Raw genomic sequence first — 55,600 nt, forward strand, 5'->3', positions numbered from 1 at the left:
CTGGGACCTGCTGTTCGAGGCCGAGTGGATCCACCGCCCCGCCCCCGCGAACGAGGCCATCGCCACCGCGGCGACCGGTGACGTCGTCGACTGGGCGGTGGTCCGCGACCCAGGCACGCTCCGTGACTGGGAGCGCGCCTGCTTCCCCGGGCAGGACAACGACCTGTTCCGGCCGTCGTTGCTGCGCGAAGTCACCGTGCTGGCGGGCCGGATCGGCGGCGACATCGTGTGCGGGTCCGCGCTCAACGCGAGCGGCGGCGTCGTAGGGGTGTCGAACGTGTTCGCCTCCGGCTGCGACCTGGACGCCGCCTGGTCGGGCACGGTGGCGCTGGCGGCCGAGCTGTTCCCCGGCCGCCCACTGGTCGGCTACGAGACCGACCCGGCCCCCGCGTCCCGGCACGGCTTCACCCCGATCGGCCCACTCCGTGTGTGGCTGAAGGCATGACCCCGCACGCGCCGGCCCGGCCCGGAGACGCCCCGGAGGACCTCGGAGCACGTCGCCCGCAGCACCGCACCCGACCTCACAGCACGTCGTCCACCGTCGGGTTCGTCAGTACCTCGACCGGCTCCTCCCCCACCCCCACACCCTTGAACCCGCTGGACGTGGCGATGCAGACCACCGGCCCGTCGAAGTCCCGCCCCAGCTTGCGATAGGCCGCCAGCCCCGCGGCCCCCGACACCTCCTGCCACAGCCCCCGGGCCGCGAGTGCCCGCTGCGCCGCCCGCATCTCGTCGTCGGTGACGAGTAGCGCCTCGCCGCCGCTGTCGCGCACCGCCCGTACCCCCCGGTGCCCGCCCACCGAGCAGCCGATGCTGTAGGCCTCGGTGTGCTGGAGCGAGACGATCGCGGCCGGCGCGCCCGTGGCGACGGCCCGGGCGATGGGACCGCCCGCGACGGCCTCGCAGGAGAACATGAGCGGCGTCGCGCCCGCCAGCCCCAGCCGGCGCAGCTCGGTGAATCCCTTCCACACGCCGTAGAGCAGCTCCGCGTAGCCCGTCGGCGCGAACACCGCCGCGGGCACCCCGCCGAGCTGCAGGAACAGCTCGTAAGCGATCGTCTTGTAGCCCTCGGGACCGAACGGGTGCCCGGTGTGGGTGACGGTCAGGTTGCTGACGGGGTGGTAGCCGAGCCGGTCCACGATCTCGCGCATCAGCGGCCAGCGCGCCTCGACCGGCACGGCCAGCACCTTGGCCCCGTACGCCCGGACGAACGAGTGGACGGCGGGCGGCGCGTCGGCCGAGGCGAGCACGATCGCGGGCAGGCCGGCGCGGGCGGCGTACGCGGCGGCCGAGGCGCCGTGGTTGCCCGACGAGGCCACCACCACGCCGGGCGCCCCCGCGCCCAGGGCCGCGCTGACCGTGATCCGGTTGAGCCGGTCCTTGTGCGACCAGGTGGGATTGCGTGACTCGTCCTTGACGTACACGCCTTCCAGCGGGATCAGCGGCGTGCCGCCCTCGCCCAGCGTGGGCGCGTGCAGCGGCGGCAGCAGCGGTGACCAGCGGGCGAGGTCGGGGCCGGGCTCCTGCTCGAACAGGCTCGCGCCGACCCGTGCGTAGTCGTAGTCGACCTCGACCGGGTAGGCCAGCGAGGCGGTGCTGGTCGTCGGGCAGCCACGGGTCAGCGGCGGCCACAGCGGATACGTGATCGAGGGATCGCCCAGGGAACGCTGGCCCGAGGCAAGGGATGGTCCGTTCACGCCGCCCAAGCCTAAACGCGATATCATCGTGATATCACTTCGATAGCAAGGAGCTGGAATGGAAAGACGCGCTTTCCGCCTGAACGGTTTCCTGGTCCTGCTCGTCCTGCTGGTGCTCGCCGCGATCGCGGCCGTGGTGTCGCTGGAGGATCTGGCCCTCGTCTGGGTCGTCGTCTTCGTGCTCGTCGCCAGCGGGTTCACCGTGGTCAACCCCAATGAGGCGAAGGTGGTGCAGTTCTTCGGCCGCTACATCGGCACGGTCCAGGACGCGGGCTTCGTGTGGGTGCTGCCGTTCAGCTACAAGAGCAAGATCACGCTCAGGGTCCGTAACTTCGAGACGGCCAAGCTCAAGGTCAACGACGCCGACGGCAACCCCGTCGAGATCGCCGCGGTCGTCGTCTACAAGGTGACCGACGCGGCCAAGGCCAAGTTCTCGGTGGACGACTATGAGAACTACATCGCGATCCAGTCGGAGGCCGCGGTGCGCCACCTGGCCACCACCCACCCGTACGACTCGCACGACCCCTCGCGCACCAGCCTGCGCGACGGCGCGGAGGTGGCCACCGAGCTCACCGCCGAGCTGCGCGACCGCACCGAGCTGGCCGGGATCGAGGTGGTGGAGGCCCGCATCACGCACCTCGCGTACGCCCCGGAGATCGCCCAGGCCATGCTGGTCCGCCAGCAGGCCGGGCAGGTCGTGGCCGCGCGCACCCGGATCGTCGAGGGCGCGGTGGGCATGGTCCATCTCGCGCTCGACCGGCTGGCCGCCGAGGGAGTGGTCGAGCTGGACGAGGAGCGCAAGGCGCAGATGGTCTCCAACCTCCTGGTCGTCCTCTGCGGCGACCGGGCGATCCAGCCGGTGGTGAACACCGGCAGCCTGTATGCCTGAGCGCAAGAAGCTCCTGCTGCGCCTCGACCCGGCCGTCTACGACGCGCTCGCCAAGTGGGCGGCCGACGATCTCCGCAGCGTCAACGCGCAGATCGAGTACGCGTTGCGGCTCGCGCTGAAGCAGGCGGGCCGGGAGCCTCGCAAGGAAGAGTGAAAACCCGCACACTTTAAGGCATGTTGTGGGCAGGCAGGTCCGCCATCGAGATCGCGACAGCCGTACGTCAAGGTGAGGTGACGGCCGCGGCCGTCGTCGAGGAGCATCTGCACGCGATCGCCGAGCGCGATCCGGGAGTCGGGGCGTTCCGCCTGGTCAGAGAACGGGCCGTGGACGAGGCGCGGGCCTTGCAGCGGCGCCGTGACCTCGCGGAGCTGCCGCTCGCCGGCGTGCCCGTGGCGGTCAAGGACAATCTGGAGGTCGCGGGCGAGGCCACTCGCGGCGGATCCGCCGCCACGTCGGACCGGCCCGCGCCCAAGGATCACGAGACGGTCGGCCGGCTGCGGGCGGCCGGCGCGGTGGTCATCGGCCTGACGAACCTGCCCGAGCTGGGCCTGGTCGCCTTCGGTGACAGCGCCTACGGCATCGTACGCAACCCCTGGAACCTCACCCGTACGGCCGGCGGCTCGTCGGCGGGCAGCGCCGCGGCGGTGGCGGCCGGGATGGTGCCGGTGGCGCTGGGCAACGACGGGATGGGCTCGCTGCGTATCCCCGGCGCGTGCTGCGGGGTGTTCGCCATCAAGCCGGGCACGGGCCTCGTACCTCCGCCGGCGGACGACTGGGGCGGCCTCACCGAGAACGGCCCGCTGGCCAGGAACGTGCCGGACCTGGCGCTGACGCTCTCCATCCTGGCCGCCGACCCGGGCCTGGCCGAGGCGTGGCGCGGCGGTACGCGGGTGGAGCCCCGGCCGTCCCTGCTCCGCTCGGTCTGGGCCGACGACGACGAGGTGTGGGCCGCCCAGCCGCCGCCCGACAGCCCGGAGCCCTTCGACCTGCGTGTGGCGTACGCCCCTCAGCCGCTGCCGGTCGGCCTGCCGATGGACCGGGAGTTCCAGGCAGCGGTGCGCGCGGCGGCCGAGACGCTCAGGATCGCCGGGCACACGGTCGTCGAGCACGACCGCCGCCTGCCGGCCGCGCTGGGCCCCGCCACGATCGCCACCTGGCTGACCCGTGCTTCGAGCGCGGCCGCCGGCCTCGACCGGAGTCGCCTGGAACGCCGCACCCGCGTGCTCGCCCGCGCGGGCCACGTGCTCCATACGCTCCGGCTGGACGGCAGGCGGCGCCGTGCCCGCTGGCACGGCTACGGTGCCGACCAGTGGTTCGGCGACGCCGACGTGCTGATCACGCCGACGCTGGCCGCGATCCCGCCGAAGGCCGACCGCTGGGGCGATCGCGGCTTCCCGCGCAACCTGCTGGCCAACATCAGGTACGCACCCGCCACCGGCGCCTGGAACATGTGCGGCTGGCCCGCGCTCACCGTCCCCATCGCCACGCACTCCAGCGGCCTGCCGATCGGCGTCCAGCTCATCGCCCCACCCGGCGGCGAACCGCAACTGCTCGGCCTGGCCGCCCAACTGTCGGCCGCCCACCCACCGGTCCGCCCACGGGGCTACTCGAACTAACTGTTCTCACCCAAAGTCGGGCAGTCGGCGGCGGGCGTGGGCGATGAACGCCCGCGCCGCGGGGCCCGACGACCCCGTGGACCGCCACACGAGCGCCATCCGGCCGCGCAACCGCGGCTCGGTGATCTCCAGTACGTGCAGCTCGTCCTTCGCGGCGGCGACCGCCGACTCGGGCAGCACGGCCAGACCGAGCCCCTTGGCGGCGAGCTGCCCCAGCACGTACGGCTCGCTGGCCTCGAAGGCGACGTGCGGCGTGAACCCGGCGGCGGCGCACGCCTCGTCGAGAGCGGCCCGCAGGCCGGTGCCGCGCGGCAGGCAGATCAGCGCCCGATCCGCCAGCTCCCGCAGCGTGACAGCGGGCGTCCCCGCAGAGCCGTGAGCGACCCCAACAGCGGGCGTCCCCGCAGAGCCGTGGGCGACCCCGACGGCAGGCTTCCCCGCCAGATCGTGATCCTTTCCGACGGCGGCCACCAGCGCCTGGTCGACCACCACCTGCGCGTCGAGCCCCGCCGGCACGCTCGATCCGATGCCGAGGAGCCCGAGGTCCATCCGGCCCGCCCGCACCGCCTCGATCAGGCTCTCGGGGTCGGTCTCCCGGAGCGAGATCTCCACGGCCGGATGCCGCTCGTGGAACTCGGCCAGCAGCCCGGGCAGATCGAGCACGGAGGGCGCCGAGACGCCGCCCATCACGACGTGCCCGCGCAGCAGCCCGGTCATCTCGTCGACGACCAGCCGGGTGGCGGCGACCGCCGCGAGCGCGGCCCGCGCGTAGGGCAGCACGGCCTCTCCGACCTCGGTGAGACGCACCTGCCGCGCGGAGCGGTCGAACAGCGGCTGGCCCAGCTCCCGCTCCAGCTGCCGGATCTGCGCGCTCACCCCGGGCTGGGCCACATGGAGCCGGGCCGCGGCCCGGGTGAAGCCCGACTCCTCGGTCACGGCCACGAAGTATTCAAGCTGCCGAAGCTCCATAACCAAACATGCTAGCAGCCAGACAATCCATCTCTTTGACTTCTGGATAGGTCGAACACAGGCTGGATCCATGGACATGGTGAAGGGCCCGGTGTTCCGACCGGGTGATGAGGGATATGACGGCGAACGCGCAGGTTTCCAGGCACTCGCCCACCACCGGCCGGACGTGATCGTCGGCGTGACCGACGCCGCCGACGTGCGCGCGGCCGTGGCCCACGCGGCGGCGAACGGGCTGCCCGTGGCCGTGCAGGCCACCGGGCACGGCATGCCGATCGCGGCCGAGGGCGGCCTGCTCATCAGCACGCGCAGGATGACCGGCGTGCGGATCGACCCCGAGGCGGCGACGGCGCGGATCGAGGCCGGGGTGCGCTGGGAGCGGGTCATCGAGGAGGCGGCCCGCCACGGGCTGGCGCCGCTGTCCGGCTCGGCGCCGTCCGTCGGCGCCGTGTCGTACACGCTCGGCGGTGGTCTGGGGCTCATGGCGCGCCGCTACGGGTACGCCGTCGACCAGGTACGCGCCGTCGAAGTGGTCACCGCCGACGGCGAGCTCAGGGAGGTGACGGCCGCGACGGAGCCGGACCTGTTCTGGGCGCTGCTCGGCGGGCGGGGCAACTTCGGGGTGGTCACGGCGCTGGAGATCGGGCTGGTTCCGGTGACCACCCTGTTCGGGGGCGGCCTGTTCTTCGATCTCGCCACCGGCGTGGTGCAGCGCTGGGCCGAGTGGACACAGGGGCTGCCCGAGGAGATGACCTCGTCCGTCGCGGTGATCCCGTTCCCCGACGCGCCGCAGGTGCCCGAGGTGTTCCGGGGCCGCCGCGTCGCCCACGTGCGGATCGCGTACACGGGCGGCCCGCAGGAGGGCGAGCGCCTGCTGGAGCCGCTGCGCGCGGTCGGCTCCCGGCTGGTGGACTCGGTGAAGGAGCTGCCCTACACCGAGTCGGGCAGCATCCACAACGACCCGGCCGAGCCGATGGCCTACTACGCCACCCACTCGCTGCTGCGCGAGCTCCCCGCACAGGCTGTGGACGCGCTGCTGGCGACCGAGCGCGCGATCCTGGAGATCAGGCACCTGGGTGGCGCGCTGGCCAAGCCGGGCCTCGGGCCGGTGGTCAACCGCGACGCCGAATACCAGGTCGGCGTCCTGTCCCGGCTCGCGCCGGGCGGCGAGCCCGGCGAGGTGCGCCCGCTCCACCAGCGGGTCCGCGAGGCGCTGTCGCAGTGGGCCACCGGAGGCCGCAGCCTGAACTTCCTGTACGGCGAGAACGCCGCGCCCGACCAGGTGCGCCTGGCCTACGACCCGGACGACTACCGGCGGCTCGCGGCGCTGAAGGCCGTGTGGGATGCCGGCAACCTGTTCCGGCTCAACGCCAACATCCCACCGGCCTGACGGTCAGGCGCCCAGCGGGTGCCAGACCGTCTTGGTCTCCAGGAAACGCGTCATGCGGGTGAGAGCCGGCGACGCCCGCCAGTCCTCGTCCGAGGGGCGCAGGACCCGCTTGAGGTTCTCCGCCGCCGCCTGCTCGCAGCTCAGGGCCAGGTCGGCGTCGGACACGCCGGTCAGGTCCAGGCCGTTGACGTCCATGTGGGCAGCCAGCCAGGGCGCGAGCTCCCGCTGGTGACCCGTGAGGACGTTGACGACACCGCCCGGCAGGTCTGAGGTGGCCAGCACCTCCGCCAGCGTGATCGACGGCAGCGGCGCCTTCTCGGAAGCGATCACGACACAGGTGTTGCCCGTGACGATCACCGGCGCGACCACTGAGACCAGCCCCACCAGCGGGTCCTCAGGGGCGACGACCGCGACGACCCCGGTGGGCTCCGGTGAGGAGAGGTTGAAGTACGGGCCGGCGACCGGGTTGGCCGTGCCGTGCACAGAGGCGATCTTGTCCGACCAGCCCGCGTACCAGACCAGCCGGTCGACCGTGGCGTCCACGGCCTCCAGCGCCGCCTTCTTGCCGCCGCCCAGTTCCTCGGCGAACTGCGCGCGGCGGCCCTCCAGCATCTCGGCGATCCGGTAGAGGATCTGGCCCCGGTTGTAGGCCGTGGCGCCCGACCAGCCGGGGAACGCCTTGCGTGCCGCCACCACGGCGTCACGGGCGTCCTTGCGCGAGGCACGCGACGCGTTGGCGAGGAAGTCGCCCTTGGGCGAGGTCACGGCGTAGGACCTCCCGCTCTCGGAGCGCGGGAACGCCCCGCCGATGTACAGCTTGTAGGTCTTGCGAACGGCCAACCTACTCATCGCCGCGCCCCCTCCACATGGTCTCCTCCGACAGCTGGACCGGCGCGAAGACCTGACCGCACCGGCTCACGCCGCACCGGTGGGCGTACCAGCCGGTGCGTACGGGCCGGCCCGCGCGGGCGAAGGCGTGGCCCCGGGTGGCCTGCTTCCGGCGTCTACCCCGGCGAGAACGGCGGTGTTCACACATCAAGGTAGGCCTCCAACCCGAGGAGGCCGCCTTCGCGGCCGTACCCGGACTCCTTGTACCCGCCGAACGGCGCGGTCGGGTCGAACCGGTTGAACGTGTTGGCCCAGACCACGCCGGCCCTGAGCTTGTCGGCCATCCACAGGATGCGCGACCCCTTCTCCGTCCACACCCCCGCCGACAGCCCGTACGGCGTGTTGTTCGCCTTCTCCACCGCCTCGGCCGGAGTTCGGAACGTCAGCACCGACAGCACCGGCCCGAAGATCTCCTCCCGGGCGATCCGGTGCGACTGCGCCACCCCGGTGAACAGGGTCGGCGGGAACCAGAAACCCCGCTCGGGCAGTTCGCAGGCGGGCGACCAGCGTTCGGCGCCCTCCTGCTCGCCGGCCTCGCTCAGCGAGCGGATCTTCGCCAGCTGGTCGGCCGAGTTGATCGCGCCGATGTCGGTGTTCTTGTCGAGCGGGTCGCCCAGCCTCAGCGTGCCGAGGCGCCGCTTGAGCGCCGCCAGCAGCTCGTCCTGGATCGACTCCTGCACCAGCAGCCGGGACCCCGCGCAGCACACGTGACCCTGGTTGAAGAAGATCCCGTTGACGATCCCCTCGACGGCCTGGTCCAGCGCGGCGTCGTCGAACACGATGTTCGCCGCCTTGCCGCCCAACTCCAGCGTGAGCTTCTTGCCGGTGCCCGCCACCGTCCTGGCGATGATCCGGCCCACCTCGGTGGAACCGGTGAAGGCCACCTTGTTCACGTCGGGGTGGGCGACCACGGCGGCGCCGGTCTCGCCCGCTCCGGTGACGATGTTGACCACACCGGGCGGCAGGTCGGCCTGCTGGCAGATCTCCGCGAACAGCAACGCCGTCAACGGCGTCGTCTCGGCCGGCTTCAACACCACCGTGTTGCCGCAGGCCAGCGCCGGCGCGATCTTCCAGGCCAGCATGAGCAGCGGGAAGTTCCACGGGATGACCTGCCCGGCGACGCCGAGCGGCCGGGGATCGGCGCCGAACCCGGCGTACTCCAGCTTGTCGGCCCAGCCGGCGTAGTAGAAGAAGTGCGCGGCGACCAGCGGCAGGTCCACATCGCGCGACTCACGGATGGGCTTGCCGTTGTCCAGCGACTCCAGCACCGCCAGCTCGCGGGCCCGCTCCTGGATGATCCGGGCGATCCGGAACAGGTATTTGGCCCGCTCCGAGCCCGGCATGGCGCTCCAGACCCCGAACGCCTTACGCGCGGCCTGTACGGCCCGGTCGACGTCGTCGGCGGAGGCCGTGGCGACCTCCGCCAGCTTCTCCTCCGTCGCCGGGTTGACCGTCTTGAACGACGTTCCGCCGCCGTCCACGAACTCGCCGTTGATGAACAGCCCGTACGACGGCTTCACCTCGACGACGTCGCGCGACTCGGGCGCCGGTGCGTACTCGAACATCGCCATCATCAGTCCAGGGTGAAGTAGTCGGGGCCCGCGTAACGGCCGGTGGCCAGCTTCTGACGCTGCATCAGCAGGTCGTTCAACAGCGACGACGCGCCCAGCCGGAACCAGTCGGGCGACAGCCAGTCCTCGCCCGCCGTCTCGTTGACCAGGACCAGATTCTTGATCGCGTCCTTGGTGGTGCGGATCCCGCCCGCTGGCTTCACACCCACCTGCCGGCCCGTCTCCTCACGGAAGTCACGCACCGCCTCCAGCATGATCAGCGTCACCGGAAGCGTCGCCGCCGGAGCCACCTTCCCGGTAGAGGTCTTGATGAAGTCGGCGCCGGCCAGCATCGCCAGCCAGGAGGCCCGCCGCACGTTGTCGTAGGTGGAGAGCTCACCGGTCTCGAGGATCACCTTCAGGTGGGCGGCGCCGCACGCGGCCTTCACCGCGACGATCTCCTCGTACACCTTGAGATAGTCACCCGACAGGAACGCGCCCCGATCGATCACCATGTCGATCTCGTCCGCGCCCGCCGCGACCGCCAGCGCGGTGTCGGACACCTTGACCTCCAGCGAGGAACGCCCGCTCGGGAACGCGGTCGCCACCGAGGCGACCTTCACCCCCGAGCCGCGCAGCGACCCGGCGGCCACGGCCACCAGGTCGGGGTAGACGCAGACGGCCGCCACCCGGGGCGCTCCCTCGCCGGGATGCATCGCCTTGGTGCACATCGCACGGACCTTGCCGTGCGTGTCCGCGCCCTCCAGCGTGGTGAGGTCGACCATCGAGATGGCCAGGTCGATCGCCATGGCCTTGGCGCTGGTCTTGATGGAGCGGGTGCCGAGCATCGCCGCTCGCTGGTCCGCGCCCACCCGGTCGACGCCGGGCAGGCCGTGCAGGAATGCTCGCAGCGTCGCGCCGGACGAGCCGACGTCGGCGAGCGAGGTAGTCACAGTTGACACCTCCACAGGATCGCCGACCGGGAGGGCTACCTCCAAACCGGATCTATAAGGCGGTTCCCGCCCATCTCCTAGGTACCTCACAGCCTGGAGGTTCCCGGAGATAGGGCATCCGCCCGATGTGCCGGTGGGTGCCTTAGCCCGAACCTTAAGAGTGTCAGCAAGAAACAAGAAGGAGTCACCGTGAGTCCCGAGATCGAATACCAGATCATGAAGAGCCACGTGAACGAGCTGCGCCAGGCGGCCGCCCGGCACCGTCAGGTACGCGAGGCTCAGGAGGGTAACAAGTCCGAGCGTCGCTCGGTCTTCGGCAAGCGCCGCTCCTCATGACCACCCCACAAGCGCCCGGCCGCAACCTCCCTCGCGGCCGGGCCATTATTCCTCCATAAATGCGTCGAAAGCGGCTGTTGGGGCATGACATGCTGGATGACATGCTGGGACGTTCGGTAAGTCCCGTCTTCGTGGGGCGGGAAGAGGAGCTCACAGCCCTCTCTCAAGCCTTCGACGAGGCCCGGAAGGGCGCCGCGACGGCCGTGCTGGTCGGCGGTGAGGCGGGAGTCGGCAAGACCCGGCTGGTGCAGCGCTTCGCCGAGCAGGCGGCGCGCAACGGCGCCCATGTGCTGTACGGCGGGTGCGTCGAGCTCTCCACGGAGGGCTTGGCCTACGCGCCGTTCACCGCTGCCCTCAGACAGCTCGTCAGAGAGCAGGGCACGTCCCAGATCGCCGCGCTGCTGCCGGGCGGCGCCGAGCGCGACCTGGCGCGGCTGCTCCCCGAGTTCGGCGAGCCCAGCGGCGACGGCGAGACCGACACCGGCCGGGCCCGCCTGTTCGAGCAGTTCCTGACGCTCCTCGAACGGCTGGCGAGCCACCGGCCGACGATCCTGCTCATCGAGGACATCCACTGGGCCGACCGGTCCAGCCGCGACCTGATCGCCTTCCTCAGCCGCAACCTCAGCGCGGCGCAGATACTGCTCGTCATGACCTACCGCTCCGACGACCTGCACCGGCAGCATCCGCTCCGGCCGGTCCTCGCCGAGCTGGGCAGGGTCAGCGGCGTGCTCAGGCTCGACCTGCCCCGCCTGTCGAGGGACGAGGTCGCCCTGCAGATGGCCGGGATACTCGGCAGCGCCCCCGAATACCCCAAGGTGCAGAAGATCTACGAGCGCAGCGAGGGCATCCCGCTGTTCGTCGAGGCCCTGCTGGACTGCGGCGAGGACGGCACGTTCCCCGAGTCGATGCAGGACCTGATCCTCGGCTCGGTCGAGCGGCTGCCCGAGGAGACCCAGCGCGTACTGCGCATCGCCGCCGCGGGCGGCATCAGGGTCGGCCACGCTCTGCTCGCCGCCGCCAGCGGCCTGTCCGATCTGGAGCTGGAGGCCGCGCTGCGCCCGGCCATCGCCGGGAACGTGCTGCAGATCGCCGACAACCGCGCCTACGTCTTCCGGCACGCCCTGATCCGCGAGGCCGTACACGAGGAACTGCTGCCCGGCGAGCACCAGCGGCTGCACGCGCGCTACGCCGAGGAGATCTCCCGCGACCGCAAGCTCGTCCCGCCCGGCCGGGCCGCGGTGGAGCTGGCCCACCACTGGTACGGCGCCCGGAACGACCTGTGGGCGCTCATCTCCGCGTGGGAGGCCGCGCAGAAGTCGTTCTTCGCCTTCGCGTACACCGAGGCGATCCCGCTGCTCGAACGCGTGCTCATGCTCTGGGACCGGGTGCCGGACGCGGCCGAGCGCATCGGCGCGGACCACACGGCGGTGCTCGAACGGGCCAGTGAGGCCGCCCACGCGGGCGGCGAGCTCGACCGGGGCATCAAGTTCGTCAGGGCGGCCCTGTCGGAGCTGGACGAGACCCAGGAGCCCGCCCGGGTCGCCGCGCTGATCGTGCGCTGGGCGAACCTCAAGATCTACAAGGGCAAGCTGGGCGTGCTCGAGGACTTCCGCCACGCCCTGCGCCTGGTGCCCGAGCCGAACCTGGCCCGCGCCGAGGTCGTCATGCCGCTGGGCCAGCACCTGATGCTCCGCGGCGACGTCGAGGAGGGCACCCGGCTCATCGAGGAGGGCCTGCACCTGGTCAGGGAACTGGGCGACAAGTGCCTCGAAGGCGACCTGCTGCTGAACCTGGCGCTCGGCCACTCGATCGCCGGTGACACGGAGTCGACGCTGGCCACCAACCTGCGCGCGCTGGAGCTGGGCCGCGCGGAGGGCTCGGGACGGCTGATCACCCGGGCGATCGGCAACAACATCGACGCGCTGAGCGATCTCGGCCGCTCGGACGAGGCACTCGCGCTGAGCGAAGAGGGCTGGCAGCTCGCCAAGCAGTACGGCCGGATGCGGCTGAACGGACTGTTCATCCTCCTCAACAGGGCCGAGGCGCTGGAGGCGATCGGCCGCTGGGACGAGGCCATCGACACCGTCGGGCAGGCGCTCAGCTTCGGTCCCGTGCTGCGCACCCATCAGCATCTGCTCCGCGTACGTGCCGACATCGCGCTGGCCCGAGGCGAGCTCGCGGTCGTCGAAGGCATCCTGTCGGAGCTCGGCGTGCTCAAGGAGCGGCCCGAGGTCTTCCTTCAGGACCTCACCAACAACACCCGCCTGCGCATCGGCTGGCACCTGTTCAGGGGCGAGCCGCAGGCCGCGCTGGCCGTGACGGAGCAGTTCCTGTCCCGGCCGTCCCAGTCTCCCAAGGCCATGCTGGGCTGGCGGCTGCTGGCCCAGCTCAGCCTGGTCTGCGACGCCATGGAGGCCGCCGAGCCGGCCCGGGTCCGCGCGGTGCGCGAGACGGCCGCCGAGGTGGCGGCGAGCCTCAAGGTCAGCGGGCCGGTCGCTGAGGCGTACCGGCTGTCCTACTCGGGCGACTTCGACGCGGCGGCGACCGCCTGGGAGCGGCTCAAGCGCCCGCACAACCAGGCCAAGGCCCTCGTACGCGCGGCCACGGCCGCGGCGCGCTCCGGCGACCGGGAGGGCGCGGCGACCCGGCTCACCGTGGCCGCGCCCCTGGCCGCCGCGCTGGAGGCGCGGCCGCTGATGGACGAGATCGAGGCGCTCTGCCGCCGGGTCGGCGTCGTCCAGCAGCAGGCGGCCAACCCCGAGCTGCTCACGCCACGTGAGACGGAGGTGCTCCGGCTGGTGGCGCTCGGTCGTACCAACCGGGACATCGCCGCCGAGCTGTTCATCTCGGCCAAGACCGTCAGCGTGCACGTCTCCAACATCCTGGCCAAGCTGGGCGTGACCACCCGCGGTGAGGCCGCCGCGGCCGCGCACCGCCTCTCGCTGCTGTCCCGTTAGGAAGCCAGGTCTCGTCTGAGGAACTCGGCGGTGTGGGAGCCGGTCGCCGCCAGCAGGTCGCGCGGGGTGCCCTCGAACATCACCCGGCCGCCCTGGCCGCCACCCTCGGGCCCGAGATCGATGACCCAGTCGGCGTTCTTGACCACGTCCAGGTCGTGCTCGATGACGATGACCGAGTTCCCGGCGTCGACGAGCCGGTCCATGATGTCGAGCAGCCGTTTCACGTCTGACATGTGCAGGCCGGTGGTCGGCTCGTCCAGGACGTAGACGGTGCCGCTCTTGTGCAGCTCGGTGGCCAGTTTGAGGCGCTGGCACTCGCCGCCCGACAGCGTGCTGAGCGGCTGGCCGAGCGTGAGGTAGTCGAGCCCGACGTCGTTGACGGCCCGCAGCACCTTCCCGAGCTTCGGCTGCGGGAAGAACTCCAGGGCCTCGGCCGCCGTCATCTCCAGCACGTCGCTGATCGACTTCCCGTCGAGCTTGTGCTCCAGCACCTCCGGCCGGAAGCGCCGCCCCTGGCAGACCTCACAGGTCGACTTCAGCCCGTCCATGAACGCCAGGTCGGTGTAGACGATGCCGAGCCCCTGGCAGTCGGGGCAGGCGCCCTTGGAGTTGGCGCTGAACAGCGACGCGCTCACCCCACCGGCCCGCGCGAACAGCCGCCGGATCTCGTCCAGCATCCCGGTGTAGGTGGCGGGGTTGGAGCGGCGCGAGGCGCTGACGGCCGACTGGTCGATGACCACCGCCTCGGGGTGCCGGCTCAGGAACACGTCGTTGACCAGTGTGCTCTTGCCGGACCCTGCCACGCCCGTCACGACCGTGAGCACGCCGGCCGGGATGTCGACGGTGACGTCCTTCAGGTTGTGGGTGCTCGCCCCGGCGATCGTCATCGCGCCCGTGGGCCGCCGGTAGGCAGTCTTCAGGGGCAGCCGCCGCTTCATGTGCCGGCCGGTCAGGGTGGCCGCCTCGGGCAGCTCCGCCGCGGTGCCCTGGTACACCACCTGGCCGCCGTGCACCCCGGCTCCGGGGCCGATGTCCACGACGTGGTCGGCGATCCTGATCACCTCGGGGTCGTGCTCGACGACGACGACCGTGTTGCCCTTGTCACGCAGCTTCCGCAGCAGCGTGTTGAGCCGTTCGACGTCGCGGGCGTGCAGGCCGACGCTCGGCTCGTCGAAGACGTACATCATGTCCGTGAGGCTGCTGCTGAGGTGCCGCACCATCTTGACGCGCTGCGACTCGCCGCCCGAGAGTGTGGCGGTCTCGCGGTCGAGGCTGAGGTAGCCGAGGCCGATCGTGACGAGGTCGCGCACCCGGTCGAGCAGGCTCGCCACCACCGGGGCGCCCCGCGGGTCGGTGAACCCGGCGAGCACCTCGACGAGCTCGGTGGCCTCCATCGCGGCGAGCCGGGCGATATTGAAGCCGTCGATCTCGCAGCCGAGCACCTCCTGGTTGAGCCGGGCGCCCGCGCACAGGGGGCAGGTGGCCGTCGTCACGTACTCCTGGAAGAGCCGGCGGTTGGCGTCGGACATCTCGGCGACGTCCTTCTTGATGTAGAGCCGGGTGAACCGCTCGACCACGCCCTCGTAGCTGGAGTTGACCGTGCCGCCCTGCCACTCCAGCGCCACCTTGGCCCGGGCGCCGTGCAGCAGCATGGCCCATTCCCGCTCGTCGTAGTCGGCCAGCCTCTTGTCGTTGTCGAACAGGCCGGAGTTGGCGTAGATCTTCCAGTACCAGGTGCCGACGGCGAAGTGCGGGTGCAGCAGGGCCCCTTCGTTCAGCGACCGGGACCTGTCCAGGAAGACGTCGAGGTCGAGCGCGACCGTACGGCCCAGGCCCTCGCACTCGGGGCACATGCCCTGCGGATCGTTGAACGAGAAGACGTTGGAGTAGCCGACGAACGGCTTGCCGACCCGCGAGAACAGCAGCCTCAACAGCGAGTAGATGTCGCTGATCGTGCCGACGGTCGAGCGCGATCCGCCGCCGAGCCGCTTCTGGTCGACCACGATCGCGGCGGACAGGTTCTCGATCACGTCGACGTCCGGCTGCCCGTACTTCGGCAGCCTGTTGCGGGCGAAGCTGGTGAAGGTCTCGTTGAGCTGACGCTGCGCCTCCGCGGCGAGGGTGTCGAACACGATGGACGACTTCCCGGACCCGGACACGCCGGTGAAGACGGTGATCTGCCGTTTGGGGATGCTCAGGGAGATGTCGCGGAGGTTGTTCTCCCGCGCGCCGATGATCTGGATACAGGACGTCAGCAACGCCACTCCTTGATCTCGATAAACTCCGTACGAAGTACATAGTACTATGTACGGAGTTATGCTCGGTGAGAAGATGGATTCCGTGCCACCCACGACCGCCCGGACCAGCGCCGGAGACCCCGTACGCACCATGGAGCTGCTCTGGAGGCAGCCGGGAGCGCGGCCGGCGCAGCGCGGGCCACGTCAGGGCCGCACGGTCGACGAGGTCGTGGCGGCCGCGATCACCGTCGCCGACGAGGAGGGGCTCGACGCCACGACGATGCGACGGGTCGCCCAGGCGCTCGGCATCGGCGCCATGTCGCTCTACACGTACGTGCCGGGCAAGGCCGAGCTGCTCGACCTCATGCTCGACTCGGTGTTCGGCCAGATGCCCCGCCCCGACCTGTCGGAGCTGCCGTGGCGGGCGCGGCTGGAGGCGGTGGCGCGCGACAACCTCACGCTGTACGAACGGCATCCGTGGGTGCTCGCCGTGTCCACCACGCGCCCGCCGCTCGGCCCGGGGGTGCTGGCCAAGTACGAGCACGAGTTGAGGGCCTTCGAGGGGCTCGGCCTGGACGACGTCGAGATGGACGCCGCCCTGACCTACCTGCTCGGCTTCGTGCACGCCTCCGCCCGCTCGGCCGCCGACGCGCGCAGCGCCCAGAGCGAGGCGATGACCGACGAGCAGTGGTGGGCGGTCAGCTCTCCGCTGCTCGCCCGCGTCATCGACGAGGCCGCCTACCCGACGGCCAGCCGGGTCGGCGCGGCCGCCGGGGCCGTGCACCAAGCCCCCTACAGCACCGGCCACGCCTACGATTTCGGGCTCCAGCGCGTCCTGGACGGGCTTCAGGTCCTCATCGAGCGGCGCTGATCAGAGGATCGCGTCCGCCAGGAGGGCGACGCCGAAGATCGCGAACGCGGCGGCGGCGCCATACTTGATCGCCTTCTCCGGCAGGTGCTTGCCCAGCAGGCGGCCCACCACGATCGCGAGGGCGTCGGCGGCCACCATGCCCACCGTGGACCCGATCCAGGTGCCCAGCCAGCCGTGCTGCGTCGCCAGCGTGATCGTGGCCAGCATGGTCTTGTCGCCGAGCTCGCTCAGGAAGAACGCCACCGTCACCGCGACCACGGCGTTCCTGGTGGTGCGCCGGGCCTTGCCCGACTCCTCCTCCGTCAGCTCGTCACCGCGCAGCGTCCACAGGGCGAAGCCGAGGAAGGCGATGCCGGCCACGATGGAGATGGCGGTGGTGGGCAGCGAGTCGCCGATCAGCCCGCCCACCGCGACGCTGACGAGGTGCACGGCGGTCGTGGCGATCGTGATGCCGGCGAGCACCGGCCAGGTCTTGAAACGGGTGGCGAACGTCATCGCCATGAGCTGGCTCTTGTCACCCAGTTCGGCCACGAAAATGACCACAAGGCTGATCCAGAACGCTTCCAACGGTCCTCTTCCGCGCCACCGAGCCGGAAGCAGGCACCCCAGGGGATTTCGGGCACGACTTCGGCCCGGCAGCGTCTTGCTCCATAGCTACCAGGCCGAAGGTCTCGTCCGCCCGTTCAGGCCCGCGTGACCGGGCGCGCGAGCGCGCCAGTATGTCGATCACGCGATTGGGACTACTCCCCTTCGGTAATTCCGCCTAACCCTAACAGCGGTCCCCGAGGACCTATTCCGTCAGGGAGCAGCCGACCAGCACCGGCTCGTTGACGAGCGTGACGCCGTACTTCTCCAGCACCCCGTCACGCACCTCCCTGGCCAGCAGCAGCAGGTCGGCCGTGGTGCCCGCGCCGGTGGGGTTGGTCAGGGCCAGCGTGTGCTTGGTGGAGATGCGCACCGGGCCGCGTTCGTAGCCCTTGGGGTAGCCCGCCTGCTCGATCAGCCAGGCGGCGGGCACCTTGACCGAACCGTCAGGCATGTCCCAGCGCGGGTGGCCGGGCGCCCGCGCCGCCAGCTCCTCGGCCTCGGCGGGCGACAGGATCGGATTGGTGAAGAACGACCCAGCGCTGCGCGTGTCGGGATCGGCCGGATCGAGCACCATGCCCTTGCCGCGCCGCAGCTCCAGCACCGCCTGTCGGGCCCGGTCGAGCGGCACCCGGTCACCCGGCTCGACGCTGAGCCGCCCGGCCAGCTCCTGGTAGGCCACAGGGCCCGACAGCTCGGAGACATCGAGCGCGTACGTCACGCCGAGCACCACATGCCGGGCCAGATCCCGCTTGAACGCGCTGTCGCGGTAGGAGAAGCCGCACTGCCGCGCCTCCAGGTCAACCACCTGCCGCGTCTTGCGGTCGTAGGCCCGTACGCACCTGATGGTCTGGGCCACCTCCTGGCCGTAGGCGCCGACGTTCTGGATCGGGGTCGAGCCGACGAGCCCCGGGATGCCGGACATGCACTCGATGCCGGACCAGCCCTCGGCGACCGCGCGGGTGACCAGCGCGTCCCAGTCCTCGCCCGCCTCGACCGTGACCAGCACCTCGTCGCCGTCACGGGAGACGGCCACGCCCTGGGTGACGACCCGGATGACCAGCCCGTCGAACCCCTCGTCGGCCACCACGAGATTGCTCCCGCCGCCGAGCACCAGGGTGGGCCGGGCCAGCCTGTCGGCCTCGGCGATCAGCGAGACGAGGTGCTCCGCCGTACTGGCCTCGACGAATTCGCGGGCGGGGCCGCCCAGCCCCAGGGTGGTGTACGGCGCGAGGTTCTCCATGGGGCCCAAGCTTATGAGGCGCTCAGCATGCGCAGCACATTGTCGTGGTTTCGCCGGGATTCGCGGTCCCGATACTCGGGGGACACATCGTGGTGGCGCAACTGCCGTACCGGGAGGCGGTCGGAGGGCACGACCAGCTCACCCTTCAGGGCCAGCGAGAGCTCCAGGTCGGCGTTCCCCCCGTAGCGGGCGTCCTCGGGCAGCGCGCCGATCGCGGCCGACCGGCGTACCGCCATCAGGTCGCCGCGCAGCGCGCGGACGGGGCCGGGTCCCGCTTCGTGCCATTCCGTGCCGTCCGGCGATGGCTCCGCGCCGCGCCGGCCCGCGGCCACCGCGCCGTCCGCGACCGCCGCGACGAGCGGCGTGAGCGCGTCGCCCGCCAGCGCTATCGAGGTCTCCATCAGCACGTGCACCTCGGACGTGTCGAGGCGGAGCAGCTTGGCGCGGCAGGCGCCCCACGTCGCCGAGCCGCCGCGCCAGTGCGGGGTCTCGGCCACCCGCCACTCGGTGATCCGGTCCGGATGCCGCAGGGCCAGCTTGTGCAGCACCTCGCCGGCGCCGTCCACGTCGCCCAGGTCGAGGGCCAGGACATGGGCGTCGGTGTACTCGAGCACCGACTCGACGGATGCCCAGACGTCCTCCGGCCAACCGTCGATGATCAGGCAGATGGAGGCCGTGACCTCGGCGATCGCCACCCGCTGCCGCTCGGCCGTCACGCCCGCGTCGTCGAGCCGGTTGGCGGCCAGGCTCCCGTCCCAGATGCGCTGGGCGTGCAGCATGTCGTCGCCGGGGTCGCCGCGCTGCTCGGGGTCACCGGAGAAGCCCATCTCGGCGGCGGAATTGCCACGGGCACCCGCGCCGCGCGGCTGGGCACCCGCCGTACCGACACCGGTCGCCGGCCTGGTGTCGCGGCCGGTCGGCGCGCCCGGGCGGCCCGTCGGCGCGTTCGGGCCGTGGCCGGTCGTTGTGTGAATGTCATGGCCGGTTGTCGCGTGCGTGTCATGACCGGCCGCGTCACCGCCGGTCGTGTCGCGGCCCGTGCCTACGGCGCCAGCCACTGTGTCCGCCGGGGCTGCGGCTCTGACCGGACCGAGATGGCCAGGCGGCTTGTCGGTCACCGCGGAGACCGGGATCGATTCGACCGTGGGCCAGATCCTGACGTGGTGCGGAGCTGTATTCATAGGCTCCCGCGTACCCGAGAGCCGCCCCGCCTATCATCACGCCAGGCCCACCACGCCGGGCTCATCGCCACCAGGCCCACCACGCCGGGCTCATCGCCACCAGGCTCGCCGCACCGGGCTCGCCGCCGCCAGGCCCACCGCGCCAGGCTCGCCGCGCTAGGCGAGCTGGACCACCGCGCGGGCCTTGGACAGCACCCGGGCGTCGCCCGCCTTGGCCGTCAGCGCGACAACCACCCGCCGGTCCGCCAGCTTCTCCTCCACGACCCCACTGACCGTGATCGTCGCACCCTCGTCGTCGTCGGGGACGACCACCATCGAGGAGAACCGCACCCCGAAGTCGACCACCGCGCCGGGATCGCCGACCCAGTCGGTGACGAACCGCCCGCCCTGCGCCATCGTGTACATCCCGTGCGCGATGACGTCAGGCAGCCCGACCGCCTTGGCGAACCGCTCGTTCCAGTGGATCTGGTTGAAGTCGCCCGACGCTCCCGCGTACATCACCAGGTTGAGCCTGCGGACTCCATAGTCGGTGGCCGGGATCTCGTGCCCGACCTCGATCTCGTCGTACTTCACCGTGGCCGTCATCTCAGGCCGCCCCTCCGCGCTCGACGATCGTGTTGTACGTGGTGCAGACCGGCTCGCCGTCGACCGTGGTGATGTCGCTTCGCACGGTCAGCAGCTCGTTGCGCCCGGCGCTGCGGATGTCGGTGATCGTGGAGCTGGTGACCAGCTCGTCGCCGGCGTAGATGGGGCGGACGTACTCGAAACGCTGCTCGCCGTGGACGACCATGGCGAGGTTGAGGCCGAGGTCGGGATCGGCCAGCGCCTCACCGCCGCTCTGCAGGCTGAACACGATGGGGAAGGTCGGCGGTGCCACCACATCGGGATGGCCGGCGGCCTGGGCGGCGTCCCGGTCGCGGTAGATCGGATTGCCGTCGCCGATCGCGGCGGCGAACTCCCTGATCTTCACCCGGCTGACCTCGTACGAGGCCTTGGACGCGTACGTCCGGCCCACGAAGTCGCGGTTCAAGGCCATCTGTGCTCCCTCGCATGTCCGTTAGGCAGACGCTAACAGAACAAGGTTCGGCTGTCGCCGTGATGACCGCGATTTTGCAAGAGCAGGCAGCAGGTAGACACGACAAACCGGCGCCCTGAGGTAGGACGCCGGTTGTGCGTTATGTGGCCAGGAGAATGCCCCTGGCGAGACCGCGCTCGGAAAAGAGCTAGCGGGTCTCGCGGTGCGCGCGGTGGCAGCGGCAGTTGGGGCAGTATTTCTTCAGCTCAAGCCGATCCGGGTCATTGCGCCGGTTCTTCCGCGTGATGTAGTTGCGGTGCTTGCACTCCTGGCAGGCCAGCGTGATCTTCGGCCTAACGTCGGTGGCAGCCACGTGGGAGTGCCTTTCTACGTTTGGGACTGGGACATGCCCAAGCCCAGGTCGGCGACCTGGGGAGGGGCAGTAGCGGAGGCCGGACTTGAACCGGCGACACAACGATTATGAGCCGTTTGCTCTGCCTGACTGAGCTACTCCGCCTTTGAGCCGGACGAACGACCCCGGCCCGTAGAGAATACCTGACCTGGGGAGCGCATACGTACTCGGCCAGCTCTACCGGGCTGGCCAGCCAGTAAGCCTAGCAGCCAGTGCACGGCGGGCAAAATCAGCGCAAACGCTGTGCGGCCGATCTTCGGCGCTATTCGGTCGCGGTGACCGTGATGGCGTTGCTCAACACCGACTTGTTGCCCGCGGCGTCCACCGCCCGCATCGTGAGGGTGACCGGTCCGGGAGCGTGGGCGTAGGCGAAGGCGTTGGAGCTGTTCGGGAACTGGGGCCGGATGAACGGGACGATGTCGCTCTCGAATACGCCGTCGAGATAGAGCTCGTACGTGATCGCGGCCTTCGGCGTGACATCGTCCGTCGAGAGCGAGTAGCTGAAGGCCAACTCGAGGAACTGGTACTCGAAGACCGTCAGGACGGTCGGGGCGCTGGGCGGGGTGGTGTCGGTGGTGGCGGAGGCCGGCCCGGCGAAGACCGACGCGGCGAGCGAGGCGCCTAAGAACAGGGCGATTGCGCGACGAGACATTGGCTGATTCCCATCTGCCGATGAACAACGACACGTGCGACTCTTCGCTCCCTTGACACGTTCCGGGATGACGGATGGTTCAGCACGCGATGGTCAGCGCGGCGGTGGCCCCATGTAGTGGATCGCCTTCTGGTCGGCGGTGGGCGTGATCTCGCGCGCCCAGTCGAACGCCGCGTTCTGATCATCCGCGGGGATGTCCGCGGTGAAGTATGTCGGTGCGCCGTCGAGAGCACCACCGGGCCGGACCGCCCAGCCGCCCGATTCCCTGGCCAGCACCCATTCGGCAGCAGTGCCGAGCGCCGGTTCGGGCGTTGGGCGGAGGGCACGGGCAACGGCCTCCGGGAGCGCTCTCCACCGAGATGCATACATGGTCAGCGGTCTGCGTCGGGGTCCGGAGGAGGCGTAACCGAGAATCCCCTTGCGAGGACGGCCGAGGACGCACATTCGCAGAACGTCAGCCACATGTCGCAGCGCAGCTGCTCGGGCGGACCGCTGCTCAATGGAGTTCGCAATTCTCGCCACCCTCGGCTTGGTCGGCGCATCCGCTCGAGACGGCTGACAGTGCGGCGATCAGACGCGCGGCCGACTGGCTTCTCACGCAGCCCTCCAACTGTCGACGCCAACAACAGTCACAGACAGTAGCCGTATCATCACAATGGCGTGATGCGTTGGGGTTACTGGTGGCTCTTCTCTGGCGAGAACTGCCGGAGAGCTCTTAAGAGGGCGAATCCATCGCGAAAATCCCTGGATGATCAGAAAAGCCCGGCCCCAAGTGATCTGGGTCCGGGCGTTTGCCTTGTCAGTGTGCGAGCCCCCAAACGGAATCGAACCGTTGACCTTCTCCTTACCATGGAGACGCTCTGCCGACTGAGCTATAGGGGCCTGTCCGGCGCTGCGGACAGGTGTAACCATACACGGCACTCAGCGATGATGCGAACTCGTCAGCCTCATCAGCCGACCGCCTCGTACCCCCGCTGAAACGGCAGATCGACGACCTCGCAGAGATCGGCCAGATCGACGTGACGGGCCACCTCCGCGACCGACACACAGTCGGCGACAGGAACCCCGTCCCGGCGCACCCGGAGCACCTGCCGGCCGTCACGCTCGGCGAGAACGACCTCGTAGCCGTCTATCCCGACCCATCGCCTGTCCATAGCGGCACACAGTAGCTCCTGGGTCTCTCAATTTCCGCTACGCGACAGGCGTTACACGCCATACCGAGTCGGTAGCGAACCGGACCAACCGAATCGCAGATGTTCCCGGGCGGGCCGGAAAGTGACCACCGTTCTCCTGAAGGTCCTCGGCCAGCGCCGTTTTCCCGCAATCGAGACCGGCATCTTCGAGCCCCACGCACCTAACGCACTCCCACGATCAAGGCATGCCTACCTCTCAATTGCCGAGCCGGCGAGAGAGACGGCATGAACCACCCCGGCCTCCCCTTGTCGTAAAATCGGGCGACTTCACGAGAGTGGTAAGGCTGTGGACATCCGAGTGCTGGGCCCGCTGGAGATCGTCGGCGACGACGGGCACTCGTGTCAGATCACGTCGCTGAAGCTGCGGGCGCTGGTGAGCACGCTGGTACTGGCGGAGGGGCGGCCGGTGGCCCCGGCCACGCTGATCGACCGGCTGTGGGGCGAGGAGCCGCCGGCCGAGGCACAGGCTTCGCTGCACTCGTACGTGTCCAACCTGCGCCGCCTGCTGGAGCCGGGACGCCAGGCCAGGGAGCAGAGCCGGTTGCTGACGTTCGGACCGGTGGGCTACACGCTGGCGATCGATCAGGAGCAGGTGGACACGACGCGTTTCCTGCGCCTGGTCAGGCAGGCCGAGCAGGCGGCCGAGCCCGCCGAGGCGGAGCGGCTGGCGAGCGAGGCGTTGGCGCTGTGGCGCGGGGAGCCGTACCAGGACCTGGACGATCAGGCGTACGTGGCCGCCATCAGGGCGCGGCTCACCGAGGCCCGGGAGCGGGCCCGCGAGCTGCGGGTGAGCGCGGTCATCCATCAGGACCGCCACGGCGAGTTGCTGGGCGAGCTGGAGGCCCTGACGTACGAGCACCCGCTGCGCGAACGGCTGTGGGCGCTGCGGGCGCTGGCGCTCTACCGGAGCGGTCGCCAGGGGGAGGCCCTGGAGACGCTGCGCACGGCGCGCCGGATCCTGGCCGAGGAGCTCGGCATCGACCCGGGCGAGGAGTTACGCGAGCTGGAACGCGACATCCTCGGCCAATCCCCCGTGCTGCTCCCCAACCGGCCGCCGCCGATCGAACCGCAGGTGGCCGAACGGGGGATCACGGGTCGGCGGGCGGAGCTGACCGCGCTGGACGGCTTGCTGGAAGCGGCGGCGGCGGGCCGAGCGGGGTTCTCGCTGATCACCGGAGAGCCGGGGATCGGCAAGACGCGGCTGGCTGAGGAACTGGTGAGCCGAGCCGGTGCCAGGGGTTTCACGGTCGCGGTAGGGCGGTGCGCGGCGACGGAGGGCGCGCCGGCGTTCTGGCCTTGGGTGACGGTGCTGGAGCGGCTGGCCGACACACTGCCGCCGCTGCCCGCCGACGTGCGGGCGAACCTGCCCGGAGTCGGCTCCGCGACCGGGACCGACCCCGAGGGCGCGAGGTTCCGCACCTACGAGGCCACGGCACGGGCCCTGACCGCGGGGCGGCGGCCGGTGCTGGTGGTGCTGGACGACCTGCACTGGGCGGACCGGTCCTCGCTGCGGCTGCTGAGCTACCTGGCAGAGTACGCGCTGAACGGCAGGCTGGCCGTGGTGGGCACGGCACGCGACTGGCCCCCGCCAGAGGGCGCGCTGGCAGAGGTGTTCGAAGCACTGTCGCGCCGGCAGGCGGTACGGCTGCCGCTGTCCGGCCTGTCGGCGTCCGACCTGGCCGAGCTGACCCCGGCGGGCACGGACGTGCGGGCGCTCAGGGACCGCACGAACGGCAACCCGTTCCTCGTCACGGAGCTGATGCGATACCTGGAAGCCGGATCGCCGGGCCGCGGCACGCTGCCGCTGGGCGCGCGGGACGTCGTGCTCGGCCGGGTGAACCGGCTTCCCGAGCCGTCCGCCGAGCTGTTGCGGGCGGCGGCGGTGGCCGGCCGGGAGTTCGACGTGGCGATCGTGGCCGAGGCCGCCGGGCTCGACCTGGACGCGACGCTGGACCGGCTGGAACCGGCCATGGCCGCCGGCCTGGTCGCGGAGGGGCGGCCCGGCCGGTTCCTGTTCGTGCACGCGCTGGTGCAGGAGGCGCTCACGGAGGTGGTGCCGGTGCTGCGCCGGGCCCGGCTGCACGCCGCCGTGGCCACCGCGCTCGAGTCGCGTACCGGCGGCTCGGCCTCCGACCGGTTGGCCGCCGCCGCCCACCACTGGTTCCAGGCGATCCCCGCGGGCCACACCGCGCGTGCCTGGCGGGCGGCGTGGCGGGCGGCCGAGGAGGCCAAACGGCTGCGCGCGTACGACGCGGCCGTCGAGCTGCTGGAGCGGGCCGAGCGGGTGGCCGAGGACGACCCCGATCTGGACCAGGCCGAGCGGATGGACCTGCTGTTCGCGCTGGCCGAGGCCAGGTTCGGGGCGGGCGACTCGCTGGGGCAGGAGGCCGAGCTGACACGGATCCGCCGCCTGGCCAAGCAGGAGGGCGACCGGCGGCGCTGGATCGAGGCCGCGACCGGGTACGGCGGCCGCATCCTGCAACCCTGGAAGGTCTACGGCGGCTACGACGCCGACCTGGTGGCGGACCTGATGGAGCTGGCCGCCGACGAGGGGCTGGAGCCGTTGGCCCGGGCCCGGGTGCTGGCCTGCCTGGCCCTCCAGACGTACTACCAGCCGGGGCGGGACCCGGCGGAGCGGGACCGGTGGAGCGCCGAGGCGGCGCGGCTGGCGCGTCAGGAGAACGACGCGACGCTGCTCGGCCGGGTGCTGTTCGCCCGCTACTACGCGCTGCTCGACCCCGACTCGGTGCACCAGCGGCTGGCGGCGGGCGAGGAGATGGCCCGCGCCGGGCTGGAGGCGGGCGACGACGAGCTGCGCACGATCGGGCTCACCTGCCAAGGTGGCACGCTGCTGGAGCTGTGCCGGGTGCGTGCGGCCCTGGACGTGCTGGCCGAGGCGGAGCGACTGATCGGCCGCACGCACATGCCGTACCTGCGCATCATGCTGGGCTGGCTGCGGCTCGGCGTCCTCGTCCACCGCGGCGACCTGGAGGCGGCCGAGTCGCTGCTCGCGGCCACCGCCGCCGAGCAGCGCGCCACTTCGATGTGGGGCGTGGAGACGAGCACGACCGGCGTCACGTACCAGGTCGCGCTCATGCGCCTGCGCCGCGGGACGGCGGACGCGGCGCAGCCGCCGCAGGACATCGCGCACGAGCAGCTCGACCAGTTCAACCCGGACGGGTACGCCCACTACCTGGTGGTCAGCGGCCGGCCGGCGGAGGCGCGGCAGGTGCTCGGACCGTGGGAGCGGCAACCACCGATGCCACGCACGTTCGTCTACCTGTTCTGGCTGGTCATCCGCTGCGAGGTCTGGGCGGCACTGGGCGACCGGCAGGCCTGCGCCGACCTGTACGAGGAGGCATTGCCGTACGCCGACCGGATGGGGATCGCCGGGCTGAGCATGTTGATGTGGCCGGTCAGCCGGTCGCTCGCGCAGCTGGCCGAGGCCCTCGGCGACACCGAGGCCGCGCGGCGGCACGCCGAGCACGCCGAGAGCGTGGAGCGGGAGCTGGGTCAGCCCCACAAATAAGCCGTACGCCGCTGGTAGCGGCCCCTGGCCAGGGTGCTGAGCAGCAGCAGCGGCCTGGGTGAGGTCTTGCGCAGGTGGGCCTCGACGTCGGCCGGCAGCTCGGAGGTGATCCAGCCGAGCAGCGTGATCAGGTTGCGGAGGCCGTACTGCTTCATGATCGCCTTGTGGGTCGCCGCGTCCTCCTCGGGCGTGATGTGGGCCATCATCAGCGGGATCCCGTCGGTCTCCTCGTGCGCCAGGTGCGCCCCGATGGTGTCGGCCAGCGCGCGCAGCGCGGTCATGAGCCGCTCGCGCCCCTGCTCGGACGGCCGGGCGTCGACCGCCTGGAAGACTTCGGTGCTCTCGCGGATCCAGTGGTCGCAGGCCTCATGCTCGGCCTCCAGCGCGTCGATGGTGCCGAGCGCCTGCGGCGCCCGCTCCCGCAGCCGCGGCCAGACCGTCTCGTCCTCAGAGGTGTGGTGGTGGTGCAGCACGAACAGCACCCACGCGTAGTGCTCGCGCAGGGCGGTGACGCGCCGCCGGTCGTCGAGGGGGACCCGGCCGATCGCGGTGAGCAGATGGCCGAGGTCGCGGCGGAAACCGTAGTGCGCCAGGTACATGTTGGTCATGTCGAGCGGCCCCGGCGCGACGGCGGCCTGACCGGGCAGCATGATCTGCGGGACGTTCGGGTGCGCGGCGGTACGCATGGTCGTGCTCCTTCTGCTCTGGAGAGGTGCCGTCATGGTGGCCGCTCGGTCTTGGGCGGTTCTGGAAGATCGGCTCCAAGAGCGGCTCAAGACCCGGTCATTAGCGTGTGCGGCCATGACACTCACGCTCCCCACCACGACGTTCCAGAGCTCCGTGGTGTGCGCCTACACCTCGCTCACCCGCGACGAGCGCCCCATCACCTGGCCCGTCACCCCGTACACCGGCCCCCGCGGCACGATCGACGTCAGCACCGGCCTGACCTATCCCGGCAAGGCCGAGCGGGCGCGCCGCGATCCGCGCGTCGCCCTGCTGTTCGAGGGCGACCCGGTGGTGCTGGTGCAGGGCCGCGCCACCGTCCGCGACGCCGACCTGCAGGCCAACACCGACCGGTACGTCCGCGACTCCCTGGTCAAGATCCCGGACGCCTTCTCGGGAATGCCGTGGTTTGTGGTCAAGCGCTTGACCTGGTACTTCGCGCGGATCTACGTCGAGGTGACCCCCGAGCGGATCACCTGGTGGCCCGGCGGTGACCTGACCGGCGATCCACTGTCCTGGACCTGCCCGCCCGGCACCACGGCCCCCGCCTCCGACCCGGCCCCGTCGGGCCCCCGCCTGCCCAGCCGCTCCGCGCCGCCCGCCGAGTGGCGCCCGTACGCCCGCCGGGCCCGCGATCTGGGCCGGCCGATCGTGTCGATGGTGGCGGACGGCCTGCCCGTGACCGTGCCCGCGCGCGCCTTCTCCCCCATCGCCACCGGGTACGAGCTGGACCTGCCCGCCGGTGTGGCCGCCGTGTCCGGCCCGGTCTGCCTGACCTTCCACCGGCACGATCCCGGCATGCGGTGGCAGGAGAACGTCGTACTGCTCGGCACCGCCACCGCCTGCGGCGACGACCGGCTCACCGTCGCGATCGACCGCGCGCTGCCCGACTGGAGCCTGCCCGAGGACCGCCGCGTGCGGACCCGTTCCTTTCTCGGCCACGGCAGACAGCTACGGCGCCGACTTCAGGCCGAGGCCGCCCGCCGCGCCCAGCCGGTGCCGAAGATCCGTCTCCCGGCTCGCTGATCGCGTTGGATCATTCGTAGCGGGCCCGGCGGGCGATCACCTCGAACCCGAGGTCCTGGAAGAGGGCGGCCGAGGCCGGGTTGTTGACGTTGACGTCCAAGAAGACCTCCGTCGCCCCGCGGGTGCGCATGCGGTCGAGCGCGGCGGCCGCGAGTGCCCGGGCGAGGCCGCGCCGCCGCCACCCGGGTACGGCGCCGACCTGGATCAGGAACCCCTCCGCGCACGCCACGAACCCGGCGGCCCCGCCCGCTCCGCGCGCCACCAGCGAACACTCGGGCAGGAACTCGTCGTCGACCAGCCAGTCCACCCACTCCTCCCGCGACCAGCCGGGGAAGCCGGGACGGTCGGCGAAGGACGCGGCGTAGGCCTCATAGAAGGACCCTTCGGTGTCCTGCGACCATTCCTCGATCTCCAGCTCCGGAGGGAAGGGGACGGCCGGAAGCGGAAGGGTCAGATCGCGGCGATAGACGTCCTCGGCGAACGTCTGCCGGAACCCGCGCGACACGAAGAGCGCATGGGCCTGCGGGGTCAGCGACTCGGTCTCCAGCCGGACCGGGCCCTTGATCAGCCGGTCGAGCAGGCCGGATCCCAGGCCGCGTCCCCGATGTTCCGGATCGACCAGGCCGGTCACCGCCGGCACGTCGCCCACGGGGCGCACGACCCCACAGGCGACCAGGCGGCCATCGGTGAACGCGCCCACCGCCGGCCCCGTGGTGTACCTGCGCTCCAGGAAGGACGGGGACGCGGTCGCCTGGGGCCCACCGTCGTGCGCCACGCACCGCTGGGCGAGATCGGCGACCGCCGGCAGATCCGCGGCGGACAGCGCGGCCCACTCGACGATCACTGTCGGCTCCTCTCAGGCATAGGTGATCTCGTACCACGGGAGGCGATCGCTCAATAGCGGTAGAAGCCCGCGAAATCCTTTTTCCGCCCGATGTCGTCGACGCGTACTGAGGCTCCGGTCTCGGGGGCGTTCATCATCTTTCCATTGCCCAGATAGATGCCTACATGGTGTGTCTTAACAGTGTTTTTCGTGATTTTTCCGAAGAAAACGAGGTCGCCCGGTACGGCGGAGCCGACCCGGCGCATCCGGCGCACGTGGGCGTCGGTGGTGCCGGGGCCGAGCACATCGAGACCGAAGGCCCGGGCATACACCCATCTGGTGAAACCCGAGCAGTCGAGCCCCCGCGTCGTGGCCGCCGGGCAGGGCCGGGTCTTTCCCCGATAGCCCTGGCACGTGCCCTTCGACGGCCCGGGATCCGAGCCGTGGCCGCCGCCCCAGGAGTAGACGACGCCCCGCTGCTCGATCTCGTACGCGATCCTGACGATCACCGAAGGGACGGGGTAGCGCAGGAGCGGCATCGAGGCGGTGGCGGTCACCAGGACGAGCGCGATCGCCACCCAACGCCATCGCGATCCCGGTGACTCCCGAAAAGATCTCGCTGACTCCCGAAAAGTAGGCATCGGGATTTATTCTGCTTTATCGGGAGGCCGCGTAGGCGGGCCGGCTTATCGGGCCGCGAGGACGAGCTTCACCGAGCCGACCGTGAAGCGCATGCCCACCTTCCCCTTGGCCTTGGGGTTCGTGGTGAAGGTCAGCGTGACCTTCTGGCCCTGCCGGAGCTCGGCGACGTCGCAGCGGACCGCCGTACCGCTGAAGTCGCAGCCCGATGCCGCGACCACCCGCTGGCCGCCGTACGCGCGGCCGGTCAGCTTGACGTGCGTGACGGTGACCGGGCCGGTGTTGGCCACGGTGACCGTGTAGGACTTCCGGTTCCTGGCCAGGCCGGAGACCGTCACCTCGGCGGCCGGGTTGGCCAGCTCCTCCAGCTCGGCCTCGGAGCCGTTGAAGGAGTTCTGGCCACCGGCCAGCGTGCCTTTCTCGGCCGACTGCCAGAAGGTGTGCCGCTCCCAGCCCTTGGGCAGCTCACCGGGGTCGCCGCCCCAGCGGGCCAGCCACAGCGGGTTGGCGCCGAACTTGCCGGAGTCGCCGGTGCACGTCTGCCACCAGGCCCGGGTGGTGTAGATGATCGCCCGGCGGCCGGTCTGCTCCCGGTACTTCGCGTTGAACGACTTGACCCAGGCGACCATGTCCTTCTGCGACAGGCCGTAGCAGCCGTCCTTGCCGTTCTTGTCCTTGTACGGGTTCTCCTCCAGGTCGAGCACCCCGGGCAAGGTCCGGCCGTCGATCTTCCAGTCGCCGCCGTTCTGCACGAAGAACTCGGCCTGGGCGGCGCCGTCGGACTCGTGCGGCTGCGCGAAATGGTAGGCCCCGCGGAACAGCCCGGCCTCCGCCGCGCCGCCGTACTGCGCGTCGAAGGAGGGGTTGCGGTAGTCGGTCCCCTCGGTGGCGTGCACGAACGCGAACTTCCCGCCACCGGACGCGACACTCGGCCAGTCGATCTCGCCGGTCCAGTTGCTGACGTCCACCCCGGCGACCCCGTCGGCGGCCCACGCGGTGCCGGTCATGCCGGCCGTGGCGACCGCCGCCAATAACAACAGACGTTTCACGCGGAAGATCATCTCGGAGCGCCACACGGGCTCGCAAGAAATCTCATATATCGATATAAAACCGCATTTCAGCGGCCAGAAAATCGTTATCCACAGCCTGTGCATGAAAGGGCGTCTCCGCAGGTCACAGCCGTATATGAACGTGACATTCGCGTTTGCCAAACCGGCTTTAACTGGCTCAAGCTGATGCTGATCCTCAATCGAGCCCCCGACCTGGGGTTTCTTCGCCATGCCCGGAGGAGAACGACCATGATCCACGCCCGGGGACTGACCCGAGTGTTCAAGCTGAAAAAAGAGTCCGTCGAAGCCGTACGCGGGATCGATCTCGACGTGGAGGCCGGCCGGCTGGTCGCCTTCCTCGGCCCGAACGGCGCAGGCAAGTCGACCACCCTCCGCATGCTGACCACCCTGCTGCCACCCACCTCCGGCACCGCCACCGTGGCGGGCCGGGACATCGCCCGCGACCCCGCCGGCGTGCGCGCCCGCATCGGGTACGTCGGCCAGAAGAACAGCGCCGGCGAGAACTTCCGCGCCCGCGACGAGCTCATCACCCAGGGCCGCTGCTACGGCCTGACCCCGGCGGAGGCGGGCAGGCGCGCCGACGAGCTGCTCGACCTGCTCGAACTGCGGCCACTGGCCCAGCGCAAGCCCGGCACGCTGTCGGGCGGCCAGCGCCGCCGCCTCGACATCGCGCTCGGCCTCGTCCACCGCCCGGGGCTGCTCTTCCTCGACGAACCGTCCACCGGCCTCGACCCCAAGAGCCGCGCCGACGTCTGGTCGCACATCCTGCGGCTGCGCGAGGCGTACGGCACGACGCTCTTCCTGACCACCCACTACCTCGAAGAGGCCGACAGCATGGCCGAACGCGTGGTGATCATCGACAACGGCGAGATCATCGCGGACGGCACCGCCGAGCGGCTCAAGAACGACCTGGCCGGCGACCGCATCACGATCACCATGGCGACCGAGCAGGAAGCGGCCATGGCCGCCCAGATCGCCGACGGCGAGATGACGGTCGAGACGGCAGCCGGTGCGGCGACCAAAGCGGTCGAGGTCCAGGGCACGACCGTGCGGCTGCGCGTCGCGAACGCGGCCGCGGCCCTGCCCGAATACCTGCGCACGCTGGAGGCGGCCGGCGTCAAGGTCGTCACCGCCGAGACCGCACGCCCGACCCTCGACGACGTGTTCCTCACCCTTACCGGGAGAAGCCTCACCGATGACGACCTTCCTGCGTGACACCGCGACCGTCCTCACCCGCGAAGCCATCCCCGCCCTGCGCGAGCCCGCCGGGCTGCTGTTCTCGATGGGGCAGCCGCTGCTGTTCCTGTTCCTGTTCGGCTCGCTGCTCGACGGGGCGGTCGGCTCGTCGTGGCAGTGGTTCGTGCCCGGGATCCTGGTCATGATGTGCCTGTCGGGGCCCATGGCCGCGGGCTACCTGATGCTGGTCGAGTTGCTCGGCGGTTCGATGGAGCGCCTCATGGTGACCCCGCTGAACCGTACGGCCATGCTGGTCGGCCGGACGCTGAAGGAGATGGCGGTCCTGCTCTGCCAGGCCGTGCTGATCATCCTGCTGGCGATCCCGCTGGGCTTCCGGCTGTATCCGGTCGGGGTGCTGGCCGGGCTCGCGATGCTCATCACGCTGGGTGTCGGGCTCGGCGCGCTGTCGTTCGTCCTCGCGATCAAGTCTGCGCCCAGCGGCACCCTGTTCTACATGGTCACCCAGGTGGTGATGTTCCCGGTCCTGCTGCTGTCCGGGGTGCTGCTGCCCGTGGAGTCGGGGCCCGAGTGGCTGCGGGTGGTCGGCCGGATCAACCCGATCTCGTACGTCGTCGACGCCCAGCGCGCCCTCTTCTCGGGCGATCTCACCGACCCGTCCATCCTGTACGGCACGGCGGCCACCTGCCTCATCGCCGCTCTGGGCCTCTGGCTGGGCAACCGGGCGATGAGACGCGGCGTCTAGGGACTGATCGCCAGGAACAGGAACGCGGCGAACAGCACCAGATGTACGCCGCTCTGCAGCAGCGTCGCCCGCCCCGGCACCACGGTGAGCGTCGTGACGATGAAGGTCAGTCCCAGCAGCACCAGGTGCGTGGCGCCGAGGCCGAGCAACAGCGGCCCCTTCAGCCAGATGGAGGCCACCGCGATGGCCGGTATCGTCAGCCCGATGCTGGCCATCGCCGAGCCCAGGGCCAGGTTGAGGCTGATCTGGATCTGGTCGCGCCGGGCCGCCCGAACGGCGGCGATGGTCTCCGGCAGCAGCACCAGCAGCGCGATCACCACGCCGACGACCGCCTGGGGCAGCCCGGCCGACGAGACCGCCAGCTCGATCACCGGCGACTCGACCTTGGCCAGGCCGACGACCGCCACCAGCGCCACCAGCAGCAGCCCGAGGCTGATCATGGTGGCCCGCGCCGACGGCCGTGGCGCGTGCTCCTCGGCGGTGGCGGCCGTGCCCTCGGTGGTGACCGGCAGGAAGTAGTCGCGGTGCCGTACGGTCTGAGTCAGCACGAACAGCCCGTACAGCAGGAGCGACACCACCGCCGCGAACCCGAGCTGCGCGGGAGAGAAGGCGGGCCCCTTGGCACTCGTGGTGAACGTCGGCAGCGCGAGGCTGAGCGTGCTCAGCGTGGCGACCGTCGCCAGCGCGCCGCCCGTGCCCTCGGCGTTGAAGACCGCCACCCTGCGCCGGAGCGTGCCGCTGAGCAGCGACAGCCCGACGATGCCGTTACAGGTGATCATGACTGCGGCGAACACCGTGTCGCGGGCCAGCGACGCCGAATGCTCGCCACCTGAGATCATCAGGCTGACGATCAGCGCCACCTCGATCACCGTCACGGCCACGGCCAGCACCAGCGATCCGAACGGCTCGCCCACCCGGTGCGCGATGACCTCGGCGTGGTGCACGGCGGCCAGTACGGCGCCGGCGAGCAGGACGGCCAGGATGACCGCCAGGACGAACGGGAGTTCACTCCCCCATGACAGCGCCAGAGCGAGGAGCGCCAGCAGGGGGACCGCGACCATCCACCATCGCGCTAGGTAACGGAGCATATACAGAATGCTGCCCAATCTTCCGGAGTTACTACCGATCATGCCCTGTCATCCCTTTTGGGGGAAATAGACCATGGATCAGGTGATCGCGACACAGACCGCACCGTGGATCCCCATGCCGCACCGGCTGGAGGTCGTCCTGTCCCCCCGGCTGCCACCCACCGGAGAGATCACCACGGCCTTCGCCGTCGTCCGGGACGACGCCGACAGGATGCTGCTGACCTGCGTCGATCGGGAGGGGCGCGGCTGGGACATGCCCGGCGGGCACCTCGAACCCGGCGAATCCCCCGTGGACGCCGCCGTCCGCGAGCTGGCCGAGGAGACCGGGCTGGTGCTGGCGGCGGAGGAGCTCTCCGTTTTCGCGTGGCTGCGGATCGAACTGACGGGGCCGGTGCCCGAGGGGTACCGCTACGGGGCGCTGACGAATCTGGTGATGTTCCAGGCGCGGCTCGACTCCCCTGGGCCCGACGTGCGGCCCCCTCCAGAGTCGGAGAGCACGAGCGCCGCCTGGCTTCCGGCCGAGGAGGTGGAACGGCTCTGCGGCGGGCAGAGCTGGCTGATCGCGTACCGGACGCTGTAGCCGTTGCAGACGCTTCGTTAAACGGAATAATCTCATCCCATGCCCAGGGGAACCTCAGAAGTCAGCGAGCCGATGTACTTCGTGCTGACCGCGCTGCGCGGCGGCCCGTTGCACGGACACGCGATCAGCAAGTCGATCAAGGAGCTGTCCGGCGGCCGGGTCCAGCCCTCGGTCGGCACGCTCTACGGCATCCTGGAGCGGCTCAACGAGCGGGGCGTGATCGCCGTGGACCGCGAGGAGACGGTCAACGGTCGCAACAGGCGCTATTTCAGGATCACCGATGAGGGCCAGGCGCTGGTGGAGACCGAGGCCCGGCGCATGCAGGAGGCCGCGTCGCTCGTCCTGCGGCCGACCACGTTCGCGCTCCTCGGCTCGCGCCCGACCGCATGACGGCGCTCGAACGGCGCTACCGCAGGCTGCTGCTGGCCTACCCGAGGCAGTACCGCGTGGCGCACGGCGACGAGCTGCTCGACGTCCTGCTCGACTCCGCCGATCCTGGGCAGTCATCCCCGGTGTTCAAGGAGGCGTGGGGGCTGCTCCGGGGCGGCGTGCGCGCCCGCATCACCCACCAGGCGACGGGCAGCGCGTGGGCGGACGGCCTGCACCTCGGGATCACGGCGGTCTCGGCGGCGAACCTGGCCGCGTTGCTGCCGTACACGGGTTCATTACCGCTGTGGACGCTGCTGTCGGCGCTCGCGCTGCTGGCGGTCATGCGCGGATGGGTGTGGCCGGCGTTGGCGCTCACCTTCGTCACCGGGGTCAAGGCGTTCGCGATCGCCGGCGGCTGGGCGCTTCTGGACCTCACCCTTCTGCCGGTGTACCCGTCGGCGCTCACCGACCGCCCCCTGTTCGAGACCAGCAGCCCGGTCGTGGTGGCCGCGGACTACGGGGTCGCGCTCGTCGGGCTGGCGGTGCTGATCTGGCGGCGGCATCGGCCGCGGGTCCGGTCATGGTGGTGGTTCGCGGCGGCGGTGGCGGCCTCGTGGGCGGGCCCTTCGTGGCTGCCGGAGGACACGTGGTTCCCGATCAGCCTGAGCAAGATGGCCGTCGAGGCGGTGGCGCTGGGACTGGCCGTGGCGGGCGCGTACCTGGCGCGCGACCCGCGCTGGGCGCTGGCCGCTGGCATCTACCTGCTGGTCACGTCGGGTGACCTGGGCCTGCACGCGGACGAACTCACCAGGCAGCACCTCGCCTACTGGGGCGTCCTGGTCGTGCTGACCCTGGCGACCGCGTTCGCGCCCTATCGGCAGCGCAGGCACTGCCTGGATTGACCATGCTCTGTTAAACGGAGTATGGTCACCTGCCATGCTCAAGAGATCCCCTCTTGCTCCTGTCGTGGCACTGGCCGCACTGGTCGTACTCGGCGGGTGCGGGGGCACCACCGAGAACGCGCCGGAACCATCCCAAGCCGCGGCGGCCAAGGACAAGAAGCATCAGCTCGAATCGGTCAAAGCCGACTGCATGAAGCAGAAGGGCTTCAAGTACGTCGCCTACGTCCAGCCGCCGAAGCAGGACAGCGAGGACGACAAAGCCCGCGACATCGGCGACTACCAAGCAATGCGGAAATATCGCGAAAAATACGGGTTCGGGGTGTTCGCGATGCACGTCTACCCCAAGGAGATGGGGAACCCGGCCGTCAAGCCCGACAAGCCAGAGATCAACCCCAACTGGGAGATCCAGAATTCGCTGTCCAAGGCCCAGTCGACGGCCTACCGGAAGGCGACGGACAGCTGCATGATCGAGGCGGCCAAGAAGGTCCTCGGCAAGACCTTGAAGTCGATGGACGACTACTTCAACCAGCAGAACCGGGCTTCCGAGCAGGCCCTTGCCAGGATGGTCAACAGTGACCCCAAGCTGATCGAGCTTGCCTCCGCCATGGCCGGCTGCCTCAAGGGCAAGGGCTACCCGATCGGCAAGACCACGCCCATGGCCATGTCCCGCCAGGGGCAGGAAACGTTCCTCGTCCAGGAGGACAAGCTGGGCAGGCAGCAGCTTGACGACGTGCCCGATGTCGCGCCGCCGGTCAAGGAGGGCGAGATGAGGATGACCTACGCCCCCACGCTCACCCCGGAGGAGGCCAGGCCCTACCTGACTAAGGAGATCAAGGCGGCCCTCGACGACCTGGAGTGCGGCAAGGACTTCTACCCGGCGTACCTGCCCAAGGACGCGGCCGTCACCCGGCAGGTCAACGAAGAATTCGGCATGTGAGGCACGGTGAAGTCGCCCCGCAGGATGCTCGCCTTCGTCATCGCGGGCGTCGTGGTCATCGCCGCAGCCGGCTGGGTCGTGAGCACCCGCCTGCGGTCCCCGGCCGACGAGGCCGCCCGCCGTACCGCGCCGAAGGCGTCGCTCGTCACCGCCGCCGTCGAGCGCCGCAAGCTGGTCAGCACGATCGTGGTCAGCGGCACCCTCGCTTACGGCTCGCCGGTGCCCCTCACCCTTGCCGGGGTGGTCGGCGGCACCTCTGAGCTGCAGCGGGTCACCCGGGCACCGCGTCAGGGCAGGCTGGCGGAAGGAGCGGTGTTCATGGAGGTGAACGGGCGCCCGGTGTTCGCGCTGCGGGGCTCCGTGCCGATGCACCGCACGATCGGGCCGGGCACCGAGGGCAAGGACGTCAAGCAGCTCCAGAAGGCGCTGCGCCGGCTCGGGTTCGGCGGTCCCGCCTCGGGGGCGTTCGACGGGGCCACGATCGCCGCCGTCACCCGGATGTACAAGAAGAAGGGGTACGAGGCCCAGCAGCCCACGCTGGCCGACCGGCAGGCCTACGACCAGTTGCGCAAGGCCGTACAGACCGCGCGGGAAACCCTCGCGACCGAGAAGCAGGCGCTCGACCAGGGGCGTGACGTACTGCCGCTGAAGGTCAAGCTGGCCAACGCCAAGACGGACCTGAAGTCGGCGCGAGCCGCGCTGAAGGAGGCGGAAGGGCAGCGGCTCACCCCGGAGGACGACGCCAAGCTGGCCACCGCCGACACGACCGTACGCGCGGCCGAGGAGAAGCTGCTCGAAGCCGAGCAGGCGCTCACCGCGGCCAGATCCCAGCCGACCGCCACCCCGACGGCTACCCCCGCGCCTCAGACGACGACGGACACGAGCCTGCTGGAGCTGAGGGTGGACAACGCCAGGGCCGAGCTGGAGCAGGCGCGTGAGGCGTACGGACGCATCATGGAGGAGGCGCGGCAGGCTCGCGCCAAGCTGCTGGAGGAGCTGCGCAAGGCCGTGCGCACGGCGAACGACGGGCTGGTCACGGCCCAGCAGGCGCTGCGCCAGGCCCGGCAGCTCTCCCCCACCAAGCTCAAGGTGGCCGACGCGGCCAAGGACGTGGCGGCGGCCAGGTCGCTGCTGGCCGAGTTCAGCCGGACCTACGGCACGGCGATCCCCCCGGGCGAGGTCGTGTTCCTGCCGAAACTGCCCGCCCGGGTGCAGAAGACCGGGGTGAAGGCGGGCCAGGCCGTCGAGAACGAGGTCGCGACGGTGACCAGCTCGACGTTCATGGTGACGGGGACGGTCGAGACCGCGGAGTCCGACCTGCTCCGCGCGGGCATGAGCGCGGTCATCGAGCTCGACTCGGGCAAGACGTACCCGGCGACGCTCACCGCGGTCGGCGAGAAGGCCACGGTGCCCGGCCAGGAGAAGGCCGCCGACAACACGCAACCGGTCCTGCTCACGCCGAGCTCGATGAAGGGGCTCAAGGGCCTGTCGGGCACCGCGGTCACGGCCAGGGTGACGGTGGGGGCGACCGAGGAGCCGGTGCTGGTGGTCCCGGTGGCCGCGGTCGTCACGGGGGCCGACGGCAAGGCGCGCGTGCAGGTGGAGTACGCCACGGACAAGACCAAGGAGGTCCAGGTCCGCACCGGCCTGACCGCCGACGGAAACGTCGAGGTCAGCGGCACGCTCCACGAAGGCGACCGGGTGGTGGTCGGCGATGCCTGAGCAGGTGATCGAGCTGACCGCCGTACGCAGGGACTACCCCGCCGAGCCGCCGGTCCGCGCGCTCGACGACGTCTCGCTCGGGGTGGCGCGCGGCGACTACCTGGCGATCGTGGGCCCGTCGGGCTCCGGCAAGTCCACCCTGCTCAACGTCCTCGGCCTGCTGGATCGGCCCAGCTCGGGCAGCTATCGCCTGGACGGCATCGAGACCACCGCCCTGCGGGACGGTGCCAGGACCAGGCTGCGCGGCGACCGCATCGGCTTCGTCTTCCAGTCCTTCCACCTGCTGGCCCACCGCAGCGTCGTGGAGAACGTGATGCTCGCGGAGATCTACGGCGGGCACCCGCGCAAGGGCAGGCGCGAGCGAGCCCTGACGGCGCTGGACCGGGTCGGGCTCAGCCACCGCGTGAACTTCTTGCCCGACCGCCTGTCCGGCGGCGAACGCCAGCGCGCGGCCATGGCCAGGGCCCTGATGGGCGGGCCGTCCCTGCTGCTGTGCGACGAGCCCACCGGCAACCTCGACAGCCGCAACACCGGGGCGGTGCTCGACCTGTTCGACGAGCTGCGCGAGCAGGGGCTGACGATCGTGGTCATCACGCACGAGCGGGAGGTCAGCACGCGGGCCGGACGCCGGGTGAAGATCACCGACGGCGTGCTGGTGGAGGAGGCGTGATGCACGTACGAGACCTGGCCGGCGAGGCGGTCGCGGGCATGCTCGCCAGGCCGGTGCGCTCCGCGCTCACCACGCTCGGCACCGTGCTGGGCATCACCACGCTGGTCATCACGCTCGGCGTGGCCGCCACCGCGGGCAACCAGATCGTCGGGCGCTTCGACGAGCTGGTCGCCACGGCCATCACGGTGGAGGTGCCCGAGAACGCGAACGCGCCGCTGGTCGCCTGGGACTCGCTCGAACGGCTGACCAGGCTGCGCGGCGTGGTCTCCGCGGCGGCGGTGGCCGAGAGCAAGGACAGCTCCAACCTGTCCGTACGCTCCAACGACATCGTCGACCCGACCAGCGTCACCACGCAGACCCTGACCGTGCTGGCCGCCACCACCGGCCTGCCCGAGGCCGCAAGGGGCCGGATCGTGCAGGGCAGGTTCTACGACGCAGGTCACATCCGGCGCGCGGACCGGGTGGCCGTCCTCGGCGACCAGGCGGCCAAGATGCTCGGCATCACCCGCCTCGACCGGGCTCCGGCGATCTTCATCGGCAGGCACGCGTACACGGTCATCGGCATCCTCGGCGACCTGCGCCGCGAACGGAACCTGAGCACCGCCGTCATGGTGCCGCCCACGGTGGGCAAGCAGTTCGGACTACGTGACGTGACCAGGGTGCTGGTCAACACCAGCCTGGGCGCCGCCGACCTGATCGCCGGGCAGGCGCCGGACGCGCTCTCCCCCGGCAACGGCGACATGCTCCAGGTGGTCGCCCCGCCCAGCCCCACCAGAGCGCGCGACCAGGCGCAGGACGACGTCAACGCGCTCTTCCTGATCCTCGGCCTGGTCTCGCTCGTGGTGGGCGCGGTCGGCATCGCCAACGTCACGCTCGTCACCGTGATGGAACGCGTCGCCGAGATCGGCCTGCGCCGCTCGCTCGGCGCGGCCCGCCGGCACATCGCCGCCCAGTTCCTGCTGGAGTCGACGCTGATCGGGCTGGCCGGCGGCGTGATCGGCGCGAGCGTCGGCGTGGTCGCCGTCGTCGCCGTCTCGGCCGCCAAGCAGTGGACGCCCCTCCTTGACGTACGGCTGGCGATCGGGGCCCCCATCGCCGGAGCCGTGGTGGGCCTGCTGGCCGGGCTGTACCCGGCACTGCGCGCGGCCAGAATGGAGCCGGTGGACGCGCTCAGGTAGCCTTTTCGATCATGACGCCGACCCCTGGCATCACGCTCACCGTGTGCCCGCCCCTCACCGACCACGACCTCAACGACCTCTTCGCGGCCTCCTGGCCCGGCCACGACGACACCTCGTTCGCCCGCACACTTGACCACAGCCTCTGCTGGATCGCCGCCCATCGCGGGGACCGGCTGGTCGGCTTCGTGAACGTCGCCACGGACGGCGGCGTCCACGCCTTCATCCTGGACACCACCGTGCATCCCTCGGAGCGCAGAGCGGGGCTCGGGGTGCTCCTGGTCCGCGCGGCCGCTGACGAGGCGAAGTCTCGCGGCGCCGACTGGCTGCACGTGGACTACGAACCCCATCTCGAAGGCTTTTACGCCCAGTGCGGCTTCCGCCCCACGCCGGCGGGATTGATGCAGCTCTGACGTCCTGCGTGGATGCTAGGGTCCCGTTGGACACCGTGTTCGGTCGGCGAGTTCTGGAGGTGCGGGGGCTGAGATCCGTGAGCCGTTCCGCATGACCACCAGTGTCCTCACCAAGCATGGGATTCAGATGACCTCCATCATCCGACACATCACTGTCGACTGCGCGGAGCCGTACGAACCGTACGAGCTCGCCGAGTTCTGGAGCAAAGTACTCGGCTATCCGATCGACCCGATAGACGAGCCGGGCGACGACGAGGTGGGCCTGGCGGTGCCCGCCGGTCAGCCGACCCTGCTGTTCGTCCGCGTACCGGAGAAGAAGTCGGTCAAGAACCGGCTGCACCTCGACCTCGAACCTGATCAGTCGCGGGACCAGGAGGTCGAGCGGGTGTCCGCGCTCGGCGCGACCATCGTCGACGACCGTCGCAAGCCGAACGGCCGGGGCTGGGTGGTCATGGCGGACCCGGCCTGGAACGAGTTCTGCGTCGAGGTCAGCGCGGCCGAACGGGCCGGCGCCGAATAGTCCGGATCCGGGGCGGATCGCGGTATCCGCCCCGAGGATTGCGGGAAGTACGTTCGCGGGGTCTACTTGTCCATGGCCCTTCCCGAACTGGTTCCCTCCGGTCAGCAGGTGGACGTCCAGCGGACAAGCTTCTCGCTCGATGTTCTCGGCCGCTTCATCTGCAGCACCTGGCAAGAGGCGACGGGCAGCGGCGGGCCGCCGTTCTCGGCGGTGGTGATCGGCGGCGGCATGTACGGGGCCTACTGCGCGACCAAGATCTACCGGCGGCACCCGGGCAAGCGGGTGCTGCTGCTGGACGCCGGTCCCTTCCTGGTCTCCGAGCACGTGCAGAACCTTGGCCCCATCGGGCTCAACGTCCCCGCTCCCATCTCGCCCAGCGCCGATCCCCGCGTGCCGCGAGAGTTGGTGTGGGGGCTGCCGTGGCGGGGCAACGTCGACTTTCCCGGGCTGGCGTACTGCACCGGCGGCAAGTCCCTGTACTGGGGAGGCTGGTGCCCGCGGCTCACGGCGAGTGATCTGCGGAGCTGGCCGGCGTCGACGGCCGCGTACCTGGAGGGCAACTACCTGGAGGTGGAGAGCGAGATCGGCGTCGTGCCCGCCACCGATTTCATCGCGGGAGAGCTCTGTACGACGCTGTTCGAGGCGTTCGCCGGCGCTGCCTCGGTGACGCCGGGGTTCGAGACCGGCATCGGCGATCGTGGCGCCGAGGTCGCGCCGCTCGCCGTGCAGGGAGACTCGCCGGTGTCCGGGCTCTTCAGCTTCGACAAGTACAGCAGCCTGCCGATGCTGATGGACGCGGTCCGGGAGGACGTGGCCGCCTCCGGGGGGCGCGACGCGGATCGCCGGCTCTTCGTGGTGCCCCTGGCGCACGTCATCAGGGCGCACACGGCGGACGGCGCGGTGACCAGGATCGACGTCGACGCCGCCGGGCAGCCGGAGTCCCTTCAGGTCTCCCCCGGCTGTGCCGTGATTCTGGCCGCGAGCGCGGTGGAGACCACCCGGCTCGCCCTGTGCTCGTTCCCCACCCCGCTCATGGGCCGCAATCTGATGGCGCACGTACGCAGCGACTTCACCGTCAGGATCCGCCGGACGGCACTGCCCCCGGTGCCGGACCACGTGCAGACGGGCGCGCTGCTCCTGCGCGGGCTGGGGCCCGCCGGCCGCTTCCACATCCAGGTCACCGCGTCGACGAGCCAGGGCGGATCCGACGAGCTCCTGTTCCGCATGCTCCCCGACATCGACCTGCTCGATCGGCAGCTGGCCAACACCGATCCCGAGTGGATCACCGTCACTCTGCGCTGCATCGGCGAGATGCGGGGGGACCGGACGACCGCGATCCCGGATCCGGACAAGAGCTGGATCAATCTCAGCCCGCACGAAGTCGACGAGTACGGCATCCCGCGCGCTTACCTGCACCTCACACTCGATCCGCGCGACGAGCAGGTCTGGCAGGCCATGGACACCGCGGCGCTCGCCATCGCCCGGGCGGTCTCCGGCTCACCGGACCAGATCCAGTACCTGTACGACAACGCATGGCACGCGGCGCCGTTCCCCCTTGACCGGCCGTTCCCCGAATGGCACCGCGGACTCGGTACGACCTACCACGAGTCCGGCACCCTGTGGATGGGCGACGATCCGGCCACCTCGGTGACCGACCCGATCGGGCGCTTCCATCACGTACGGAACGCCTACGCCTGCGACCAGTCGCTGTTCCCGACGGTCGGGTCGGTCAACCCGGTCCTCACGGGACTGACCCTCGCCAGGCACCTGGCCGAACACCTCCCCGGCGGGCCCTGACCGGCGAAAGGCCAAAAGCGTCATCTCGACGGCAGCGAGGAGATTGTTGGCCTCGGCGACTTCCAGGACGAGCTGGATGTGCTGCGCGTTGGGGGCGCGGACACCCGCTCGGCAGAGGACCTGGCCGCGACCTTCGTTCACGAAGTGAACCACGCCCGCCACCAGGGCGGGCCTGATCCGCTCACCATGGGGCGGGAGGAGTTCGTCAACGCGGCCGTCCAGGAGGAGATCGACGGCGAAATCAGGGCCCACGAGTTCCAGGTGCAGCTCGGGACCGCCCGTGGCGAGAGATATACCGGAGACAGCGACTACGGATATGCCTACCAAACAGCCATCGAAAACGAGAACTACCGGCGGCATGAGCAAGGGCGGGCCGAGCTGACCGCGCAGGAGGCACAGCGAGTCGGCGACCGGGCAGGCCGGAAGGCGCTGCAGGAGTGGGCACGGTCGGCGGGATACTACATTCAGACGGCAACGGAGCGCCTGGACATTCTGGTCCGGCAGACCTTCGCCGCCATCCACGGCCACGGAGCGGCGGAGACCAGAGAACTCGCTCCAGAATGCGATGTGGCGCATGCGGATCTTTTGCGGGTCGCGCCGCAGGCGTACGCATCGCTCCTCGCCCGCCTGCGGGACACGGCAGGCGGCGTGCGGGCACATTCCGCCACCCACAAGAACGCGGAGCACGCGGCGAACCCACTTCCGCCGCGGCGGCTTGCTGGGGCGCACGGTCGAGTTCTGGACGGCCTACCCCACGATATACTCACGCCAGCCCGAGCCCGCCGAGGTCGGCACCAACCTCCCTGACCTCAACGAGGCCATCCGCGCGGTCCTCCGTCGCCTCTCCCTCGAATACTCCTGAATCGACTACTGGCAATGTCCCTGATATAGCGTCCAGGTCGTCCGAATTTAACACGCGGCGTCTTGTCAAAACCCCACTGCATGTCGATATTGTGATGCCCTGCATCGCCCTGGCGGCAAGTAGAGAGCTGAGGTAGGACAAGTGGCAGCACATGGCTTCGGTGATTTCGCGAACATAGATGTCGACGCGTTCCTGCGGGATTCACAGAAGCGGGCGGCCCGTTTCGCGGAAGCACAGCAAAGAGCTGCGGACGTGGTCGGCCGGGCCACTACCGCCGACGACCATATCGCGGTCGAGTGCACCTCCTCCGGGGTGAGCAGACTCGATATCGACCCCCGGGCCAAGCGCATGAGCGTCGAGGAGATGTCCGCGGCGATACTCAAGGCGATTCACGATGCCGACGCGGACCTCAAGCGCCAGCTGTCGGGGATCCTGACGGATTCGTTCGGCGAGGACACCCTGAATCCTGAAGCCGCTTTGGCGCGGGTCGAAGAGGCGCAGCATGCCTTCGACCGAATGATGAGCGACACGATGGGCGAACTGAACCGCATGCGCAACGAGTTCGGCAGCTGACCGGGTGACCCGCCCTCGGGCGTGGCGATGGACCGTTCAGCGACTGGAGTCACCCAGCGATGTCGCCACACCCGTCACTTCAGGCCGTCCGTCATGATCTTGTCGTACCCGAAGGCGACCCCACACTCCACGAGCAGCGCGAAGAGGTCCACCGCAAGCAGGCGGCGCAGCATCAAAAACCGCGTCTCAATCGTGACGGCCATTGAATGCGCCCGCCATATCTCGAAGATCTTCCCTCCTCCTCCTGTGAACGCCCCGGAGAGGGCGAGCATCGCCAAGGACGACGCAAACGTGAAGCTGAAGTAGATCCACACGGTCAAAGCGTCGGCCAGCAGTCTGAGGATCACCGAAAGAAAGCTGGCCGAGTGGGCGCCGGCCTGCGAGTCCGTGGCGTACTCGGAAACCTTCTGCCCGAAAGCCGCTCGATCCAGCGCCTGCCAACTGACCGCGGGCACACTGTCGTGCTCATCTTGCATGGACTGGCCGGAGGCGGACAAGTTGCTACTGACGGCACCCCAACCGTCCGAGGCCCTGTGCAGCAATTGCGGATCCGCATACATCGTGAGGCCGTACGTGAGCACGGCATTCTGCAGCACGGGAAATATGGCGTTGGCGAACGCGTATTCACTGAGTGTCGTCAGCTGCATCCACCGGAGATCGCCGCCGCCGCCGGACTCGTACGGGCTGGGCGTGCCGCCCGGAACGGGGACTTTGGGAATGGGGACGTTAAATATTTCTGGCATTTTCTATGTTCTCCATTTCCGCGGTGCCCACGTTTCCGGATGCCGTATACAGCTCGTCTCGACGGCCGTGCAGCGATTGCACCATGTCGCCCAGCTTCCGCTCGGCGACGGCGACTATTTTGTCGTGCTCCAAGGCCAACGGAAGTCCGAGCAAACCCATCGCGGCCCAGCCGATCCGCATATGCGGGGGAAAGGTGCCGGCCTCTTCCAGATGTGACACGGGAGAAGTCCCGGTGGTGTCGTCGACAAGCGCGTCACCGAGCCGCTTGATCGCTGCCCTGTCGTATATCCGAGCCGGCTCGTCCGAAGGCATAGCTATCACCATCCGTCCCCGATTGATCACAAGGAGTCACTTTTCGATGATGCGTCCGCAAGAGCCTAGAAGGCGAATGTTACGTACATCGACTTCTGCGCCTTTTGCTCAGCACAGCTCACGACTGGCCGATCACCCCTGATTTCCCCACAAGTTACATCTGGTCACTACCATTTCCTGATGTGTCTCCTGAGCAACACCACACGACAGCCGTCTTCGTCGACCAGAGCGGTCGCCGCAGACGGCTGATCATGATCGGCTCGATCGCGTCGGGCGTGCTGGCCATCGCGCTGCTCGCGGTCGTCATCGGCGGCTTGTTCTCCCCCACGACGCTGTCGGTGAACGGATGGCCGGGCGATCGCCCAGGAGGGATGGGCAGCACGGCTTCGCCTGATCCTTCGGCGACGCCTCGGACGAGCATGACCAGGCGGCCCACCCCGTCGGCGACCCGGACGTCGGCCCGCCCCACTCCGCGCGGCACCAGGTCCGCCGTACGGTCGGTGGAGCCCGAGACCGACCGGACCCCGCCGCAGCAGTCGTCGCCCAGTGTGAAACCGAGCACGCAACCGGAGCCCACCACCGAGCCGGTGGCCGAGCCCACCGCCGACCCGACCACGAGTGCCGACCAGCCCCCCGGCCAGACTAAGACGCCGCCGGGGCTCGACCCGGACCGGACGAAGGGGCCGAAGAAGTGAGCGGCCTCGCCGATCACCAGGACAAGAAGGTCTGGCCACGCGCGCCGGTCTCGGCCTGGCAGGATCCCGCCGCGGCCCAGTGGGCGAGCCAACCCACGCAGAACCCCGTGCCCATGCCCCCACCCGCCAAGCGGGCCGACCCCAGAGGCCACTGGTTCCTGCTGGCCATCGGCATGCTGTTGGCGGCCTTCGCGCTCGTACTCAACGGGTACGTGACCAACGTCGTCGGCGAGACGCGCTCCGTCCCGCCCACCGCCGACCACCCTTCCCGGCAACTCGCGGAGATACGGCGAGGCGGACCCGTGCTGAACCTCACCGGCGGCGAGCCCTCCAGCGCTCGCCTGCCGGACAGGACGATCGCCCTCACCTTCGATGACGGCCCGGATCCGGCCTGGACCCCGGCGGTGCTCGACGCCCTGAAGAAGTACGGCGCCAAGGCGACGTTCTTCGCCGTCGGCTCGAAGGTCGCCGAACACCCCGAACTGGCCCGGCGGATCATCGCCGAAGGTCATGAGCTGGGCAACCATACCTACGCGCACGCGGACCTGGCGGCGGTTCCCGGCTGGCGGCTCAGGCTGGAGCTGTCACTGACGCAGAAGGCGCTGGCGGGAGCGACGGGACTGCACACCACGCTGGTGCGTCCTCCGTACTCCGCCACACCCGAGGCGATCACGGGCCCGCAGTGGGAGAGCATGAAGGCGCTGGCGGCCGACGGGTACCTCGTCACGCTGGCGGATCTCGACACCAAGGACTGGAGCCGCCCCGGTACGCGGAAGATCGTGACCTCATCGCTTCCGGCCGGGGGCCGAGGCGCGATCGTCATGATGCACGACTCGGGTGGCGACAGGCGGCAGACCGTCGAGGCCGTCGATCTGGTCCTGAAGGAGCTCACAGGCAAGGGCTACCGGGCGGTCACGGTGACCAAGGCCCTCGGTATGCCGTCGGCGCAACAACCGGCCGGCGACGTGGAGCGGTTCGTCGGCTCCGCCCTGAACGTGGCCCAGCGGGCATCCGGCTGGTTCACCGGCGCGCTGTCGTGGGTGCTGGTCGCCGCGGGCGCGCTCACTCTGGCGCGGCTGGTCTTCTTCGCCGTGCTCGCGTGGGTGCATGCTCGCCGTACCCGAGGTGGCAGGCGGCGAAGGGGACGCGCGCCCGCCTGGCCGGTGCCCCCGCCGGTGACGGTGATCGTGCCCGCCTACAACGAGGCGGCCGGGATCCAGGCGACGGTACGCTCGCTGGCCGAGACCGCCTATCCGGGCCAGGTGGAGATCCTCGTCGTCGACGACGGCTCGACCGACTCGACCGCCGAACTGGCCGCGGGGCTGGGGTTCGCCAACGTACGGGTGATCCGCCGGCGCAACGGTGGCAAGCCCGCCGCGCTCAATACCGGCATCGAACAGGCCGGTCACGAGTTGCTCATCATGGTGGACGGCGACACGGTCTTCGAACCCGCCACCATCGGCCGGCTGGTACGCCAGCTCTCCGACCCCACGGTCGGCGCGGTGAGCGGCAACACCAAGGTCGGCAACCGGCGGGGCATGATCGGACGCTGGCAGCACATCGAGTACGTCATCGGGTTCAACCTCGACAGGCGCGCCTTCGAGCAGCTCGACTGCATGGCGACCGTACCCGGCGCGATCGGGGCGTTCCGCCGCTCGGCGCTGGTGGCCCTGGGCGGCGTCAGCAGCGACACCCTGGCGGAGGACACCGACCTCACGATGGCGCTGTGCCGGGCCGGATGGCGCGTGGTCTACGAGGAGAAGGCGCTGGCCTGGACCGAGGCGCCGACCTCGCTCGGCCAGTTGTGGAAGCAGCGCTACCGCTGGTGCTACGGCACCATGCAGGCGATGTGGAAGCATCGGCGCGCCGTGCTCGACAAGGACCCGTTCGGTCGCCGCTGCCTCGGCTACCTGGCGCTGTTCCAGGTGCTGCTGCCGCTGCTCGCACCCGTCGTCGACCTCATGGCGATCTACAGCACCGCCGTGGGCGATCCGCTGCCGGTGGTCGCGGTGTGGGCCGGGTTCGTCCTGGTGCAGGCGCTGACCGGCTGGTACGCGCTACGCCTGGACGGCGAGCGGGCCTCGGCGCTGTGGGTGCTGCCGCTGCAGCAGTTCGTCTACCGTCAACTCCTGTACCTCGTGGTGATCCAGTCGTTGGCGACCGCGGTGCTGGGCGTACGGCTGCGCTGGCACAGCGTACGCCGGGAGGGCACGTTCGGTCTGGTCAGTCCTCCTCCAGCACCTGGCGCACATACGTGATGGCCGGGGCGCCGTAGACCCGCTGCACCGCGCCGACCGCGGCGAACAACCGGGGCAGCGCCCACCCGGCCGGCCGCAGCGGTTCCGGCAGTCGCGGCGCGCGCAGGGTGTCGACCAGGGCCGTGCTGAGCAGCCGGCTGAACGTACGCAGCACCGCCGCGTCCGCCCGAAGCCCGTCCGGGGCCGTGCGGACCGCTGTCTCCAGGGCCTCGGCATGCTGGGTGTACGTGTCGCTCAGCGCCCCGAGATCCCAGGCGTCGTACGCGGCATGAGCGGCGTCCGCCTCCGCCATCGCGAGGGTGGCCCGGTGCAGCCGGACGCCTTCCGGCGGGGTGAGCAGGCCACCGAGGTGGGCGGAGCGGTCGGTGAGCGCGATGAGCACGCCCTGCTGGAGCAGACCGTACCCGGTGAGCAGCGCGGCCCGGCGCAGCGCGTCGCGGTAGGCGCGCTCGCTCTCCGGCACCTGGTACAGCAGCGCGTGGAAGTGCCCCGCCCACGGTGGGGGCTCGTTCGAGGCGCCGCGCCGGATCTGCGCGAAGCCGGCGGCCATGGCGCCGGCCAGCCGGTAGTACGCGCCACCGCCGCGCCGCTCGCTGACCAGTTGGCCGTCGCGCCGCATCCGGGCGACAAGGGCGCGCGCCGCCGCCTCGGTCAGGCCGAGATCCCCCAACAGGCGGGTCAGCGCGGTGCCGGACAGCTCCGTCAGCCCAGAGACACCGAAGAGGAACGGGACGAGCGCGACAGAGCGCCCACGCGAAGGTCGTGTGAGCGACCAATCCGATGATACATTTTTGGTCACGCTCGTGAGTTTATTCGACATACGAGGAGGGTCTGATGGCACGGTTCCGGGCAATCGCGCTGAACTGGGGACCGACGATCGTGTTGAACGTCGTCCTGCCCTACCTGACGTACACGGTGCTGACCGACCGCGGCGTGTCGACGGTCGCCGCGCTCGCGATCTCCGGGGTCTGGCCCGCCGTCGAGGTGCTCGGCATCTTCCTGATCAAGCGTCGCGTCGACGACTTCGGCGTGCTCGCGCTGATCGTGGTCGGGCTCGGCGTGCTGAGCGCGCTGGTGTTCCGCAGCGCGGAGCTGGTGCTGGTCAAGGACTCGGCGGCCACCGGCCTGTTCGGCCTGGTGCTGCTCGGGTCGCTGCTGACGCGCCGCCCGCTGATGTTCTACTTCGGCCGGAAGTTCGGCACCGACGGCACCGAGGAGGGGCTGGCCAAGTGGAACGCCCTCTGGCAGTATGCCGGCTTCCGCCGGACGCAGCGCGTCCTCACCCTCGTGTGGGGCGTCGTGTACCTCGCCGAGGCGGTCGCACGCGTCGTCCTGTCATACGTGCTGCCCACCTCGACGATGGTCCTGATCTCCACGGTGCTGCCCATCGTGGTCACGGCCGCGCTCGTGACCTGGACCATCGTGTACGCACGCCGCAGCCGGGCCGCCGCCGTGCGCCGCAACCCGGCGGCGTTCTCCACCTGAGATCGATGCTCCTCAGGGGCTGGGGCCGGTCAGTCGGTGCCGAGCTCCATCGCGGCGCGGTCGAGCATCTCGTCCTCCTCGGAGACCTCACCGCGTGAGGCGATGGCCTCGGCGCCACCCTCCGGCATCGCACCGATCAGCTCGGTCGAGGCCGCCACGGGGATGCCGATGAGCGCGTGGTGGGTGGTGCCGACCATGCCGAGGCTGGCGTACTGCTCAAGCTTGGCGCGCGAGTCGGCGATGTCCAGGTTGCGCATGGTGAGCTGGCCGATCCGGTCCACCGGGCCGAACGCCGAATCCTCGGTGCGCTCCATCGACAGCTTGTCCGGGTGGTAGCTGAAGGCCGGGCCGGAGGTGTCCAGGATCGAGTAGTCCTCACCGCGCCGCAGCCGCAGCGTCACCTCGCCGATGACCGCGGTGCCGACCCAGCGCTGCAGCGACTCCCGGATCATCAACGCCTGCGGGTCGAGCCAGCGGCCCTCGTACATCAACCGGCCGAGCCGCCGTCCCTCGTTGTAGTAGTTGGCCAGGGTGTCCTCGTTGTGGATCGCGTTGACCAGCCGCTCGTAGGCCGCGTGCAGCAACGCCATCCCGGGCGCCTCGTAGATGCCGCGGCTCTTGGCCTCGATCACCCGGTTCTCGATCTGGTCCGACATGCCTATGCCGTGCCGTCCACCGATCGCGTTGGCCTCCATCACCAGGTCGATCGGGGTGGCGAACTCCTTGCCGTTGATCGTCACCGGCCGGCCCTGGTCGAACCCGATGGTCACGTCCTCGGTGGCGATCTCGACGTCGGGATCCCAGAACCGCACGCCCATGATCGGGTCCACGGTCTCGATGCCGTTGTCGAGGTGCTCCAGGGTCTTGGCCTCGTGGGTGGCGCCCCAGATGTTGGCGTCGGTCGAGTAGGCCTTCTCGGTGCTGTCGCGGTAGGGCAGGCCGTGGGCCAGCAGCCACTCCGACATCTCCTTGCGCCCGCCGAGCTCGGACACGAAGTCCGCGTCCAGCCAGGGCTTGTAGATGCGCAGGTGGGGGTTCGCGAGCAGCCCGTAACGGTAGAACCGTTCGATGTCGTTGCCCTTGAACGTCGAGCCGTCGCCCCAGATCTGCACGTCGTCCTCGAGCATCGCCCGCACCAGCAGCGTCCCCGTGACAGCACGACCGAGCGGCGTGGTGTTGAAGTAGGGGCGCCCGGCCGAACGGATGTGGAACGCACCGCAGGCGAGCGCGGCCAAGCCCTCCTCGACCAGCGCCGCCCGGCAGTCGACCAGGCGCGCGAGCTCGGCCCCGTACTTCGCCGCACGACCGGGCACCGAGGCGATGTCGGGCTCGTCGTACTGGCCGATGTCGGCGGTGTAGGTGCACGGGACGGCGCCCTTGTCGCGCATCCACGCGACAGCGACCGAGGTGTCGAGACCGCCCGAGAAGGCGATGCCGACACGCTCGCCGGTGGGCAGGGAGGTGAGAACCTTGGACATGAGAGAGAGTATGCATTGAAACGCATGCTCATGCAAAGCCCGCCCGCCCACGACTTCGGCGACTTGCTGGTTCTAGGCGTTGGTGTCGTCGTATGCCAGGTCGTCGCCCCCCAGCTCGCGGGAGGCCTGGGCCTGTGCCAGCAGTTCCCGGGCCTTGCCCTCGACGGCCTGGATCGCGTCCGCGCCGGCGACCAAGCGCAGCGGCGGCTCGTCCCGGTCGGCGATGGTCAGCAGGGCCCGGGCGAGCTTGGCGGGGTCACCGGACTGCCGGCCGTTCATGCCCTTCCAGGCCTCGATCGTCGGGGCGGTCCGCGGGGCGTAGTCGTCGATGGACAGCTCGGGCCAGTTGGTGGAGGCGTCCACGAGCAACTCGGTACGGAAGAAGCCGGGCTCCACGATCGTGGTGTGGATGTTGTAGGGGGCGACGTCGTAGCGCAGCGACTCCATCCACCCCTCCACCCCGAACTTGGAGGCGGCATACGCGGCGCAGAACTCCTGGCCGATCAGGCCGGCGGACGAGGAGATGGTGATGACGTGGCCGGCGCGCTGTTGACGCATGATCGGCAGGACTGCGCGGGTGACGTTCATCGGACCGAAGAGGTTGGTCTCGATCTGCCGGCGCAGCTGCGCGGGCGAGATCTCCTCGAAGTAGCCGGCGAAGAAGTTCCCGGCATTGTTGACCAGGACGTCGATACGTCCGAAGCGGCCGACCGCGGCCTGTGCGGCTGCCTGCGCGTCCGCCAGGCTGGTGACGTCCAGCTTCGCGACCAGCAGGTTGTCCTGCGGCCCGCCCAGAGTCTGCTCGACGGCCTCGGGGCGGCGGCCGGTGGCGACGACCTGGTGGCCGGCGGCGAGTGCCTCGCGGGCGATGTCCGTGCCCAGACCGCGTCCGGCACCGGTGACGAAAATGACCTTGCTCATGAGATTCCTTCGCTGTTGTGAGGGTCGCCGGATGCGGTCAAACCTGTTCGGTGGGCATGATCCACAGCTCGGCGACGGCTGCATGGCGCGGACGGGTGACCATGTAGGCGACGCCGTCGGCGATGTCCTCCGGAGCGAGGACCTCGGTCTGCTCGTAGAAGGGGTCGATCATCTCGTTGCGGACCTCGGGCTTGTTGTGCGAGCCGAGTTCGGTCGCCACACCACCCGGTTCGAGGACGCCGACGCGTACGTGCCGCTGGGCGACTTCCTGACGCAGGGACTCGGTGAATCCGTTCACCCCGAACTTGGTCAGGTTGTAAACGCCGTAACCGCTCCACGCCACACGGCCGGCGATCGAGCTGATGTTGACGATGTCGGCCACCCGGCGCGGACCCTCCTCGGCGGCCCGCAGCAGGTGCGGCAGAGCGGCGCGGGTGGTGTGCAGCAGCCCCTTGACGTTGACCGCGATCATGCGCTCCCACTCCTCGGCGTCCGCGCCGACGACCGGGCCGAGAAGCATCAGGCCGGCATTGTTGACCAGGGTGTCCAACCGTCCGAATCGCTCGACAGCCTGCTGCACGGCCGCCTCGGCCTGGACGCGGTCGGTGATGTCCGCCGCCACCACCAGCGCGGTGCCACCCGCCTTGCCGATCTCGGCCGCGAGGGCGTCGAGGCGTTCATGGCGGCGGGCCACGAGGGCGACGGAGGCCCCGTGCTCGGCGAGCCGGCGGGCGGTGGCGGCGCCGATACCGCTGCTCGCGCCGGTGACGAGGGCGGCGGTGCCGGTCAGTTTCGCTGTCATGGGATGTTGTCCTGTTCTCCAGATGTACGGTGTGTCGGCGCAGGCCTCCCATCAGGTGCCGCACGCCAGGGACCCGCCCCTGAATCCAGGCAATCACCCGACGCCCACCGCACGGCCCCCCGTACGGGGCACTGTTCTTCCGGGGGTCCGTCAGTACCCCTTTCCAGGTCACAGGCCGGCGGGGGCCCGTCGTACGGTGGAACCATGGAGCGCAGTACGGAGATCCGTGAGTTCCTCCGCACCCGCCGGGCCCGGATCACGCCCGACCAGGCCGGCCTCGCCCCGCCCCCGGGGACCCGCCGCGTGCCGGGGCTGCGCCGCGAGGAAGTCGCCCAGCTCGCCGGGGTCAGCGTCGACTACTACATCCGCCTGGAGCGGGGCCGCACCCAGGGCGTCTCCGAAACCGTCCTGGAGGCCGTCGCCCGCGCCCTGCACCTGGACGACACCGAACGCGCCCACCTCTTCGATCTCGCTCAGCCCACCACGGCCCGGTCCCGCCGCCGCCGGCCGCTCAGCCCGCAGAGAGTCCGCCCGACCCTGTACCGGGCCCTGGACGCGCTCAGCGTCCCCGCGATCATCCAGGGGCGGCGCATGGACGTCCTGGCGGCCAATCGACTCGGCTACGCCCTCTTCACCGACTTCGAAGCCCGGCCCCACCGTGAGCGCAACTTCGCCCGCTTCGTCTTCCTCGACGAGGCCGCTCGCACGCTGTACGCCGACTGGGACCGCGCCGCCGGCGACTGCGTGGCCACGCTGCGCCTGTACGCCGGACGCCACCCCGATGACCCACAGCTGACCGAGCTGATCGGCGAGTTGTCCGTGCGCAGCGACGCCTTCCGCCGCCTGTGGGCCGACCACGACGTCCTCGCCCACACCACCGGCACCAAACGCCTGCATCACCCGCTCGTCGGCGACCTGACCCTCGACTACGTGGTCCTGGCCGTCGAGGACGACCCCGACCAGACCCTCGTCATCCTGACCCCCGAGCCCGCCACCCCCTCCGCCGAAGCCCTCAACATCCTCGCCAGCTGGACCAGCGCAGCGCCACCGGGCCCTTCTAGAGAGCAGCGTGAGAGAGGAGGATAGACGCCATGGGAGATGAGCAGATCCCGACCATAGGCAGATGTCATGCGTGCAAGCGCGCCTTCCGCTTTAACCCGGCAACCGTCACGACCGCCATGATCGACCCCGAGACCGGCCTTCTTCCAGGCATGACCGTGTTAGGCACCGTCCGTGAGCCGACAGCGGAAGCCGTGGCCAGATCGGTCAAGGAACCCATCTGCCCTGACTGCGTGAAGAGGGCCAGCGATTTCCTGCACCCGCCCGCTCTCCAATTCGACGCATGGCCACGAGGCAACCCGGACCGTGACTGATACCGCGCCCACCACTTGGCTGTGCGATCATCATGCCTATGACGTCGATCAGAAAGGGCCATGCCGCGTAGGCGCCCTTCCGAGGTCCGTACGCGAGGATCGGCGTGCGGAGCCCACAGAGCCCTGATCCACCAGGTCCCCGGCCTCGGCCAGCGGCCCATGGCCGCGGTGATCGCCCTCGAACACACCCGGGTGCGGCCAGGCGAGGTGGCGGCGGCCCTCGTCGCCTGGCAGGCGGCCGTCCTGCTCGGGACCGCTGACCGGGTCGAATGTATCTGCATGTGCGAGGAGTGCAGCGGAGACGCGCCCCGTTGGCGGCTTCGACAGGCTCTCATCGCCTTGCCGCCGTGGGCCCAACCGTATCTGTACGCGTTGGTCCACCCAGTCGATCAATACTTCCTCCGCCGGACGGCGCCGGCCCCGCACACGTCACCGGACGTGCCCTGGTGGCAACGACGGCGCTTGCATCCCCGCAGAGGCAGCCCGTACGGTCCCCCGCCTGAATAGGCATGTCCCCGACCCGACTGCCGCTCGACCCGGGATCAAGCCTTTCCCGCCGAGAGCTACGGTTGAGCCGCGTCAGTCCAGGCAGAACTCGTTGCCCTCGGGGTCCGTCATCACGATGTTGCCCCCGCTCATCGGAGGATCAGGCTCGTAACGACGTACCCGCGTCGCTCCCAGCGCGACGAGCCGGTCGCACTCGGCCTCCAGCGCCGCCATCCGTTCCTCCCCCCGCAGTCCGGGAGCCGCGCGGACGTCGAGGTGGACGCGGTTCTTGGCGACCTTGTCCTCCGGCACCTGCTGGAAGAACAGCCGTGGGCCATGCCCGTCCGGGTCCTCGATGGCCGATCTGGTGTTGCGCTGCTCCTCCGGTACGCCGACCCGGGCGAGGAAGTCGTCCCACGCGGCCAGCGGGTCGGCGCCCTCGGGCAGGTCGACGCCGGGCGGGGCCGGGTGGACGTAGCCCAGTACGTCGCGCCAGAAGGACGACAGCGCTCGCGGGTCGTGGGCGTCGAAGGTGACCTGGATGTGGCGGCTCATGGAGTCACTCCGTTCGTGTGCAGGTAGAGGTCGCGCAGCAGGCAGACCTCGGACAGGTGGTGGATCAGCTCGCGGTGGATGTGCAGCACCAGATCGGCCGTGGACGCCTCGGGGTAGGGCTCCTTCGCGCCTACCGGGACCTGGAGGCCGGCCGCGCCGAGGCCGCGTACCCCGGTCAGCCAGACGTCGAGCTGGGACTCGAGCTGGTCGAGCGCGGTGGCCGCGCTGCCGGCGTACTCCCAGGTCTCGTACGACGCCGCCGGCGCGCCGAAGTGCGCCGCGTTGCGCGCGGCGAGCACGCCGACGATGACATGACCGAGTCGCCAGGCGATCGTGGTGAAGGCCGCGGGGACCGGCTGCGGGAAGGCGTAGTCCATCGTGAAGTCCCCGGCACCTGCCTGTACGGGCGCCGTCGAGCTGCCGCGCGGCCGCACGCTCCAGGCGTCCGGCACCGGCGACCACAAGTACTCGTCGTCGGTGAGGCCGTCGAGCCGGGCTCGGA

The 55,600-nt window shown here is 70.2% G+C and carries 57 protein-coding genes and 2 tRNA genes (2 of these 59 only partly in view); 29 read left to right on the plus strand and 30 right to left on the minus strand.

From position 1 onward, the window contains the following. A protein-coding gene (locus tag AB0B91_RS50880) for a hypothetical protein (protein ID WP_358337520.1) crosses the window boundary here: on the plus strand, positions 1-445 show its 3' portion. It extends 248 nt beyond the left edge of the window; only the last 445 of its 693 coding nucleotides appear in the window; its start codon lies off the left edge, out of view; the stop codon is at positions 443-445. Positions 446-521: 76 nt separating this feature from the next. Here AB0B91_RS50880 and AB0B91_RS50885 read toward each other — a convergent pair whose 3' ends face one another. Then, on the minus strand, positions 522-1,697 hold the full coding sequence (locus AB0B91_RS50885) for a pyridoxal-phosphate dependent enzyme (RefSeq protein WP_358337522.1): 1,176 nt from the start codon (positions 1,695-1,697) through the stop codon (positions 522-524). 58 nt (positions 1,698-1,755) lie between these two features. Here AB0B91_RS50885 and AB0B91_RS50890 point away from each other — a divergent pair, with 58 nt between their 5' ends. The 3 genes from AB0B91_RS50890 to AB0B91_RS50900 are packed head-to-tail and all read left to right on the plus strand — an operon-like array spanning position 1,756 to position 4,203. Then, entirely contained in the window at positions 1,756-2,586 is an 831-nt protein-coding gene (locus tag AB0B91_RS50890) for an SPFH domain-containing protein (RefSeq protein ID WP_358337525.1), read from the plus strand. Then, on the plus strand, positions 2,579-2,740 hold the full coding sequence (locus AB0B91_RS50895) for a hypothetical protein (RefSeq protein ID WP_358337528.1): 162 nt from the start codon (positions 2,579-2,581) through the stop codon (positions 2,738-2,740). Before AB0B91_RS50890 ends, AB0B91_RS50895 begins: the two co-directional genes overlap by 8 nt. 20 nt (positions 2,741-2,760) lie before the next feature. Continuing rightward, positions 2,761-4,203, plus strand: a complete 1,443-nt coding sequence (locus AB0B91_RS50900) for an amidase family protein (protein ID WP_358337531.1) — start codon at positions 2,761-2,763, stop codon at positions 4,201-4,203. 6 nt (positions 4,204-4,209) lie between these two features. Here AB0B91_RS50900 and AB0B91_RS50905 read toward each other — a convergent pair whose 3' ends face one another. Next, a complete protein-coding gene (locus AB0B91_RS50905; RefSeq protein ID WP_358337534.1) occupies positions 4,210-5,172 on the minus strand; it encodes a LysR substrate-binding domain-containing protein in 963 nt (320 codons plus the stop codon). Positions 5,173-5,242: 70 nt separating this feature from the next. Here AB0B91_RS50905 and AB0B91_RS50910 point away from each other — a divergent pair, with 70 nt between their 5' ends. Then, a complete protein-coding gene (locus AB0B91_RS50910; RefSeq protein ID WP_358337537.1) occupies positions 5,243-6,559 on the plus strand; it encodes an FAD-binding protein in 1,317 nt (438 codons plus the stop codon). 3 nt (positions 6,560-6,562) lie between these two features. On the opposite strand, the gene AB0B91_RS50915 is transcribed toward AB0B91_RS50910, so the two are convergent. The 3 genes from AB0B91_RS50915 to deoC form a co-directional block, all read right to left on the minus strand. Further along, positions 6,563-7,408 carry an aldehyde dehydrogenase family protein gene (locus AB0B91_RS50915; protein WP_358337541.1) on the minus strand — a complete coding sequence of 282 codons (846 nt, stop codon included), beginning with the start codon at positions 7,406-7,408 and terminating at the stop codon, positions 6,563-6,565. 179 nt (positions 7,409-7,587) lie between these two features. After that, positions 7,588-9,021 carry an aldehyde dehydrogenase family protein gene (locus tag AB0B91_RS50920; protein WP_358337544.1) on the minus strand — a complete coding sequence of 478 codons (1,434 nt, stop codon included), beginning with the start codon at positions 9,019-9,021 and terminating at the stop codon, positions 7,588-7,590. Continuing rightward, positions 9,021-9,950, minus strand: coding sequence for a deoxyribose-phosphate aldolase (gene deoC, locus AB0B91_RS50925; RefSeq protein WP_358337547.1), 930 nt, complete (start codon positions 9,948-9,950; stop codon positions 9,021-9,023). The genes AB0B91_RS50920 and deoC overlap by 1 nt, the downstream gene beginning before the upstream one ends. A 189-nt stretch (positions 9,951-10,139) precedes the next feature. Between deoC and AB0B91_RS50930 the strand changes: the two genes are divergently transcribed. Both AB0B91_RS50930 and AB0B91_RS50935 read left to right on the plus strand, forming a co-directional pair. Then, a complete protein-coding gene (locus AB0B91_RS50930) occupies positions 10,140-10,286 on the plus strand; it encodes a hypothetical protein (RefSeq protein ID WP_214640428.1) in 147 nt (48 codons plus the stop codon). A gap of 101 nt (positions 10,287-10,387) precedes the next feature. Continuing rightward, positions 10,388-13,243 carry an AAA family ATPase gene (locus AB0B91_RS50935; protein ID WP_358337550.1) on the plus strand — a complete coding sequence of 952 codons (2,856 nt, stop codon included), beginning with the start codon at positions 10,388-10,390 and terminating at the stop codon, positions 13,241-13,243. On the opposite strand, the gene AB0B91_RS50940 is transcribed toward AB0B91_RS50935, so the two are convergent. Beyond that, on the minus strand, positions 13,240-15,501 hold the full coding sequence (locus AB0B91_RS50940; protein WP_358337553.1) for an excinuclease ABC subunit UvrA: 2,262 nt from the start codon (positions 15,499-15,501) through the stop codon (positions 13,240-13,242). The genes AB0B91_RS50935 and AB0B91_RS50940 overlap by 4 nt on opposite strands. An 82-nt stretch (positions 15,502-15,583) precedes the next feature. Between AB0B91_RS50940 and AB0B91_RS50945 the strand changes: the two genes are divergently transcribed. Continuing rightward, the gene (locus AB0B91_RS50945; RefSeq protein ID WP_358337555.1) at positions 15,584-16,351 is read left to right on the plus strand and encodes a TetR/AcrR family transcriptional regulator; all 768 of its coding nucleotides are present in this window, start codon (positions 15,584-15,586) and stop codon (positions 16,349-16,351) included. Here AB0B91_RS50945 and AB0B91_RS50950 read toward each other — a convergent pair whose 3' ends face one another. The 11 genes from AB0B91_RS50950 to AB0B91_RS51000 form a co-directional block, all read right to left on the minus strand. Continuing rightward, positions 16,352-16,918 (minus strand): TMEM165/GDT1 family protein, encoded by a 567-nt coding sequence (locus tag AB0B91_RS50950; RefSeq protein WP_358337558.1) that lies wholly within the window; start codon positions 16,916-16,918, stop codon positions 16,352-16,354. It abuts the gene before it with no gap. A 223-nt stretch (positions 16,919-17,141) separates the two neighbouring features. After that, positions 17,142-18,179, minus strand: coding sequence for a UDP-N-acetylmuramate dehydrogenase (locus AB0B91_RS50955; protein WP_358337561.1), 1,038 nt, complete (start codon positions 18,177-18,179; stop codon positions 17,142-17,144). A gap of 11 nt (positions 18,180-18,190) precedes the next feature. Beyond that, entirely contained in the window at positions 18,191-19,360 is a 1,170-nt protein-coding gene (locus tag AB0B91_RS50960; RefSeq protein ID WP_358337564.1) for a hypothetical protein, read from the minus strand. A 156-nt stretch (positions 19,361-19,516) separates the two neighbouring features. Beyond that, positions 19,517-19,945, minus strand: coding sequence for a MaoC family dehydratase (locus AB0B91_RS50965; RefSeq protein WP_358337567.1), 429 nt, complete (start codon positions 19,943-19,945; stop codon positions 19,517-19,519). 1 nt (position 19,946) lies between these two features. Beyond that, positions 19,947-20,396, minus strand: coding sequence for a MaoC family dehydratase N-terminal domain-containing protein (locus AB0B91_RS50970; RefSeq protein WP_214640434.1), 450 nt, complete (start codon positions 20,394-20,396; stop codon positions 19,947-19,949). 187 nt (positions 20,397-20,583) lie between these two features. Further along, positions 20,584-20,748 carry a 50S ribosomal protein L33 gene (gene rpmG / locus AB0B91_RS50975; protein WP_019632658.1) on the minus strand — a complete coding sequence of 55 codons (165 nt, stop codon included), beginning with the start codon at positions 20,746-20,748 and terminating at the stop codon, positions 20,584-20,586. A 70-nt stretch (positions 20,749-20,818) separates the two neighbouring features. Next, positions 20,819-20,892 (minus strand) — tRNA-Met (locus AB0B91_RS50980). Positions 20,893-21,049: 157 nt separating this feature from the next. After that, on the minus strand, positions 21,050-21,439 hold the full coding sequence (locus tag AB0B91_RS50985; RefSeq protein ID WP_358337570.1) for a hypothetical protein: 390 nt from the start codon (positions 21,437-21,439) through the stop codon (positions 21,050-21,052). A 93-nt stretch (positions 21,440-21,532) separates the two neighbouring features. Then, a complete protein-coding gene (locus AB0B91_RS50990) occupies positions 21,533-21,808 on the minus strand; it encodes a hypothetical protein (RefSeq protein WP_358337573.1) in 276 nt (91 codons plus the stop codon). Positions 21,809-22,248: 440 nt separating this feature from the next. Next, positions 22,249-22,321 (minus strand) — tRNA-Thr (locus AB0B91_RS50995). A gap of 68 nt (positions 22,322-22,389) precedes the next feature. Further along, complete coding sequence (locus tag AB0B91_RS51000) at positions 22,390-22,593, minus strand: transposase (protein ID WP_214640437.1); 204 nt, start codon at positions 22,591-22,593, stop codon at positions 22,390-22,392. A gap of 325 nt (positions 22,594-22,918) precedes the next feature. Here AB0B91_RS51000 and AB0B91_RS51005 point away from each other — a divergent pair, with 325 nt between their 5' ends. Further along, positions 22,919-26,161 carry a BTAD domain-containing putative transcriptional regulator gene (locus AB0B91_RS51005; RefSeq protein ID WP_358337576.1) on the plus strand — a complete coding sequence of 1,081 codons (3,243 nt, stop codon included), beginning with the start codon at positions 22,919-22,921 and terminating at the stop codon, positions 26,159-26,161. Here the strand turns inward: AB0B91_RS51005 and AB0B91_RS51010 are convergent. Then, positions 26,146-26,847 carry a hemerythrin domain-containing protein gene (locus tag AB0B91_RS51010; RefSeq protein WP_358337579.1) on the minus strand — a complete coding sequence of 234 codons (702 nt, stop codon included), beginning with the start codon at positions 26,845-26,847 and terminating at the stop codon, positions 26,146-26,148. The two genes, AB0B91_RS51005 and AB0B91_RS51010, sit on opposite strands and share 16 nt — an antisense overlap. Before the next feature lie 115 nt (positions 26,848-26,962). On the opposite strand from AB0B91_RS51010, the gene AB0B91_RS51015 reads away from it, so the two are divergent. Continuing rightward, positions 26,963-27,910 carry a hypothetical protein gene (locus AB0B91_RS51015; RefSeq protein WP_358337581.1) on the plus strand — a complete coding sequence of 316 codons (948 nt, stop codon included), beginning with the start codon at positions 26,963-26,965 and terminating at the stop codon, positions 27,908-27,910. A 10-nt stretch (positions 27,911-27,920) separates the two neighbouring features. Here AB0B91_RS51015 and AB0B91_RS51020 read toward each other — a convergent pair whose 3' ends face one another. The 3 genes from AB0B91_RS51020 to AB0B91_RS51030 form a co-directional block, all read right to left on the minus strand. Continuing rightward, the gene (locus AB0B91_RS51020) at positions 27,921-28,754 is read right to left on the minus strand and encodes a GNAT family N-acetyltransferase (protein ID WP_358337584.1); all 834 of its coding nucleotides are present in this window, start codon (positions 28,752-28,754) and stop codon (positions 27,921-27,923) included. Between the two features lie 50 nt (positions 28,755-28,804). Next, the gene (locus AB0B91_RS51025) at positions 28,805-29,290 is read right to left on the minus strand and encodes a C40 family peptidase (protein WP_358337587.1); all 486 of its coding nucleotides are present in this window, start codon (positions 29,288-29,290) and stop codon (positions 28,805-28,807) included. 129 nt (positions 29,291-29,419) lie between these two features. Beyond that, positions 29,420-30,421, minus strand: coding sequence for a lysozyme (locus AB0B91_RS51030; protein ID WP_358337590.1), 1,002 nt, complete (start codon positions 30,419-30,421; stop codon positions 29,420-29,422). Positions 30,422-30,670: 249 nt separating this feature from the next. Between AB0B91_RS51030 and AB0B91_RS51035 the strand changes: the two genes are divergently transcribed. Together AB0B91_RS51035 and AB0B91_RS51040 are read left to right on the plus strand one after the other, a co-directional pair. Beyond that, positions 30,671-31,657, plus strand: a complete 987-nt coding sequence (locus AB0B91_RS51035; RefSeq protein ID WP_358337593.1) for an ATP-binding cassette domain-containing protein — start codon at positions 30,671-30,673, stop codon at positions 31,655-31,657. Further along, positions 31,638-32,381, plus strand: coding sequence for an ABC transporter permease (locus tag AB0B91_RS51040; RefSeq protein ID WP_358337596.1), 744 nt, complete (start codon positions 31,638-31,640; stop codon positions 32,379-32,381). Before AB0B91_RS51035 ends, AB0B91_RS51040 begins: the two co-directional genes overlap by 20 nt. On the opposite strand, the gene AB0B91_RS51045 is transcribed toward AB0B91_RS51040, so the two are convergent. Beyond that, positions 32,378-33,469 carry a hypothetical protein gene (locus tag AB0B91_RS51045; RefSeq protein ID WP_358337599.1) on the minus strand — a complete coding sequence of 364 codons (1,092 nt, stop codon included), beginning with the start codon at positions 33,467-33,469 and terminating at the stop codon, positions 32,378-32,380. The two genes, AB0B91_RS51040 and AB0B91_RS51045, sit on opposite strands and share 4 nt — an antisense overlap. A gap of 82 nt (positions 33,470-33,551) precedes the next feature. Here AB0B91_RS51045 and AB0B91_RS51050 point away from each other — a divergent pair, with 82 nt between their 5' ends. The 12 genes from AB0B91_RS51050 to AB0B91_RS51105 all read left to right on the plus strand — a co-directional run bounded on the left by AB0B91_RS51050 (position 33,552) and on the right by AB0B91_RS51105 (position 43,989). Next, entirely contained in the window at positions 33,552-34,049 is a 498-nt protein-coding gene (locus tag AB0B91_RS51050) for an NUDIX hydrolase (protein WP_358337602.1), read from the plus strand. Positions 34,050-34,088: 39 nt separating this feature from the next. Continuing rightward, on the plus strand, positions 34,089-34,439 hold the full coding sequence (locus tag AB0B91_RS51055) for a PadR family transcriptional regulator (protein ID WP_358337605.1): 351 nt from the start codon (positions 34,089-34,091) through the stop codon (positions 34,437-34,439). Further along, entirely contained in the window at positions 34,436-35,320 is an 885-nt protein-coding gene (locus AB0B91_RS51060) for a hypothetical protein (RefSeq protein ID WP_358337607.1), read from the plus strand. The genes AB0B91_RS51055 and AB0B91_RS51060 overlap by 4 nt, the downstream gene beginning before the upstream one ends. Positions 35,321-35,354: 34 nt before the next feature. Next, positions 35,355-36,257 (plus strand): hypothetical protein, encoded by a 903-nt coding sequence (locus AB0B91_RS51065; RefSeq protein ID WP_358337609.1) that lies wholly within the window; start codon positions 35,355-35,357, stop codon positions 36,255-36,257. Positions 36,258-36,263: 6 nt separating this feature from the next. Beyond that, a complete protein-coding gene (locus AB0B91_RS51070; protein ID WP_358337612.1) occupies positions 36,264-37,979 on the plus strand; it encodes a peptidoglycan-binding protein in 1,716 nt (571 codons plus the stop codon). After that, the gene (locus AB0B91_RS51075; protein ID WP_358337615.1) at positions 37,972-38,649 is read left to right on the plus strand and encodes an ABC transporter ATP-binding protein; all 678 of its coding nucleotides are present in this window, start codon (positions 37,972-37,974) and stop codon (positions 38,647-38,649) included. Before AB0B91_RS51070 ends, AB0B91_RS51075 begins: the two co-directional genes overlap by 8 nt. After that, entirely contained in the window at positions 38,649-39,827 is a 1,179-nt protein-coding gene (locus AB0B91_RS51080; protein ID WP_358337617.1) for an ABC transporter permease, read from the plus strand. Before AB0B91_RS51075 ends, AB0B91_RS51080 begins: the two co-directional genes overlap by 1 nt. A gap of 11 nt (positions 39,828-39,838) precedes the next feature. Further along, positions 39,839-40,237 (plus strand): GNAT family N-acetyltransferase, encoded by a 399-nt coding sequence (locus AB0B91_RS51085; RefSeq protein ID WP_358337620.1) that lies wholly within the window; start codon positions 39,839-39,841, stop codon positions 40,235-40,237. Between the two features lie 127 nt (positions 40,238-40,364). Next, positions 40,365-40,757: a VOC family protein gene (locus AB0B91_RS51090; RefSeq protein WP_358337623.1), complete on the plus strand. Its 393-nt coding sequence runs from the start codon at positions 40,365-40,367 to the stop codon at positions 40,755-40,757. A 72-nt stretch (positions 40,758-40,829) separates the two neighbouring features. Further along, positions 40,830-42,554 carry a GMC oxidoreductase gene (locus AB0B91_RS51095; RefSeq protein WP_358337626.1) on the plus strand — a complete coding sequence of 575 codons (1,725 nt, stop codon included), beginning with the start codon at positions 40,830-40,832 and terminating at the stop codon, positions 42,552-42,554. A gap of 78 nt (positions 42,555-42,632) precedes the next feature. Next, positions 42,633-43,361, plus strand: a complete 729-nt coding sequence (locus AB0B91_RS51100) for a hypothetical protein (RefSeq protein ID WP_358337629.1) — start codon at positions 42,633-42,635, stop codon at positions 43,359-43,361. 196 nt (positions 43,362-43,557) lie between these two features. Beyond that, entirely contained in the window at positions 43,558-43,989 is a 432-nt protein-coding gene (locus tag AB0B91_RS51105) for a hypothetical protein (RefSeq protein WP_358337632.1), read from the plus strand. A gap of 74 nt (positions 43,990-44,063) precedes the next feature. Here AB0B91_RS51105 and AB0B91_RS51110 read toward each other — a convergent pair whose 3' ends face one another. Both AB0B91_RS51110 and AB0B91_RS51115 read right to left on the minus strand, forming a co-directional pair. Next, positions 44,064-44,732, minus strand: coding sequence for a hypothetical protein (locus AB0B91_RS51110; RefSeq protein WP_358337635.1), 669 nt, complete (start codon positions 44,730-44,732; stop codon positions 44,064-44,066). Next, positions 44,716-45,045 carry a hypothetical protein gene (locus AB0B91_RS51115; RefSeq protein WP_358337637.1) on the minus strand — a complete coding sequence of 110 codons (330 nt, stop codon included), beginning with the start codon at positions 45,043-45,045 and terminating at the stop codon, positions 44,716-44,718. Before AB0B91_RS51115 ends, AB0B91_RS51110 begins: the two co-directional genes overlap by 17 nt. A 182-nt stretch (positions 45,046-45,227) precedes the next feature. On the opposite strand from AB0B91_RS51115, the gene AB0B91_RS51120 reads away from it, so the two are divergent. Together AB0B91_RS51120 and AB0B91_RS51125 are read left to right on the plus strand one after the other, a co-directional pair. Further along, positions 45,228-45,740 (plus strand): hypothetical protein, encoded by a 513-nt coding sequence (locus AB0B91_RS51120; RefSeq protein ID WP_358337639.1) that lies wholly within the window; start codon positions 45,228-45,230, stop codon positions 45,738-45,740. Beyond that, positions 45,737-47,998, plus strand: coding sequence for a bifunctional polysaccharide deacetylase/glycosyltransferase family 2 protein (locus tag AB0B91_RS51125; RefSeq protein ID WP_358337642.1), 2,262 nt, complete (start codon positions 45,737-45,739; stop codon positions 47,996-47,998). The genes AB0B91_RS51120 and AB0B91_RS51125 overlap by 4 nt, the downstream gene beginning before the upstream one ends. Here the strand turns inward: AB0B91_RS51125 and AB0B91_RS51130 are convergent. Continuing rightward, entirely contained in the window at positions 47,964-48,797 is an 834-nt protein-coding gene (locus AB0B91_RS51130; protein ID WP_358337645.1) for a hypothetical protein, read from the minus strand. The two genes, AB0B91_RS51125 and AB0B91_RS51130, sit on opposite strands and share 35 nt — an antisense overlap. Before the next feature lie 35 nt (positions 48,798-48,832). Between AB0B91_RS51130 and AB0B91_RS51135 the strand changes: the two genes are divergently transcribed. Continuing rightward, complete coding sequence (locus AB0B91_RS51135) at positions 48,833-49,483, plus strand: VC0807 family protein (protein WP_358337648.1); 651 nt, start codon at positions 48,833-48,835, stop codon at positions 49,481-49,483. Between the two features lie 29 nt (positions 49,484-49,512). On the opposite strand, the gene argG is transcribed toward AB0B91_RS51135, so the two are convergent. The 3 genes from argG to AB0B91_RS51150 all read right to left on the minus strand — a co-directional run bounded on the left by argG (position 49,513) and on the right by AB0B91_RS51150 (position 52,684). Further along, a complete protein-coding gene (gene argG, locus AB0B91_RS51140; protein ID WP_358337651.1) occupies positions 49,513-50,961 on the minus strand; it encodes an argininosuccinate synthase in 1,449 nt (482 codons plus the stop codon). A 72-nt stretch (positions 50,962-51,033) separates the two neighbouring features. Then, positions 51,034-51,882 carry an SDR family oxidoreductase gene (locus tag AB0B91_RS51145; protein ID WP_358337654.1) on the minus strand — a complete coding sequence of 283 codons (849 nt, stop codon included), beginning with the start codon at positions 51,880-51,882 and terminating at the stop codon, positions 51,034-51,036. A 37-nt stretch (positions 51,883-51,919) separates the two neighbouring features. Next, positions 51,920-52,684, minus strand: coding sequence for an SDR family NAD(P)-dependent oxidoreductase (locus AB0B91_RS51150; RefSeq protein WP_358337657.1), 765 nt, complete (start codon positions 52,682-52,684; stop codon positions 51,920-51,922). A 204-nt stretch (positions 52,685-52,888) separates the two neighbouring features. Here AB0B91_RS51150 and AB0B91_RS51155 point away from each other — a divergent pair, with 204 nt between their 5' ends. Together AB0B91_RS51155 and AB0B91_RS51160 are read left to right on the plus strand one after the other, a co-directional pair. After that, positions 52,889-53,770: a helix-turn-helix transcriptional regulator gene (locus AB0B91_RS51155; protein WP_358337660.1), complete on the plus strand. Its 882-nt coding sequence runs from the start codon at positions 52,889-52,891 to the stop codon at positions 53,768-53,770. 5 nt (positions 53,771-53,775) lie between these two features. Further along, positions 53,776-54,057 (plus strand): hypothetical protein, encoded by a 282-nt coding sequence (locus AB0B91_RS51160; protein WP_358337664.1) that lies wholly within the window; start codon positions 53,776-53,778, stop codon positions 54,055-54,057. 579 nt (positions 54,058-54,636) lie between these two features. Here AB0B91_RS51160 and AB0B91_RS51165 read toward each other — a convergent pair. Together AB0B91_RS51165 and AB0B91_RS51170 are read right to left on the minus strand one after the other, a co-directional pair. Continuing rightward, positions 54,637-55,098, minus strand: coding sequence for a VOC family protein (locus AB0B91_RS51165; protein ID WP_358337667.1), 462 nt, complete (start codon positions 55,096-55,098; stop codon positions 54,637-54,639). Continuing rightward, a protein-coding gene (locus AB0B91_RS51170) for a DinB family protein (protein WP_358337670.1) crosses the window boundary here: on the minus strand, positions 55,095-55,600 show its 3' portion. Its footprint extends 70 nt past the window's final position; the window shows 506 of its 576 coding nt (coding positions 71-576); the start codon falls outside the window, past its right edge — the gene reads right to left on this strand; its stop codon occupies positions 55,095-55,097. The genes AB0B91_RS51165 and AB0B91_RS51170 overlap by 4 nt, the downstream gene beginning before the upstream one ends.

It is taken from the genome of Nonomuraea sp. NPDC049141, assembly GCF_040648415.1.
GTDB lineage: Bacteria > Actinomycetota > Actinomycetes > Streptosporangiales > Streptosporangiaceae > Nonomuraea.

Coding starts and splice junctions, on each gene's coding strand:
- AB0B91_RS50890 (WP_358337525.1), top strand. CDS start 1,756: ATGGAAAGACGCGCTTTCCGCCTGAACGGTTTCCTGGTCCTGCTCGTC.
- AB0B91_RS50895 (WP_358337528.1), top strand. CDS start 2,579: ATGCCTGAGCGCAAGAAGCTCCTGCTGCGCCTCGACCCGGCCGTCTAC.
- AB0B91_RS50900 (WP_358337531.1), top strand. CDS start 2,761: ATGTTGTGGGCAGGCAGGTCCGCCATCGAGATCGCGACAGCCGTACGT.
- AB0B91_RS50905 (WP_358337534.1), bottom strand. CDS start 5,172: ATGGAGCTTCGGCAGCTTGAATACTTCGTGGCCGTGACCGAGGAGTCG.
- AB0B91_RS50910 (WP_358337537.1), top strand. CDS start 5,243: ATGGACATGGTGAAGGGCCCGGTGTTCCGACCGGGTGATGAGGGATAT.
- AB0B91_RS50915 (WP_358337541.1), bottom strand. CDS start 7,408: ATGAGTAGGTTGGCCGTTCGCAAGACCTACAAGCTGTACATCGGCGGG.
- AB0B91_RS50920 (WP_358337544.1), bottom strand. CDS start 9,021: ATGATGGCGATGTTCGAGTACGCACCGGCGCCCGAGTCGCGCGACGTC.
- AB0B91_RS50935 (WP_358337550.1), top strand. CDS start 10,388: ATGCTGGGACGTTCGGTAAGTCCCGTCTTCGTGGGGCGGGAAGAGGAG.
- AB0B91_RS50955 (WP_358337561.1), bottom strand. CDS start 18,179: ATGGAGAACCTCGCGCCGTACACCACCCTGGGGCTGGGCGGCCCCGCC.
- AB0B91_RS50960 (WP_358337564.1), bottom strand. CDS start 19,360: ATGAATACAGCTCCGCACCACGTCAGGATCTGGCCCACGGTCGAATCG.
- AB0B91_RS50965 (WP_358337567.1), bottom strand. CDS start 19,945: ATGACGGCCACGGTGAAGTACGACGAGATCGAGGTCGGGCACGAGATC.
- AB0B91_RS50970 (WP_214640434.1), bottom strand. CDS start 20,396: ATGGCCTTGAACCGCGACTTCGTGGGCCGGACGTACGCGTCCAAGGCC.
- AB0B91_RS50985 (WP_358337570.1), bottom strand. CDS start 21,439: ATGTCTCGTCGCGCAATCGCCCTGTTCTTAGGCGCCTCGCTCGCCGCG.
- AB0B91_RS50990 (WP_358337573.1), bottom strand. CDS start 21,808: ATGTATGCATCTCGGTGGAGAGCGCTCCCGGAGGCCGTTGCCCGTGCC.
- AB0B91_RS51000 (WP_214640437.1), bottom strand. CDS start 22,593: ATGGACAGGCGATGGGTCGGGATAGACGGCTACGAGGTCGTTCTCGCC.
- AB0B91_RS51010 (WP_358337579.1), bottom strand. CDS start 26,847: ATGCGTACCGCCGCGCACCCGAACGTCCCGCAGATCATGCTGCCCGGT.
- AB0B91_RS51015 (WP_358337581.1), top strand. CDS start 26,963: ATGACACTCACGCTCCCCACCACGACGTTCCAGAGCTCCGTGGTGTGC.
- AB0B91_RS51035 (WP_358337593.1), top strand. CDS start 30,671: ATGATCCACGCCCGGGGACTGACCCGAGTGTTCAAGCTGAAAAAAGAG.
- AB0B91_RS51040 (WP_358337596.1), top strand. CDS start 31,638: ATGACGACCTTCCTGCGTGACACCGCGACCGTCCTCACCCGCGAAGCC.
- AB0B91_RS51045 (WP_358337599.1), bottom strand. CDS start 33,469: ATGCTCCGTTACCTAGCGCGATGGTGGATGGTCGCGGTCCCCCTGCTG.
- AB0B91_RS51055 (WP_358337605.1), top strand. CDS start 34,089: ATGCCCAGGGGAACCTCAGAAGTCAGCGAGCCGATGTACTTCGTGCTG.
- AB0B91_RS51060 (WP_358337607.1), top strand. CDS start 34,436: ATGACGGCGCTCGAACGGCGCTACCGCAGGCTGCTGCTGGCCTACCCG.
- AB0B91_RS51065 (WP_358337609.1), top strand. CDS start 35,355: ATGCTCAAGAGATCCCCTCTTGCTCCTGTCGTGGCACTGGCCGCACTG.
- AB0B91_RS51075 (WP_358337615.1), top strand. CDS start 37,972: ATGCCTGAGCAGGTGATCGAGCTGACCGCCGTACGCAGGGACTACCCC.
- AB0B91_RS51080 (WP_358337617.1), top strand. CDS start 38,649: ATGCACGTACGAGACCTGGCCGGCGAGGCGGTCGCGGGCATGCTCGCC.
- AB0B91_RS51085 (WP_358337620.1), top strand. CDS start 39,839: ATGACGCCGACCCCTGGCATCACGCTCACCGTGTGCCCGCCCCTCACC.
- AB0B91_RS51090 (WP_358337623.1), top strand. CDS start 40,365: ATGACCTCCATCATCCGACACATCACTGTCGACTGCGCGGAGCCGTAC.
- AB0B91_RS51095 (WP_358337626.1), top strand. CDS start 40,830: ATGGCCCTTCCCGAACTGGTTCCCTCCGGTCAGCAGGTGGACGTCCAG.
- AB0B91_RS51110 (WP_358337635.1), bottom strand. CDS start 44,732: ATGCCAGAAATATTTAACGTCCCCATTCCCAAAGTCCCCGTTCCGGGC.
- AB0B91_RS51115 (WP_358337637.1), bottom strand. CDS start 45,045: ATGCCTTCGGACGAGCCGGCTCGGATATACGACAGGGCAGCGATCAAG.
- AB0B91_RS51135 (WP_358337648.1), top strand. CDS start 48,833: ATGGCACGGTTCCGGGCAATCGCGCTGAACTGGGGACCGACGATCGTG.
- argG (WP_358337651.1), bottom strand. CDS start 50,961: ATGTCCAAGGTTCTCACCTCCCTGCCCACCGGCGAGCGTGTCGGCATC.
- AB0B91_RS51145 (WP_358337654.1), bottom strand. CDS start 51,882: ATGAGCAAGGTCATTTTCGTCACCGGTGCCGGACGCGGTCTGGGCACG.
- AB0B91_RS51150 (WP_358337657.1), bottom strand. CDS start 52,684: ATGACAGCGAAACTGACCGGCACCGCCGCCCTCGTCACCGGCGCGAGC.
- AB0B91_RS51155 (WP_358337660.1), top strand. CDS start 52,889: ATGGAGCGCAGTACGGAGATCCGTGAGTTCCTCCGCACCCGCCGGGCC.
- AB0B91_RS51160 (WP_358337664.1), top strand. CDS start 53,776: ATGGGAGATGAGCAGATCCCGACCATAGGCAGATGTCATGCGTGCAAG.
- AB0B91_RS51165 (WP_358337667.1), bottom strand. CDS start 55,098: ATGAGCCGCCACATCCAGGTCACCTTCGACGCCCACGACCCGCGAGCG.